Raw genomic sequence first — 57,671 nt, forward strand, 5'->3', positions numbered from 1 at the left:
GACCGGACCGCGTGCTCCCAGTCGGCCGGTGCAGGCGCCGAGGCGGCCACGACCGCCGCGGGACCCCTGTGCCCCAGCGCGACCGCCACCTCGTAGGCGAGCAGCGCGCCGAAGCTCTGCCCGTAGAACACCGTGCCGGGGCCGAGCCGGGGGCCGATGCCCGCGGCGACCGCGGACGTCAGCTCGGCGAACGTTCCCGGCAGCGCGTGGGTGTAGCGCCCGCCGCGGCCGGGGAGCCGGACGGCGAGCACCTCGACGTCCGGTCCGACCGCGGCGGCGAGCTCCGCGAAGGTGCCGACGTCGCCGCCCGCGTGCGGGAAGCACACCAGGCGCTGAGCCTCCGTCCCTTGTGGACGGGGCAGGTAGGACCAGTCGTCCAGCACGACCGGGCGGGCGACGGCGGTGGTCATCGCGTGCCGCGCCTGCCGGTCAGGCGCACCACCGGCCGGGCGGGCGCACCCGACTCGGCACGGGCCCGCACGGCGGCGGTGAAGTCGGCCAGCGTGCTCGCCGACATCAGGTCCCGCAGCGTGACGGCCACGCCGAGGCGGTCCCGCAGCAGGTGCACGGTGCGCACCGCCTGCTGCGAGTAGCCGCCCAGTGCGAAGAACCCGTCGGTCGGCGCGACCTGATCGACCCCGAGCACGTCGGCCCAGACAGCGGCGACCACGCCCTCGATGTCGGTGGTGGCGGTCATGTCAGACTCCCAGCGCGGTGCGCAGGCTCAGCGGGCGGATGTCGGTCCACACCTCGTCGATGTAGTCGAGGCATTCCTGCTGCGCGCCGCTCTTGCCGACCGTGTGCCAGCCCGCCGGCACGTCCAGCTCGGTCGGCCAGATCGAGTACTGCTCCTCGTGGTTCATCACCACGGCGAAGTCGGTGAACGCGTCCATCGGCTTTCCTTTCTCTGACGGGAAAATCTGGGGGCTACCGGGCGAGTGCCGGGACCGGCAGGTCCGCGGCGAGCACGTGCAGCGCCTCGACGTACGCGTCGGCGTAGGCGTCGGCGACGTCGTCGGGCACGACGGAGGGCAGGTGGTCGACGGCGAGGAGCACGCGTGCCGACGAGGGGTCCTGCACCAGGGCGGCGCCGAGGGCGAAGTTGGTCGGCTCGTAGCGCATGGTCGGCTCGCAGCCGATGCGGTCGTCGAGGAGCTTGGTGGGGGAGTCGGCCAGCCTGCCCAGCGAGTGGAAGCGCAGGAAGGCGAAGCAGGCCTCCAGCCGGGTGTCGGCGAGGTGGCGGGCGATGCGGGCGAACGGCATCCGGCGGTGCGGCAGCATCGCCGCCTCGGCCTCGTGCATCGCCGTGATCAGGCGGTCGCCGACCTCGGCGAAGTCGATCACCAGCGGGACGGTGTTGAGGAACAGCCCGTACGCCTCGGTGCCGCCGTCGGTCTCCAGCCGGCCGTTGACCGACAGGCCGGTGGTGAAGCGCGACAGGCCGGTGATCCGGTGCAGCGCGGCGACGTGCGCGGCGAGGCCGACGGTCTTCACCGTGACGCCGTGCCGGCGCGCGGTGTCGCGCAGCATCTCGTCGGCGCCGGGGACGACCCGCTCGATCGTGCGCGGGATCTCCGGCTCGTCCAGCTCCGGCGGTCCGCTGGACCAGATCGCGCCGCTCGCTCCGTCCAACGTGGACCGCCAGTGGCGCTCGCTCTCCTGCGAGGCCACCGCTTCCTGTTCGACGGCCACGAAGTCGCGGAAGGTCGACCTCGGGAGCGGCAGCGGCTTCCGGCCGGGTTCGGCGGACAGAGCGCTGTGGCGTTCCAGGATCTCGGCGAGCAGCGAGGTGAAGCTCCAGCCGTCGAGGATGGCGTGGTGCTCGGCGACGGTGAGCTGGAAGGCGTCGTCGGCCAGGTGCTGGGCCGTGACCCGGAACAGCGGGGCGGTGCGCAGGTCGAACCGGGCGGCGACGTTGTCGTCGAACACCGCGGTGACGGCCTCGTCCTGCACCTGCGGGCTCAGTCCGCGCAGGTCCGCCACGTGCACCGGGATCGGCGCTTCGGCGTGCACCAGCTGCAACGGCTCGCTGTAACGGGAAACGTCCAAAGTGGTCCGCAGCACCGGGTGGCGGGTCATGGCGTCGCCGACGGCCTGGCGCAGCGCGGTCTCGTCGAGCGTGCCGGCGACGCGGTAGCTGTTGACGTTGTGGTAGCCGCCCGCGTCGTCGGACAGCTCCATGTGGAAGATCATCGACATCTGCATGGCCACCATCGGGTAGGCGTCCACGACGTCGGCGGGCAGCGCCTCCCTGTCGGCGTCGGATACCAGGTCGAACGCGGCGGACCGCTTCTCCTCGGTGGTGCGGGCCTTCAGCAGCGGGCCCAGTTCGGCCGGTGTCGGTGCGCCGAACAGGTCCGGCAGCTCCAGCGTCCAGCCGCGTTCGCGCAGCTTGCCAGCGAGGTGGACGGCGCGGATGGAGTCGCCGCCCAGGTGGAAGAAGTTGTCCCGGGCACCCACGCCGTCGACCCCGAGCACCTCGGCGTAGACCTCGGCGAGCGCGTGCTCTTGCGGTGTTTCGGGGTCCACGTGCGCGTCGGTGTCTCGAACGGAGCCCAGATCGGGGGCCGGCAACGCGGCGTGGTCGACCTTGCCGTTGACGGTCAGCGGGATGACACCGAGCACGGTCGCCGTCGCGGGGATCATGTGTTCGGGCAGCGTGGTCGCGAGGAACGCGCGCAGCTCGGCGTACGACGGTGCGGTGCCGTCGACAGTCACATAGGCGGCGAGCCTGTCGTCGTGCACGGTCGCCACGCAGGAGGTGACCGCGGGGTGGGCGGTGACGGCGTTCTCGACCTCGCCGAGCTCGATGCGGAACCCGCGGACCTTGACCTGGTTGTCGCACCGGCCCACGTACTCAAGACCGCCGCCGGCCAGCCGCCGCGCCACGTCCCCGGTGCGGTAGAGCCGCCCGCCGGGCACGACGCCGTACGGGTCGGGCAGGAACCGCCGCGCGGTGAGCCCTGGACGCCCCCAATAGCCGTTGGCGAGCGACCCGCCACCGATGTACAGCTCGCCGGCGACACCGATCGGGCACGGCTGCAGGCGCTCGTCGAGCACGAGCGCCGACAGGTGCGGCATCGGCTCACCGATCAGGCTGCGTGCGAACCTGTCCGCGTCGGGCAGGTCGAGCGTGGTGACGTGCACCGTGGTCTCGGTGATGCCGTAGAGGTTGCACAGCACCGCGGGAGGGCAGTGCTCCAACGCGAACCAGCGGCGGACCACCGCCGGGTCGAGCGCCTCGCCGCCGAGCATGACCGAACGCAACGCGGGCAGCGGCCGAGGTGCGTTGCGCAGAACGCCTTCGAGCGTCCGCAGCGCCGACGGCGTCAGGCACAGCCGGGTGACGCGTTCGGCGGCCAGCAGATCCGCGAACGCCTCGGGCGAACGGCTGACCACGCGCGGCACCACGACGAGCCGGCCGCCGTGCAGCAGCGGACCCCACAGCTCCCAGACCGTCCAGTCGAACGCGTAGGAGTGGAACAGCGTCCACACGTCGGTCTCGGCGAAGGCGAAGTGGTCCAGGCCCGAGCGCATCAGCCTGCCGACGTGCTCGTGCGAGACCGCGACGCCCTTGGGCTTGCCGGTCGACCCAGACGTGAAGATGACGTAGGCCAGATCTGCCGGGCCGGCGTGGATGTCGGGCCGGTGCGACGGTGCCTGCGCGAGTCGAGGGTCGGCCAGGTAGTCGTCGGTGACGACCACGTCGACGCCGGTGTCGGAGAAGACGAACTCGGCCCGGTCCCGCGGGGTGGCGAGGTCGACGGGGACGTAGGCCGCGCCCGCCTTGAGCACGCCCAGGATCGTGGTGACGACCCGTTCGCCGCGCTCCAGCAGCACGCCGACCCGGTCGCCCCGCCGGACGCCGTCGGCGGCCAGGACGTGGGCGACGCGGTTGGCGGCGGCGTCGAGTTCCGCGTAGGTCCAGGAGCGGTCGCCGAAGGTGAGGGCGAGGCGGTCGGGGTGGGCGTCGGCGGCGGCCTCGAACGCGAGGTGCAGCGGCAGGGGAGAGGCTGGGGCGGCCGGGCCGATCGGCGACGGTGCGGATGCCAAGCCGGCGCGCGGCGGTGCCAGTGCGGCAGCGGTCTCGGCGGCGTCGAGCGGGCTCAACCGCCACAGCGGCTGCTCCGGTGCGTCCAGTGCGGCCGCGAGCAGGGTGCGCCAATGGCCCGCCATGCGCAGCACGGTGTCCCGGTCGAACAGGTCGGTGGCGTACTCCACCTCGCCGCGCAGCTCGCCGTCGTCGAACGTCGACCACGTCAGGTCGAACTTGCTGGTGCCGTTGTGGTGCATGCGCCGGGTCGCGGCCGCCGCACCGAAGCGCAGCGGCGTGGGGTCCTCGGCGTGCGCGCCGAAGACGACCTGCACCAGCGGCGAGTGGCGGGCCGAGCGCTCCAGTGCCAGCGCGTCGACGACCTCGTCGAACGGCACGTCGAGGTAGGCGTAGGCGTCGAAGGCGGCGTCGCGGACCTGCTCGACCAGGTCCGCGAAGGTGGCGGAGGGGTCGATGGTCACGCGCAGGGCGACGATGGTGACGAAGTAGCCGACGACGTCGGCCAGTTCGGGGCGGTCGCGGGTGGTGACCGGGGTGCCGACCACGAGGTCGCGGGCGCCGGTGTAGCGGTGCAGCAGCGCGGCGAACGCGGCCACCTGCACCACGAACGGCGTCGCGCCTAGGTCGGCGGCCAGGTCGCCGACGCGGGCGGCGGTGCCCGCCGGCAGGTCGAACTCCTCAGTGCCGCCCGCGAACGTCCTGCTGGGCGGGCGGGGCCGGTCGGTGGGCAGCGTCAGCTCGGCGGGGGCACCGGCGAGCCGTTCGGTCCAGTAGGCCAGCGAGTCCTCTGTGGACACCGAGCCGACAGCGCCGACAGGCATCGCGACGTCGCTTGCGGCCGCCAGGGGAGCGAGGTCGGGTTCCCTGCCCTCCGCGAGGGCGGTGTGGACCGCCGCCAGCTCGCGCTCGAACACCCCGGCCGACCAGCCGTCCCACACGATGTGGTGCACGACGAGCACGAGTGTGTCCGCCACCCCCGGTCCGGTGACCAGCGTGGCCCGCAGCAGCGGCCCCTCGGCCAGGTCGAACCCGATCCGGGCCTCGGCGTCCAGCAGCTCCCGCAGCGCGTCCGGCCCGGAGACGGAGACCTCGGTGAACGGCAGTCGAACTCCACTGTGGACCGTCCGAACTGGACCATCCTGACCGAGGTCGAACGTCGTGCGCAGGGCCTCGTGCCGCTCGACCAGCACCAGCAGCGCGCGGTGCAGGGTGCCGGCGTCGACCGGGCCGTCGAACTCGAAGACCCACGGCACGAGGTAGGCGGGCGAGCCGGGGTTCCAGCGGTCCATGAACCACAGGCCGCGCTGCAGGCCGGACACCGGCGTCGTGGTGCTCACTGTGCTGCTCCAGTCGTCTCGAGCGTGCGGGCGAGGGCGCTCACGGTCCGCGCGGCGAACACCTGCCGGGGCAGGACTCGGGACCCGGTGGCGCTGGACAGGTGCATCGCGACCCGCACGGCGGCCAGGGAGTTGCCGCCGACGCGGAAGAAGTTGTCCTGCGGGCCGACCTCGGCGAGCCCGAGCACCTCGGCCCACACCCGTGCCACCAGCCGTTCGGCGTCGGTCGTGGCCGGGCCGCCCGACGCGACGGCGATGGTCTCGGACGGGGCCGGCAGCGCGGCCCGGTCGAGCTTGCCGTTGGCGGTCAGGGGAAGCGCGTCGAGAACGGTCACGCTGGACGGCAGCATGTAGTCGGGCAGCAGGCCCGCCAGGAAGTCGTGCACCAGAGCCAGGTCCGGGACGACGTCGCCGCGGGCGGTGACGTAGGCGGCGAGACGCGGCTTGCCGGGCTCGGGCTCGTGGGCGACGACCGCGCAGTCGCCGATCTCCCGGCACCCCGCCAGCACGGTCGCCACCTCGCCGGGCTCCACCCGGAACCCGCGGATCTTGACCTGGTCGTCGGCGCGGCCGGTGATGGCCAGGGTGCCGTCCGGGTTCCAGCCGCCGATGTCGCCCGTGCGGTACATCCGCGATCCCGGAGGACCGGACGGGTCGGGCAGGAACCTCCCGGCGGTGATCCCGGGCTGGGCGACGTAGCCCAGGGCGAGGCCGGCGCCGGTCACCCAGATCTCGCCCTGCTCGGTGCCGCTGACCGGCTGGAGCTTCTCGTCGAGGACGTGGACGCCCTTGTGCGCCACGGCCCGGCCGATGGGCACGGCCGCGGTGGGGTCGATCGAACCCACGTCGTGAGTCGTGGTGAAGCCCATGCTTTCCACTGGCCCGTAGCCGTTCACGACCCGCACGTGCGGGTACCGCTCGGCGAGGCGGGCGATGTGGGCGGCAGAGGCGCGCTCACCGCCGGTGAACGCCACCCGCAGGCCGGCGAACACCTCCGGCAGTTCGTCGACCAGGAAGTTGAACAGGCTCGACGACAGCTGCAGCTGGGTGACGCCGTGCCGCGCGACGAGGTCGGCCATGGTCTGCGGGTCGGGCCGCTGGCCGGGGTGCAGCACGCACGTCCCGCCGAACATCAGCGCGCCGTAGAGCTCCAGCCCGAACGCGTCCCACGAGACGGGCGAGCACTGCAGCCACACCTCGTCCGGGCCGAAACCGGCGTAGTCCTGGCCGCTGTAGGTGGCCGCGAGCGCGCGGTGCGTGGCGGCGACGCCCTTCGGGCGACCGGTCGAGCCGGAGGTGTACATGACGCAGGCGACCGCGTCGGCGTCGACCGGCACCGCGAAGTCGCCCTCACCCGAGGCCTCGGCCACCGTGTCGGCGGTGACGACCAGGCGCACGCCGGCGTCGGTGATCACCTGCTCCTGACGGGCGGAGGGCAGGTCGGGGTCGAGCAACGTGTAGGCCGCGCCCGCCTTCAGCACGGCGAGCAGCGCCACGACCAGCGCGGTGTCACGCGGAATCCGGACGGCCACGACGTCGCCGGGGGAGACCCCGAGCGAGGCCAAGTGTCGGGCGACGCGGTTCGCGGCGACGTCGAGCTCCGCGTAGGTCAGCGACTCGTCGCCGGACACCAGCGCGGTCGTGTCGGGAGTGCGGCCGGCCTGTGAGGCGATGCGGACGTGCACGGGGGTGTCGATGTCGACGGGGCCGGCCGCGACGGGCAGCTCGGCGTCGACGTCGGCGACCAGTTCCTCGACGATCGCCCGCCACTGGGAGCCCAGCGCCGCGGCCGTGGCGCGGTCGAACAGGTCGGCGGCGTACTCGACGCGGCCGTGGAGGCCGACACCGTCGTCCTCGACCGACCAGGACAGGTCGAACCGGGAGAACTCGTTGGCGTGCAACCGCTTCTCGACGGCGACCGCTCCGTACGGGGCCGTTGCGGCGTCCGCGGTGTGCATCTCGAACACCAGCTGGAACAGCGGAGTGCCCGCGCCGCTGCGCTCGCCGGACGTGGCGGCGACGATCTCCTCGAACGGCACGCCCTGGTGGCGGAAGCCGTCCAGCGCCACCGAACGCACGTGGTCGAGCAGGTCGCGGCCGGTCAGCTCCTCGCCGTCGGGCTGGAACCGCAACGGGACCAGGTTGATGAAGTAGCCGACGAGCGCGTCGAGTTCGGCGCGGTCGCGGACGCTGACCGGTGTGCCGATCACCACGTCGTCGATCCCGCGCCGCCGGTGTGCCTCGACGAGAGCGGCCAGCAGGACGAGGTACGGGGTGGCGCCGGCCGCACGGGCGAGGGCGCGCACCCCCTCGGCCAGTTCCGGTTCGAAGGCGAAGGGCAGGATCTCGCCGCGTCCGGTGCCAGCGGAGCCATCGCGGTCAGGAGTGATGGCGGGGACTGAAGGCGCACCGCGCAGGTGCTCGACCCAGTAGTCCACATCGGACTCGATGGAGTTCTCAGTAGACCAATGGGCGTAGTCGCTGTACTGGACGGCCAATTCGGGCAGCCGGGCCGCGCGGCCCTCGACGGCGGCGAGGTAGAACTCGCGCAGTTCGCGGTCGAGCACCCGAAGCGAGCCCTCGTCCCAGACGATGTGGTGCACGACGAGCACGAGGGTCGCCTCGCCGTCGCCGGTGTGGACCAGGCGGGCGCGCAGCAGCGGCCCTTCTGCCAGGTCGAACGGGAGCTGCGCCACGGCGGCGACCTGCTCGTCGAGCTCCGCGTGGATCTCGGTGAACGGCACCTCGACGCGGTCGTGGACGACCAGCACGGGAGCCATGTCCGCGTCCGTGCCGACGGTCGAGCGCAACGCGTCGTGCCGGTCGGCGACCGACTGAAGGGCCCGGCGCAACGCGGCGGTGTCCAGCGGTCCGGTGAAGCGGAACAGCCACGGCACGTTGTAGACCGAGCCGCCGGGCTCCCAGCACTCGCGCAGCCACAGTCCCCGCTGGAACCGCGACACCGGCGCGGGGGAGCCGGGACGGGCGACCGGACCGGGCCGGGCAGGGGTGGATCCGGCACGCAACGCGGCGGCGAACTCGGCCAGCGTCGGCGCCTCGAAGACCAGGTACGGCGAGACCGGGCCGAACGCCTCGAACACGCGGCTCGCGACCCGGACGGCGGTCAGCGAGTCGCCGCCGAGGTGGAAGAAGTTGTCGTGCAGACCGACCTGGCGCACCCCCAGCACGTCGGCCCAGATCCCGGCGAGCAGCTGCTCGGTGTGGTCGCGGGGCGCGTCGTCGTCGGCCACCGGGGTGGAGTCGGCGGGTGCGGGAAGGGCGGCGCGGTCGACCTTGCCGCCGTCGGTGAGGGGCAACCTGTCCAGCAGGGTCACCGACGCGGGGACCATGTGCGCGGGCAGCCGCCGGGCGAGGAAGTCGCGCACCTCGGCGGTGTCCGCCGCGCCGGTGACGTAGGCGGCCAGGCCGGTGCCGTGCGGGACGACCGCGCAGGTCTCCACGGCCGGGTGCGCGGCGAGGGCGTGCTGCACCTCGCCCAGCTCCACCCGGTAGCCGCGGATCTTGACCTGGTCGTCACCGCGGCCGACGAAGTCGAGCACGCCGTCGGTGCCGCGGCGGACGGTGTCGCCCGTGCGGTACATGCGCGATCCCGGCGGGCCGGACGGGTCCGGCAGGAAGCGCGCGGCCGTCAGCGCCGCGCTGCCGAGATAACCCACGGCGAGCTCGGGGCCGCCGAGGAACAGCTCGCCCTCCTCGCTCGGGCGCAGGCCGTCGAGGACGTGCGCGCGCCGCCCGCCGACCGGCGTGCCGATCGGCACCGAGCCGGTCTCGCCGGCCGTCTCGTGCACGGTCGCGGTGATCACGGTCTCGGTGGGGCCGTACGCGTTGAGCAGCCGCACCCCGGTGCGCCGGGTCCACTCGGCCGCCGCGGCAGGGGACAGCCGGTCGCTGCCGGAGACCATGAGGCGCAGTGACGGCGGCACCCGGTCCAGGTCGGCGGTGAAGTCGTGGAAGTAGCCCGCGGGGAGGTTGGCGACGGTGACCCGCTCGTCCTCGACGAGGCTCAGCAGCTCGTCGACCGACAGCAGCCGCCGTTCGGGCAGCACCAGGCACGCGCCCGCGGTGAGCGCGGTCAGCACCTGCTCGACGGCGACGTCGACCGACGGGCCCGCCATCTGCAGCACCACGTCCTCGCCGGTGATCCCGAAGCGCTCGGTGATGGCAGGGACGTGCGCGGCCAGTGCCGCGTGGTCGACGGCGACGCCCTTGGGACGGCCGGTGGTGCCCGAGGTGTAGATCAGGTAGGCCAGGCCGGCGGTCGCGCCGCGGGCGGCGGCACCGGTCTCGCGGACCGCGCCGTCCTCGACGATCAGGGCCGCGCCGGCGTCCTCGATCATGTCCCGCGTGCGTCCGGCGGGGGCTTCCGGGTCCAGTGGCAGGTACACGCCGCCCGCCCGCCACACGCCGAGCATCGCGGTCACGTAGTCCGACCTGGTATCGCTGCGGACCGCGACGACGCCACCGGGCCGCAGCCCCGCGCCGGCGAGTGCGGCGGCGAGATCGCCGGCCAGCCGGTCGAGCTCGGCGTACCCGGTCGACCTCCTCCCGATCCGCACCGCGGTGCGATCCGGTGCGGCGGTCGCTATGCGGCCGACCTCCTCGTGCAGCGACATGTCACCCTCCGGATCGGTGTGCGCGGTGGACGTTCGAGACGAAAGCTAGGCGCGCCCCGACGGCTGGATCGGCAGGTCGAGCGGCACCTTGGCGGAAGCAGCCACCTGCCCCAGCAGCTGCCGCACCGCCTGCCGCACAAGGGTTCGCCGCCTCCCTAGCGTCGGCACCACGCCAGCAGAGAGGAAAGTGCGATGAGCCCCACCGCTTTGTCAGGTACGGCGCCGTTGGTGGTCACGATCGAGCCCGGCGCTCCTGCCACCGTCGACGCCGAGAACGTGCACACGATCGAGCAGGCCACGGAGTGGTTGCGGGCCAACGCCGACGCCCTGCGCGGCCTGCTGCACGAGCACAGCTCGGTGTACGTCCGCGGCCTGCCGGTGCACGACGTCGACGACTTCGGCCTCGTGCGCGACACGCTGATGCCCGAGCGCACGCCGTACCGGGAGAAGGCCACCCCGCGCAGCGACTTCGGCAACGGGGTGTTCTCCTCGACCGACCTGCCCGCCGCGCAGGCGATCCACATGCACAACGAGAACAGCTACACCCTGACGTTCCCCGGCCTGCTCATGTTCGCCTGCCTGATCGCCCCGCCCGAGGGCGGCGCGACCCCGGTGGCCGACTGCCGCAAGGTGCTCGCGTCGCTGCCGGCGGAGCTGGTGGCCAAGATGCGCAACGTCGGCTGGCTGCTCAACCGCAGCTACTCCGAGCACATCTCCACCTCGTGGCAGACCGCGTTCGCCGCGACCACCAAGGAGGAGGTCGAGGCGTACGGCGCGGAGAACCTGGTGTCCTGCGACTGGCAGTCCGACGGCCACCTGCGCACCACCCAGCTGCGCCCCGGCATCATCTCGCACCCGGTCACCGGCGCCGAGGTGTGGTTCAACCACATGGCGTTCTGGAACGAGTGGGCGCTCGACGAGGAGCTGCGCGACGCGCTGGTCGACGAGTTCGGCGTCGAGGACCTGCCGTTCAACACCGCCTTCGGCGACGGCACCGCGCTCAGCCAGGAGGACCTCGCCACCATCCAGGCCGCCTACGACGCCGCCACCACCCGCCGCCGCTGGGAACGCGGTGGCCTGCTCCTGGTCGACAACATCCTGTCCACGCACGGCCGCGACCCGTTCCGCGGCGACCGCAAGATCGTCGTCGCCATGGGCGAGCCGGTCTCCGTGCTGGACTGCGCGCCCACCGTCGCCCCGTCGGCGACCCCGGTGAGCGGAGAGTCCCGATGACGGGCCGGGACCTGCTGTCCCGCTTCCACGAGGTCGTGCGGTCCGCGCCCGAACGGGTCGCCGTGCGCGACACCGCCGGCGCGCTGACGTTCGCCGAACTGGAGACCCGCACGGCCGCGCTGGCCGCCGTGCTCGTCGCGCGCGGAGTGCGTCGTGGCGATCGAGTGGGCGTGAGCGTGCCGCGCGGCAGCGGACTGCTCGTCTCGCTGCTCGCGGTGTGGCGTGCCGGGGCGGCGTACGTGCCGCTCGACCCGGCCTACCCCGCCGACCGCCTGGAGCACATGGCCACCGACGCCGCCGTGCGCACGACCGTGACGCCGGAGGACCTGGCCGGCACCCGCGACGTCGCCGCGCACACGACCGTCGCCGTCGTCGGCGCGCACACCGACGTCCCCGTGTCGGCCGACGACGCCGCCTACGTGATCTACACGTCCGGTTCCACCGGTCTGCCCAAGGGCGTGCAGGCGACCCGCGGCGGCGTCGCGTCCCTTGTGGACGGACTGGAGCAGATGGCCGTGTACGCGGCCGAGCCCCGTGTCGTGGCGTGGAACGCGAGCGCGTCGTTCGACGCGTCCGTGCAGCAGTGGGCGCGGGTCTGCCGTGGCGACACGATCGTCGTCCTGGAGGACGCGCACCGCACCGAGCCGGCCGAGCTGGCCGCGTGGCTCGACGAGTGCGGTGTGTCCGATGTGGACATGACGCCGACGCACTGGGAGATGCTGCGCGAGCACCTGCTGCCGGGACGTCCCGACGGCAGGCGGCTGCGCCTGTTCATCGGCGGCGAGCCGATCAGCGTGCCGGTGTGGCGGGAACTCGCCGCAGCCTCGACCGTCGAGGCGTTCAACCTCTACGGCCCGACCGAGTGCACCGTCGACGCGACGGTCGCCGTGGTCGAGGGCGACCACCCTGGCATCGGAGACCCGTTGCCCGGCAACAGGCTCCTGGTGCTCGACGGTGCGCTGCGCGAGGCGCCCGACGGTGAGATCGGCGAGCTGTACATCGCCGGACCCCAGGTCTCACACGGGTACTGGGGCCGATCCGGCCTGACCGGTGCCCGCTTCCTGCCGGACCCCTCCGGCGAACCGGGTGCCCGCATGTACCGCACCGGCGACCTGGTGCGCCGCACCGAGGACGGCCTGCTGGAGTTCCACGGCCGTGCCGACCGCCAGGTGAAGATCCGCGGCCACCGGGTGGAGCTGGGCGAGATCGAGACCGTTGTGCGGTCTTCCCCCGCCGTCTCCGCGGCCGCCGTCGTCGTCCGCGACGACCTGGCCGGACAGCCCGTCGCCTACTACGTGCCCTCGGGTGCGGCGGGTGCGGACCGTCTGCGCGAGCACGCTGCGGCCTCGCTGCCGGAGGTCATGGTTCCGGCCGCGTTCGTCGAGGTCGCCGCCCTGCCGCTGACCCCGGGCGGCAAGCTCGACACGGCCGCCCTGCCCGCCCCGCCCGCCGCGGCCGGCACCACGCCAGAGGGCGAGTTCGAGCAGTTCATCGCCCAGGTGTGGGCAGAGGTCCTCGGCCGCGACTCGGTGAACGCCGACGACGACTTCTTCGCCCTCGGCGGCCACTCCCTGGTCGCGCTGCGGGTGGTGTCGAAGGTGAAGAAGACCTTCGGCCTCAAGATGTCCACCCGCGACGTCTACCGCCACCCCCGCCTGACCGACCTCGCCCGGCACGTCGAGTCCCTGCGCGTCTAGGAGGAAAACCGTGGACAACATCGACAACGTGGTGGTCCGCCCCCGTCGCAGGCCGGAGGCCACGCGGTCGCTGGTGTGCCTCGGGTTCTGCGGCGGCGGCGCCGGCCCGTACCTGCCCTGGGCCGACGTCCTGCCCGCCGACGTGGAACTCGCCGCGATCTGCTACCCGGGCCGCGACGGACGTTTCCTGGAGGACCACGCCGAGGACTGGCAGGCCCTCGCCGCCGACGCCACCGAGGCCGTCCTCGCGGCGGCGACCAAGCCGTACGTCCTCTTCGGACACAGCATGGGCGGCTGGATGGCGTTCGACGTGGCCGCCCGCATCGAACAGGCGGGCGGCCGCCGCCCCGACGCCCTGGTGGTGTCGTCGGCCAACGCGCCGAGCAGGGGACTGACGCCCCGCGACATGTTCCCCGCGCAGAGCGACACCGACGAGGGCCTGCTGTCGTGGATGACGGTCAACGGACTCCTCGCCGACTACGTCCTCGGCAACGAGGAGCTGCGGGAGATGGCGCTGGAGCTGATGCGGGCCGACATCCGCGTCCGGGACACGTTCGCCTACGCGGACGGGACCACGGTCGGCGTGCCGCTGCAGGTGCTGACGGGAGCCGCCGACGACGTGATCGTCGCGGACACGGCGGCGCAGTGGCGGGCGCTGGCGGGCGGGGAGTACCGGCACGTGGAGCTGCCGGGTGGGCACTTCTACACCGAGGAGGTGTGGCGGTCGCTGCCCCGGTACATCCCGGCGCTGGAGTCCGTGCCCGCCGGGGTGTGAGACCTGGGGTGTGAGGTGGGTGCGGGCCCGGGGTGTGAGGCCCGGGGTGTGAGGCCTGGGTGTGAGGCGCGGTGTGGGCGGGCGTGGAGGCTGGAGGGCTTCCGCGCTCACCACGCGCCAGGCCGCCAGGCCGCTGGGGCGAGTAGGGGTTGCAGGCGCTGAGCGGCAGAGGGAGCGACGACCCGTCCAGCTGGTGGTGACAACGTTGTCTTCCGTCCATGTGGACTTGATTCGTCAACGTTGAGTGATGTCGTCAATGTTGATTCAATGTTGACGCGGCTCGTCAACATTGAACCGAAGTTGATCGTCAACACGAGGGAGGGCACGGCCGCTTCGCCACTGATCCGTCGGCCGCGTTCTGCTATCTCGCCGTCCGCGTTCGCCGTCCTACGGCTCACGTCTCGCGCTGACCCCCCCGTCGTTGGCCCACCCCCCGCCGCTGGCCCTCGTACCCCGCGTTCCACCGCCTCACAGCCGAGTCCCTCTGGGCTCCCAGCGTGTCCGCCACCCCACCACGCAGCGGCCCCGCGACCGCCGCTCACCCCGCAGGCACCAGCGAGGGCGTCTCCCGCTCGGGCAGCACCGCCAACTCGGCCCGGATCGTGGCCGCGGCTCTGTGGTCCAGGATTCGTTCGCGGACCGCGAGCGCCTCCTCTAGGTATGCGCGGGCCTCGACGTACCGGCCGGCGGCCGCGCTCACCTGGCCCAGGTTCCGCAGCAACTGGCCCTCGCCGATGACGTCGCGGTCCTCGCGGACCATGTCGAGGACGCGGCGCATGGTCGTGGTGGCCGCTGCGTGTTCGCCGGCCATGGCCTGGACCTGGCCTATGCGGTTGAGGGTGCGGGCGGCGCCTCCCGTGTAGCCGACGGACTCGTGGACCGCCATCGCCTCGGCGAGGTCGGTGCGGGCGCGGTCCAGCGAGCCGTTGCCGGCGAGGATGAAGGCTCGCTGGGTCAGGACGATCGCGCGGCCCACCACGTCGCCCACCTCGGTGTAGCCGGCTAGGGACTTGTCGTAGAGGGTCAGGGCGGTGGTGTCGTCGCCGGTGTTGCGGGCGATCAGGGCCAGGTCGCGGTGGCACAGGGCCAGGCCGTGGGTGTCGCCGAGGCTCTCGAACAGTTCTGTGGCGGGGAGCAGGGCGGCGCGGGAGTCGTCCAGGCGGCCGCGGTTGATGTGGAGGGTGCCCAGTGAGCTGAGGATCGCGGCGGTGCCTCGGGTGTTGCCCGCCGCGCGGACTGCGGCCAGTGCGTCTGCGTGGGTTCGCTCCCAGTCGTCGAGGTAGCCGCGTGACTCGAACAGGGTCACGGAGGTGACGGCGAGATCCCAGCAGAGTTCGTCCAGACCGGCGGCGGCCGCCTGGCGGATGGCGGCGCAGAGGTTCTCCAGTTCGCCGTCCATCCACTCCAAGGGGTTCGTGAGGCTGCACGACGGGCGCCAGCGCGGCGCGGTGCCGTGCAGGACGGTGTAGTCGCCGCCGTAGACGCCGCGGTGTGCCTCCTCGGCCAGTGCGAGCCATCCGCCGAGCAGGCGGGAGACGGCGGCGGTGCGGTCGTCGGCGGGGATCTCCTGCGTGGCCTTCTCCCTGGCGAACAGGCGCAGGACGTCCTGGTAGCGGTAGCGGAACTCGCCGGTCGGCTCTACCGAGACCACGTCGAGCACCTGCACGTCCACCAGCGGTTCGAGCAGGTCCGACGGGAACGGCCGGTCGTCGTCGAGGACCGCGCCCGCGACCCAGCCTGGGACCGAGGGGCCCTCCGCCAGGCTCAGCAGCCCGAACAGGAGTCGGGAACGGCGGTCGAGGCCGTCGTGGGTGAGAGCGAGGCTGGCTCTGATGGTCAGCTCGCCGTGGGCGAGCTCGTCGAGCCGGTGCCGTTCGCTGGCGAGCCGGAGCACCATCGACGCGAGCGTCCAATGTGGACGTGCGGCCAGGCGGGCGGCGATGATCCGCAGCGCCAGCGGGAGACCGCCGACGGTGCGCGCCAGTGCCTCGGCGGCCTCTGGCTCTCGGGTCACGCGGTGTTCGCCGACTACGAGGCCGAGCAGTCGCAACGACTGGGCGGTGTCGAGGACGTCCAGCTCGACCTGGCGGGCGCCGGGGAGGCCGGTCAGTCGCGATCGGCTGGTCACCACCACCGCGCACGTGCTGCTGCCCGGCAGCAGGGGCAGGACCTGGCCCTCGGTGGCCGCGTCGTCCAGCACGACCAGCACCCGCCGGTCGGCCAGCAGCGTCCGGTACATCTCCAGCCTGGCGTCGACGCCCTCGGGGATCACGGGCCCGGGGATCCCCAGTGCCAGCAGGAAACGGCCGAGCACGTCGTCCACTGTGGACGGCTGGCCGGTACCGTGCAGGTCGCAGTAGAGCTGTCCGTCGGGGAAGTGCTCCTGCGCCACGCGGTGCGCGAGGTGGGCGGCCACGGTGCTCTTGCCGACACCGGGGCGGCCGGTGATCACCACGACCCCCACGGCCGAGCGCGCGGCGTCCCCGACGAGCACGGACTCCGCGCCCCGCAACATCTCCTCGTCACCGACGAAGTCGGCGGTGTCGGCGGGCAGCTGACGAGGCCGCACCGCCCGCACGGGCTCGGCGGGGCGCGGCGCGGGTTCGGCCTGGCGCTGGACCGGGGTCTCGCCGGCCAGGATCGCCGCTTCCAGCGCGCGTAATCGTTCCCCCGGCTCCAGCCCCAGTTCGTCGATCAGCAGGGTGCGGCCGGCGCGGTAGACCTCCAGGGCGTCAGCCTGCCTGCCCGAACGGTGCAGCGCCAGCATCAGCAGGGCGCGCGGCCGTTCCCGCAGCGGGTGCTCGTGGACCAGGCGGGTGACCTCACCGACGAGCTGGTGGTGCTGGCCCAGTTCCAGCTCCAGTTCCAGGTGGTCCTCGACGCACGTGAGCCGGTCCTCGTCCAGCCGCAGCGCGCGGGTGCGCAGCGACCGGTTGGGCGCACCACCGAGGCACGGTCCGCGCCACAAAGCCGCGGCCTCCCGCAGCAGCACGGCCGCCTCGGCGGTGCGGCCCTCCTTGACGAGCACGCGGGCCTCGGTGGTGCGGGCGACGAAGTCGGCGAGGTCCAGCGCGTCGTCGTTGAGCCGCAGCTGGTAGCCGGGCGGACGGGTGTCGATGACCGCCGTCATGCCCGCGCCGTCGAGGGTGCGGCGCAGCCGGGAGACGCAGATCTGCACCTGCGTGCGAGCGGTGTCCGGCGGGTTCTCGTCCCACAGGGCGTCGACGAGCGACGCCGTGCTCACCACGCGGTTGGCCTCGACGAGCAACAGGCCGAGGATCACCTGCTGCCTGCCGGGCGGGATCCGCGCCGCGCCACCGGGACCGTCGACCTCCACCGGGCCGAGAACCCGGAATCCTCCTGGAGACATAAAGCGCGGCCACCCTTCCCGGTCTGCGACACCTCGACAGTAAGCACACGGTCACGGGGATGTACAACCCCCGCGATAGCGTGGAGATATCGGCAGGTTGCCCGGTGGCGAGACGGTGGTCGCGCATCGCGTGAGGAGAACCGCCATGAGCACCGCCGCAGGTGTCGACCACGTCCGCCTCTCCTACTACTACCTCGACACGGGGGACCTGGACGGATACGCCTCCCTGCTGCATCCGGACATGCAGCTCAAACGCCGTGACGCGCCGCCGGGACACGGCCGCGAGCACACCGTCCGGCTGCTGACCGCCCTTCCCGCCCTGCGCGGCCGGCACCACATCCACAAAGTGGTGGCGGACAAGGACACCGTGGTCGTCGTCGGCCGCTACACCCCGCCGCCGGACGCGGAGAGCCGCACGCCGTCCGAGTTCGCCGACGTGGTGACCCTGTCGGACGAGGGACTGCTGCTCTGCAGCCGGCGGTTCTACTACCTCGATCCGCCTTTCTGATAGCGCCAACTGCCGGAAGGCTGCCGTCGCCGCTGCCTGGTGGCACGGGGTGCGGCTCCTAGTTTCGGGGCAGGGAAACACCCGCGACACAGGGAGCTCGCCCCATGGAGTTGGACGCCGCCCGTCCGGACGCAGCCCGCCTCGACATCGTGGTCTCCGGGCTCGCCTCCGACGCGCACACCTGGAACCTCGTGTACCTGCAGCTGGTGCTGGAGGAGATGGGACACCGGGTGACCAACCTGGGGGCGTGCGTCCCCGACGGACTGCTGACGTCCCGGTGCGGACAGGTGGCGCCGGACCTCGTCGTGCTCGGCAGTGTGAACGGGCACGGGTTCCAGGACGCCAGGCGCGTCATCGGACCGCTGCGCGCACGGCTCGCGAGCACCCCGGTCGTGATCGGCGGCAAGCTCGGCGTCGACGGCGCGGGAGGCCGCGCGGAGGCGCTGCTGGCCGCCGGGTTCGACGCGGTGTTCGAGGACGCCGACGCGATCGCCGCGTTCCGCCGCTACGTCGACCGGCTCGCGGCGGGGGTGAGGTCGTGACCGGTGGCTCGTTCGGCGACTTCGTGGCCCGTGCCGCCGCCGCGGGCGAACTGGTCGTGCAGCCCAGGATGGGCATGGCGGGCCCCGCGGAGATGCGGAGCGGTCTCGCCGCGGTGCGCGGGGCCGGGGTGCGGGCGGCGGGCACGATCACCGTCGACAGCTTCACCCGCGTGGGAGACCACCGCGCGGTGCGCAGGGCACTGGACGCCGGCGCCGACCTCAACGGCTACCCGATCGCCGCGCACTCGCCCGAGACGACCCGGTCCGTGCTCGACGGTCTGCGCGGACCGGACTTCCCGGTGCAGGTGCGCCACGGCTCGGCGTGCCCGCAGAAGATCGTCGCGGCACTGCTCGCCGCCGGCCTGGACGCCACGGAGGGCGGGCCGCTGTCGTACTGCCTGCCCTACAGCCGGGTCCCGGTCGCCGAGTCGGTGCGCGCGTGGGCCGAGTCCTGCCTGCTGCTGTCCGACGCCCGCGAGCGCGGCGCCCGGCCGCACCTGGAGTCGTTCGGCGGCTGCATGATGGGCCAGCTGTGCCCGCCGAGCCTGCTGGTGGCGATCAGCGTGCTGGAGGGCCTGTTCTTCCGCCAGCACGGGGTGGACAGCATGTCGTTGAGCTATGCCCAGCAGACCGACCCCGAGCAGGACGCCGAGGCCGTGGCCGCGCTGCGCACCCTCGCCGCCGAACATCTGTCCGATGTGGACTGGCACGTCGTGCTCTACACGTACATGGGCGTGTTCCCCCGCACCCCGCACGGCGCGACAGCCCTGCTGGAACGGTCGGCGGAACTCGCCGTGCGCACCGGAACGGAGCGGCTGATCGTCAAGACGACGGCGGAGGCGCACCGCATCCCCACCGTCGCCGAGAACGTCGCCGCCCTGAAGGCCGCCGCGGCCGCCGCGGCGCACGCCGAACCGGGTGGTGCCGTCGAGGACACCGGACTGCTCGCCGAGGCCCGCGCACTCGTGGACGCCGTGCTCGACCTCGCACCCGACGTCGGAAAAGCCCTGGTCCGCGCGGTGGAGCGCGGATACCTCGACGTGCCCTACTGCCTGCACCAGGACAACGCGGGCCGCACACGGGCGTTCGTGGACGGCGACGGACGGCTGCAGTGGTCGCGCATCGGCGCCCTGCCGCTGCCCGCGGACCGCGCCGTCCCCGCCGCCCGCACCACCGCCGACGAACTCCTGCGCTCGCTCACCCACGTCGAGCGCACCTTCGACCGCACCCGACCCTGCTCCTAGGAGTGACCACCATGGACACCACCACCCCGGCGCCGGCGGACCCGCGCGCCCACCTGACCTCACCGGCCACCCGCGCGGTGCTGCGCGTGCAGCACCGCGTGCTCGACGCCGTGCGCGAGCACCTGGGCGGGCAGGGCTTCACCGAGATGCTCCCGCCGGTCATCGGCCCGGTCACCGACCCGGGAGCGCGCGGGGCCAAGCAGGTCGACGTCGACTACTACGGCCACCGCTACAAGCTGATGACCAGCGCGATCCTCTACAAGCAGGCGTCGCTGACCGCGTTCGACCGGATCTTCTGCATCGCCCCCAACGTGCGCCTGGAGCCGTTGGAGACCAGCTCGACCAGCAGGCACCTCGCCGAGTTCCACCAGATCGACGTCGAGGTCGCCGGCGCCTCCCGCGACGACGCGACGAAGGTCGCCGAGAACCTCGTCGTGCACGTCGTGCGCCGGGTCGTCGAGCGTTGCGCCCCCGAACTGGAGGTCCTGGGCCGCGACCCCGGCGCGTTCGCCGATCTGTTGTCGGGCAACGCCTTCGATCGGCGCACGCACGCCGCCGCGGTCGCCGACCTGCACGACGCCGGCCACGCCCAGAACCCCGACGCCGAGATCGACTGGACGGGGGAGGCGCTGCTGTCGGCCAAGGCCAGCAGGCCGTTCTTCCTCACCGACTACCCCAAGGGCTCGCGCGGCTTCTACGACCGCGAGAACCCGGCGACGCCCGGCCACCTGCTCAACTTCGACCTGCTGGCGCCCGAGGGCTTCGGCGAGCTGTGCAGCGGCAGCGAGCGCGAGCACGAGTACGCCGCCATCATCGCCAGGATGCGCGAGACCGGGGAGAACCCGGCGAAGTACGCCTGGTACCTGAAGATGGTGCGCGAGGGCGTCCCGTCCAGCGCGGGCTTCGGCATCGGCCTGGAGCGGCTGGTCCGGTACCTGTGCGGGCTGGACGCGGTCTGGCAGGCCAGCGCGTTCCCGAAGATCCCCGGCGTGGTGTCGCCGTGACCGCGCTGCGGGCGGACACCTTCCCGGAGGACGCCGTCCGGGAACGGGCTCGCACCGGTGCGGCGGCGGCGTTCCCGGCGCTGTCCGACTACGGCAGCACCCTGCTGGGCGAACCGCAGGGCGTGTCACCCGCCGACGCGCTCGACGCGGCGCGCCTGGTGCCCCCGGTGTTCATGCCGCTGCGCCTGGAGAAGCTCATCGACCTGGCCCGCGAACCCCTGCACGGCGACGTCGACCTGGAGACCACCGTCGGCGGGTTCCGCTCGCGCCTGCCGCTGTACCTGTCGGCCTTCGGCTCGACCCGTGCCGTGGGCACCGACCTGGGTCTGGCCGCCGCCGCGCAGGCGGGCGCACTGGGCATCCCGATGGTCGTCGGCGAGAACGTCGTCCCCGTCGACGGCTACACCGGCGAACGGTCGCTGCTGGCCAGGATCTCCGCCTACGCCGACCACGCCCCGGAGGGTGCGGGCGGGGTCGTCGTGCAGCAGAGCACGGAGGACGCGGACGCCGAGGTCTGGAACCGCGTCTACAGCGACCCGGCGACGCGGTTCCTGCTGGAGTCGGGACGGCTGGGCTTCGAGCTGAAGGTCGGTCAGGGCGCCAAACCCGGCATCGGCGGCCTCACCGTCGTCGACCGTGCCGCGGCGGACCGCCTGGCCGACCAGTTCGCCCTGGAACCGTTGGGGGACAGGGTGCTGCGCTGCGCGAGCCCGGGGACGTTCACCGAGGAGATCCTCCGCCAGCAGGTCCGCCTGATGCGCAACAACTACCCGCGGGCACGGGTCTGGGTGAAGCTCCCGCCGGGACGTGACGTCGCCGCTGCGGCGGACGTGGCGTGGCAGGCCGGCGCGGACGCGGTCACCGTGGACGGGGCCGAGGGTGGCAGCGGATGGGCGCCCACGGCATCGTTGGCGGGCGTCGGCCTTCCACTGGCGGAATGCCTGCGCCGCATGGGTTCCCCGCGTGGCTGCCTCCTCGTGTCGGGCCGGGTCTGGGAGGGGCTGCGCGCCGTGAAGTGCCTGGCCGCCGGGGCGACCGCCACGGGGCTCGGCCGGGCCGCGCTGCTCGCGGTCGACGAGAACCCCCGCGCGGGCCTGACCCGACTGGTGGAGGCGATGACCCTGGAACTGCGGCTGCTCATCAGCGCGCTGGGCAAGTACCACCCGTCCGTACTGTCCTCAGAGGACCTGTGGTCGCCGGACGGATGGTCGGTGCCCGCCGGCGAGAGGGTGGCGGCACAGGTGTAGTGCTGGGGAACAGGTAGGGCCCGCTCCGGTGTCAGGAGCGGGCCGGTTCTGTTGCTGCCCTGGCAACAGGAGTGGGTCCTTTCCTGTGTGGGAAAGCCCGATGCCCGCACCGACATCCGGTGCGGGCATCTCGCGGTTCAGGCGAGTCCTGCTGCGGCACGAAGTCCGCACAGGTCGACGGGGTCGGCCCGCAGCCGGACGGCCAGATCGGGGAGCGGCCCCGGTGGCCGGTGGCCGCCCGCCACGGCGTCGGCGACCGCCAGGGCGATGGCCAGGCACTCCGCGTGAGCGTCGGAAGTGGGGGCTATCAGGGACACCAGACCGCCCACGTGGGCGTATCCGAGCGTCCGCAGGGCCCACGCGGCGGCCCGGCGAGCGTGTGGAGTGGGCGGCCACACGCTCAGGACCTCCGGGCCGGCGGGGACGAAGAAGGCGTGCACGGGGGGTTCCGTCGCGGCTCCTATCGGACCGGTGTTGCTCATGTCGGCCATCGGTCACGCTCCCCAGGATCGGCGTCGGACCCAGTCCACCACGAGGACGGCGGCGTCCTCGGCAGTCCGGGAGGCAGGCCGGGGGCGTGTCTGGACACGCCCCACCGGAGCATCGTCGACCCCGTCAGGGCGTCGGCGGCGTGGCCGCCAGCACCGAGCGGATGAGCGGGGAGACGGTGAAGCTGCGGCCGGTCTCGGTCTCGACGGGCCGCACCAGGCCGCGTTGGAGGAGGTCGCGCAGCAGGCGGCCGGTGTCGGCCGACGGGCCGAAGCGCGGCGGGAGGTCCTCCAGGAACCGGCGGTAGGGCTCGGCGGCGCCTGCCAGTGCGCGCACGAGGGTGTCGTCGAGCAGACAGGCAGGGTCGGTGGCCGCCAGTTCCGGCAGCGGGTAGACCGACAGCCACGAACCCACAGCGGCCAGCGCCGCGGGCAGGCCGTCGAGGGCACGGCACAGGCGTTCGACCTCGACCGGGTCGGCCGCACCGGGGTGGTCCGTGAGCAGCAGGCGGGCCGCGTCGGCGGGTTCGAGGCCGGAGAGCAGGAACACCCGTTCCCCGGCGAGCCCGCACGGCGCCGGTGCGGTGATCAGCACCCGCACGCGGGGGCAGTCTGCGAGCAGGCGCAGCACGCCGTCCCCGCAGACCGGCCCGTCGACACCGTCGAGGACCACCAGCGCGGAACGGGTCCCGATCACCTCGGCGAGGTCGTCGTCGGTCCGTCCGCCCGTGCGCACGGCCGCCGACCACGCCGTCACCAGCCCGGCCAGGCGGGGGTCCCGCAGCGGCGTGCCGTCCAGGCCTGCCCACAACACCGGCATCTTCGCGTGCACCACCCCGGCCACCGCGGCCGCGAACCGCGTCTTGCCCACGCCGGGCAGGCCGACGACGGTCGTGAGCCTGCACCCGTCGGCCAGTTCGGCTGCCAGCGCGCCGGTCTGGAGGTCACGCCCCACCTGCGCGGTCAACGAGGTGGGCGGCACGGCGGCGGCCGGGTCGACCTCGGCGCGCCGGTCCGGGTCCGCGGCCACCTCCAGGTCGTGCCGCGCCCGGCTGCCCAGCCGCAGCCCCTCGGCGATCAACCGCACCGTGTCCGGCCGCGGCCGCAACGCCCGCCCCTGCTCCAGGTCCCGGATGGCCCGCACGCTCACCGTCGACAGGTCGGCCAGCTCGCGCTGCGTCAACCCGACCCGGCTGCGGTGCCTGCGCAGGAGCAGTGCGAAGGGCGGAAGTCCGGGGTCCAAGGCGGGCGGTGTGGCCATCTCGGCATCCTCTTTTCACGGCGGGTGATTTTGTCGAGCCAATGCTCGGCATCCCCGCTATCACGCTGCCATCTCGGCGCATATCTCGTCCGCAAACGCCGTGAAATAGCCCGTTTTCGCAGTTCAAGGCCTGTTTATCTCGTGATATCGGCCGTGATAGCGCCGGGATAAACGGCGAGATAGTGCCGGGATTAGCGACCCCCATAACGTTTGTGATGTCGCCGGAGAAAAACATTCCCGAGGAGCTTGAAATGGCCCGCACCGTCATCGCCAAGATCGCCGCTGTCGCCCTCGCCGTCGCGGCGATGACCACCGTCGCCGCCACCACCGCCCACGCCGTCACCGACACGACGACCGTCACCGTGGCGGACAGCAACCCCTGGGAGTGAGCTGAACGAACCGAGAGCCGGACGGGATCGCGCATCCCGTCCGGCTCTCGTGTGTTCGTGGTCAGTCGCCGGCGCGCTGGACCGCCGGCGGGTGCCAGTTCCCGTCCAGCACCTCCTGCCCCGGCCAGTACAGCCGCAGCATGAGGCTGAACTCGCCGCTCGCGGGAGTCGGCAGCCAGTTCGACTCCGTCTGCGGCGGGGTCGGCCGGAGGTGGATGTCCACGGAGCCGTCGGCGTTGCGGGCGAGCTGTTCGCCGCGCACGGCGTAGCGGTCCACCGGGTTGTCGATCAGGTAGCCCTGGGCGTTGTAGGCGGTCAAGGACCAGAAGGCGTTGGCCGGTGGGAGTTGGCCGGCGGGGAAGTGCAGGACGTAGGTGTTCTCGCCGACGAGTTGCCGGCCCTCCGCGTCTACCTCCGTGCTGGGGTAGACCGCGTCCTCAGGCAGGTTCGCGGCCAGCAGGTGACGGGCGAAGATCGCCCGGTTCCGGTAGTCGGTGCCGTACTCGCCGATGCCGTCGAGGATGACGCTCCACCCGTTGACGGGCGTGACGCCGAGGTCGGTGTCCAACGCCGCCAACGCCCTGGGCCACGCGGACTCCCACGCGTCAGGCATCTTCGCCAGGTCGACCGGACGGTCAGGGCTCCAGCCGTGGCGCTTCATCTCGCGCAGGAACTTCCGGTCCTGCGGCCGAGGCTGGTCATGGGATGCGCTGGCGTAGTAGAGGTCCCAGTACTGCTGCGCGGTCAGGCCGCTGATGACCTCGGGCACCGTCTCGCGGGGCTGCGCGACAGCGGGTGACTCCACGGAGATCTGTTGCTGCAACGCCCGCACGGCGGGGAGGTCGTCGGTGCCGTTGAGCTGGATCCGGCCGAGCATCCACCCCGCGTCCGTCGGCATGCGGTAGAGGTGCGTGCCGTCCGGGAGGCTGCCGTGCCAGTCCGGGCCGGCGATCGCGAACCGGTATCCGGACGAGTCGATCGTGCGCGTGCCAGGCGAGCCCTCGACGTTCGTCCACGCGTCCATGAGCTGGAAGAGGTGGTAGCGCTCGCCCATGTCCGGCACGGTGACGACGACCGGGCCGGCGGAGGCGTCGAAGAACATCGAGGTGTACAGCGTGTCGACGTTCGGCCGGACCACTCCGGTGAACGACGCGTCGGGCACCACCGGCATGTGCGAGAGCTGGTTGGCGGGCACGCCGGAGCTCCGCTTGGTGACCTCCACGGACACCAGGGGATAGGTGTAGAGGTAGGCGTTGAGCGCGGCCTGGTCGGCGGAGACCGCGGTGGACGGGCTGACGAGGCTCGCGGCGGTCGCCACGGCGAGCGCGATGATCATTCGGTTCCCTCCGGGTAGGGCAGCAGGCCCGCGTCGACGGCTTCCCAGGCGGCGCGGAGCTCGGCCACGAGGGCCGGCTCGTGCAGCGCGCGGTTGGCCTGCTCGCGGGGATCGGCGTCGAGGTCGAACAGGAGGTCCTTCCCCCGGTAGAACGGGAGGTCCGCGTCCTCGGCGCGGTGGTACTTCCACTTGCCCCTGCGCAGCGCGCGCTGGGTTTCCGTGCGCCAGAACAGGTCTCGGGCCGGTGCGGCCTCGCCGTGCAGGAGATGGCGGACCAGGCTCACGCCGTCCAGCGGCAGAACCGGTTGCGCGCCGGCGAGTTCCAGCACGGTGGCGGTCCAGTCCGGCGTGAACACCGGGGTGGAGCTGACCTGGCCGCCGCGGATGCGCGCGGGCCAGCGGACGAGGGTCGGGACGCGGATGCCGCCCTCCTGCAGCACTCCCTTGATGCCGGCGAACGGCCAGGTGTAGGAGAAGCGCTCACCCCCGTTGTCGCTGGAGAAGATCACCAGGGTGTCGGGGCCCACCGAGGCGAGGACCTCGCCGACCGACCGGTCCAGGTCCTCGACCATCTGCGCGTACTTCGCGACGGACCCGCCGTCGAGGTGGGCCATGGCCAGGGTCTTCTGCTCCGGCGGAAGCGTGCGGACCAGGTGTTCGAGCCGCTTCGCCTCCCGCACGTCGCCCTCGGCGATCCACGGCCAGTGCGGGGTGGTGAAGTTGAGGTTGAGCAGCCACGGCTTCTCGTGGTGGCGCGTGACGAACTCCGCCGCCCGCTCGGTGAGGATCCGCGTGTAGTAGCGCAGGTCCTGGAACGGAGTCTCGCCCTCGTAGAGGTCGTAGCGGCCCTCGGTGTCGAGCTTCGAGTAGTACTCCATCGAACCGCCGAAGTTGCCGAAGAACTCCTCCCAGCCGGACTTCGTCGGGCTGTGCGACGGCAGCGAGCCGCAGTGCCACTTGCCGATCATCGCGGTCGTGTAGCCGGCCGAACGCAGCATGGACGCGAGCGTCGGGTGGCTCGGGTCGAGTCCGGCGCCGGGTGCCTCGATCGGTTCTTCGAGCCCGGCGGGGATCCGTCCCGGATAGCGTCCTGTGTAGAGGCTCAGCCGGGTGGGGGAGCACGTCGACGAGCCCGAGTACCCGTCGGTGAACCGGATTCCCTGTGCTGCCAGGCGATCCAGGTTCGGGGTCTTGATGTGCGGTGAGCCGTAGCAGGACAGGTCGGCCCAGCCGAGGTCGTCGGCGAGGACGATCAGCACGTTCGGGCGGCGGGCCGGTTCGGCCTGCGCGGGTGGGACGGACAGGCCCGCGGCGACGGTGCCGAGGAGGCCTCCGAAGGCGCGACGAGTCAGTGACATGGTGTCCTCTCAGGCGAAGCGCGGGAACAGGGCCGCTGCTCGGTCGAGCGGGATGCCGGTCTCGGCGAGCGCGGCGGCGAGACCGCGCACCGCGAACTCCGGTGTGAACGGGTGGTCGCTGCCGTAGAGCAGCTGGTCGGGCTCGGTGAGCGCGAGCAGCGCGGGCAGCAGGCGTGGCAACGCGAACCCCGCGAGGTCGTAGTGCAGGGAGCGCAGGGCCCGCAGCACGTCCGGGCCGCCGAAGGCCGCGACGCGGTCGGCCAGTGCGGGCAGCGCGGCGCCGGCGTGGGGCACGACGAACCGGATCGCCGGGTAGCGGTCCAGGACGCCGTTGAGGATCAGCGACGTCACCGCGCGGGTCGTCTCGAACGGGAACTCCAGCATCGGCCGCGGGAACCCGGTGCCGGTGTCGCAGTGCGGTGACGTGGGGTGCAGCAGCACGACCGCGCCCCGCCGGTCGAGCTCGGCCATCAGCGGTTCGTAGCACTCGTGCCCGAGGTGACGGCCTTCGTAGTGGGTCAGCAGCGTGATCCCGTCGGCACCCAGCACGTCGAACGCGTGCCGGACCTCGACCAGCGCCGCGTCCAGGTCGGGCAGCGGCACCGAGGCCAGCAGCCCGAACCGGTCCGGGTGCGCGGCCACGACCTCCGCGCCCTCCTCGTTGACCTCGCGGGCCAGCGAGGTGTCACCGAAGTTCACTCCCGGCGACGACACCGACAGCAGTTGTGCCTTGATGCCAAGGGAATCCATCAGCCGCAGGGTGGACGCGGCGCTCCACTCCGGGATCGACGGCATCCCGTCCGGCTGACCGTGACCGGCCGCCTCCATGGCCGCGCGCAGCCGTGGCGTGACGTAGTGGGCGTGGACGTCGATGGCCCCGTTCACGCGCTCACCAGCCTTGCCCAGCCGGCCACTCCGGTGAACTCGCCCGCACCGGCCGGAACCACGTCCAGCACCGTCCTGTCAGGACGGATCAGCGCCGCGTCGAGCCGTCCTGCGGCGAGCCACTCGTCGAGTTCGCGCGCCTGCACGACCGGTGCGCCCATCGCCGTCGCGATCGCCTGGACGCCCGGTGTCAGTTCCCTTGCCACCACGGCGAAGGAGCTGCCGAGCAGGTCGTCCAGCGGTCTGCCGCCGACCCGGGGTTGCGGACAGGTCGTCCCGCGGCTCAACGGACCCCGCGGCACCGCTCGGTCGCGGGTGACCAGGCCGGGCACGCCGGGCAGACGGCACAGCGCGGCGGTGGCCATGTGCCGCACCGCGGCCGCGCGGTCCTGGCCACCGGTCATCGCCCAGCCCGCCGCGACGGCCGTCCGGATCACGCGCCGCACGTGCGGGGAGCGTTCCGCCTCGTAGGTGTCGAGCAGGCGTTCGTCCGCGCCGCGCAACACGAGCGCGAGCTTCCAGGTGAGGTTGGCCGCGTCCCGCAGGCCCGCGCACAGACCCTGTCCGACGAACGGCGGCGTCTGGTGGGCCGCGTCGCCGAGGAGGAAGACCCGCCCGTGCCGCCACCGGTCCGCGACCCGCGCCCGGAACGTGTAGCGGGCCTTCCTGACCACCTCGAACTTCTCGTCCGGCGCGGGACGCGTCCACGGCGCCACGAGCCGGCGGATCCGGGCGTCGTCGGCCTCGCCGGTGAGCCGGAACTCCCAGCGGTAGCGGTCCTCGCCGATCCGCATGAACGTCGCGGGCCGGCGTGGATCGCAGACCTGGTCGACCCCTTCCCAGCAGCGCACGGCCGCGTCGGTGCGCACGTCGACGACCGTCCACTCCTCGGCGAACCCGAAGTCGTGCCAGGAGGCGCCGATCGCGTGGCGCGTCAGGCTGTTCGCGCCGTCGCAGCCGAGCACCGCGTCCGCCTCGACGGTCGTGGCGACGCCGTCACGCAGGTACGTGACCGAACCCTCCCGCACGGCGACCACTTCCACGCCGGACCGCAGTTCGCACAACGGCTGACGGGCGAGCTCGTCGCGCAGCACGCGTTCGAGCGCGGGCTGGTCGAACATGCTGGTCTGCGGGAACCCGTGCGCGCCCAACGGAGAACGCGCGAACTCGGCGATCACGCGGTGGCGTGCGTCGACGAGCCGCAACCCGCGCGACGGCCGGGAGATCGCCGCGAACGCCTCGGCTACCCCGGCGGCCTGCAGCACGCGCTGCACCTCGTCGTCCACGGCGACCGCGCGCGGCAACGGGAAGACGTCCTCGTGCCGCTCCAGCAGGATCGTCGGCACTCCCTGACGGGCCAGCAGCAACGCGGCGGTGACCCCGACCGGGCCCGCGCCGACGACCACGACGGTCACGACCCCACCACGGGCGTGTGCTGGCGGCCGAGGTCGATCCTGCCGTCCGGGGTGGCGATGGTGGCTGTCACGACGTCGCCGTCGGCGAGGTAGCGCGGGTTGCGGGACTGGCTGCGGAAGAACATCTTCCACTTCACGTCGGCGGGCAGCAGCGCGCCGATCTTCTCCGCGATCTTCGGCGGGGCCTTGAGCGCCGTGCCGCCGGGCGTGCCGGTGAGCAGCAGGTCACCGGGGTCGAGCGTCTGGAAACGGGCGAGCAGCGTCAGCGCCTGCGCCGGCCGGACGATCATGTCGGTGACGGTGCGGTCCTGACGGAGTTCTCCGTTGACCGACAACGACAACCGCAGGCTCGTGAGGTGCGGGAAGTCGTCGGGTTCGAGCAGCGCGAGGAACGGGCCGGTTGGCGTGAACGTCGGGTAGGACTTGCTCTCGTAGAACTGCGTCTTCGTCAGCTGGACGTCACGGGCGCTCACGTCGTTGGTGATCACCAGCCCCGCCACGTACTTCGGCAGGTCGGACTCGGTGACCACGGCGCCGATCGGCAGCTCCGCCCCGAGCACGAGACCCAGCTCGACCTCGTAGTCGAGGAACCGCACGTGCGACGGCCGCCTGATCGCCGCGCCGGGTCCGCTGACGGAGCCGGAGGCCTTGCGGAAGAACGCGGGCGGGATGTCGCCCGTGAAGCCGGAGTCGTTGGCGTGGCTGCGGTAGTTCACCATCTGCGCGACGACCCGGCACGGCGCCGTGACCGGGGAGAGCGGCTCCAGCGAGGCGATCGGCACACCGTCCTCTGTGGACTCGACGGCGGCGCGCACGGACTCGGTCGCGGCGATCACCTCAGCGGTCGTCGTCGCGGTCGTGTCGATCGGCACGGCGTGGTCACCGCGGGCGACCCACCAGCCGTCGTGGGTGCGCAGGACGTTGGTGCTCATGAGGACATCGCTTTCTTCAGGGCCACCAGGCGGGCGAGGTCGATCTCGTTGTCGTCGTCGCGCATCGCGGCCACCAGCCGGCGCACGAGCGCGGGGGAGGGGTTCGTGCCGAGGAAGTCGCGGGTGACCGGCGGCCCCCACTGGGCGAGGCCGCTCGCGGACATCGGCGCCCAGCCGGGTTCGACGTCGCACGAGAACAGGTCGCCGTCGGCGAAGTGCTCCAGCATGAACCGGTCGGGGTCGCGCCAGTAGTCGAAGAGCTGGCTGCCCTGGACGTGCCTGCCGATGCCCCAGCTGCGCTGGTAGCCGCGCTCGGCCAGGTACTCGCCGCCCGCCGCGATCGAGTCGAGGTCGGTGACCTGGTAGGCGGAGTGCACGTACCCGGTGCCGGGGCTCAGGTGCATCGCGAGGGTGTGGTGGTCGGCGGCCTCGGTGCCCCGGTCGCAGCGCAGGAACGCCATCGTCGGCCCCCGGTCGCGCTGCCCGTCGAGGAACAGGAAGTCGCTGACGATCAGGCCGAGCGTCTCCAGGTACCAGTCGAGCGCGCGAACGAACACCGGCGTCTCCAGCACGACGTGCCCGAGGCGCTGGATCCGCGACGGTTCGCGCGGTGGCCGCTGGGTCGCGTTCGTGCGTGCGGGGGCGGTGCCGAAGTTCAACGTCAGCGGCACCTGTTCGGGCAACGCCGGCAACGCGAGCGCGCAGTGCACGACCCGCACCGGGAACCCCGACGGGTCGAGCAGGTCCACGACCTCGCCACCGCCCGGAACGTCGGCCGCGCGCACGTCACGTCCGGTGGAGCGGGCCAGTCGCTGCAGGTCGGCGCGCTCGGCGGCGCGGAACGCGGGCCCGATGAACCGCGACGAGCGCCCCCGGCGGATCACCATGCAGGGCGGGCCACCGAACGTGCCGCGCAGCCACAGCGCGTCCGGCTCCCGTGCGGCGATCTCGAAGCCGAAGTCGCGGGCGAACACCGCCGCGCGGTCCAGGTCGGGCTTCTCGAACTCGAGCCACGCGAGGTCGGCGGCCTTGATCACGGGGTTGCGCGCCCTGCCCCTGTGTTCGTTCCTGTGCCCGCCGAACTCGCTGTGCAGGTCCTGATGTGCGGTCCGCATCCACCCTCCCGGCCAGTAACTGATGACTTCATCAGTTATGACCATGCCATCACGGATAGTGGCCGCGCAACATAACTGATGAAACCCTCAGTTTTGTGACGACCGTCAGTTGTGCTGTTAGGCTCGCGCGCATGGCGACCACGGCCCAGTCCGGCACCCGCAACGAACGTCGCCGGGCCGCGACCAGGCAGGCACTGGTCGGCGCGGCCCGGCGGATCCTGGCCGAGGGGGAGGAGAGCGCGGCGAGCATCCAGCAGATCGCGGAACGCGCCGACGTCGGCTTCGGCTCCTTCTACAACCACTTCGCGTCGAAGGCCGACCTGTTCGACGCGGCCGTCACGGAGGCGCTGGAGGAGTTCGGCGCCGCGTTCGACCAGGGCCTCGACGGCGTGGACGACCCGGCGGAACTGCTCGCGGGAGGCTTCCGGCTCGCCGCGCGCATGGCCGACACGCACCCGGAGCTCATGCAGGTGCTGCGCCGCCGTTCCATCAGCCTGCTGCACACCGACACCGGCCTGGCACCGCGCGCCCGCCGCGACCTGGAGCACGGCATCGCGACCGGACGCTTCCTGCCGGTCGACGTGATGCTGGCCCTGACGGCCATGGGCGGCTCGCTGCTCGCGATGATCGAACTGCGGTTCACCCGCCCGGACGTCGACTGTGACGGGGCCGCCGCAGGAATGGCCGAGATGGTCCTGCGGATGCTCGGACTGTCCCCTGAGGACTCGGCCGAGGTCGTCCGGCGCCCGCTGCCCGTGATCTCGTGACCGATAATGGCCACGTGGACACGACGTGGTCGCTGGTGCATGCCGAACGAGCCGCCTTGGCCGAGGACCTCGCCGGCCTGACGGACGAGCAGTGGGCGACGACGTCGCTGTGCAGCGAACTGTCAGTCCGCGAGGTGCTGGCGCATCTCACCGCGGGCGCGGTGCTGTCGTTCCCGCGCTGGTTCCTGGGAGTCGTGCGGGTGCGGTTCGACTTCGACCGGCAGCTGGTCGACCGGCTCCGCGAGCAACTAGGTGACTCGCCCGCCGAGACCCTCGCCCGGTTCCGTGCCGCGGTGAACCGGTCCACCACGCCCCTCGGCTTCCGCGGGTCGAGCGTGGGAGCGCTGGCCGAGCAGGTCGTGCACGCCGAGGACATCCGCAGGCCGCTGGGCATCCGGCGGGACGTGCCGCAGGAGGTGCTCATGCTGGTCGCCGAGCACTACGCCTCGACCGATCTCGTCGTGCTCGCGAAGGGCCGCATCGGCGGACTTCGTCTGGTCGCAACGGATTCCGGCTTCACGACCGGTGCGGGCGAGGAGGTCCGCGGTCCGACGCTGGCCCTGGTCATGGCGATGACCGGGCGCGGCGCGTTCTGCGACGAGCTCACCGGTGACGGCGTGGAGGACCTGCGCGGCCGTTGCTGAGGTCCGGTCAGGCCATCAAGCGGGCCGCGTCGCGGTGCCGCAGGAACCTGAGGTACCCGTCCTCGTAGCGCCGCACGAGTGCGGGCACGGGCTCCACGACGGACTCGGGCCTGGTCCAGGCGGCCGTGTCGGGGTCGGCGCCGGTCGCCCGCAGTGCGGCCAGCACCGCTCCGCGCGCCCCCACCTCGGGGCTGCGCGCGACGTGCAACGGGCGGCCGAGCACCGAGGCGAAGATCTCCAGCCACGCCCGTGAGCGCGCTCCGCCGCCGCACACCACGACCCGTCCGGTCAGGCCCGCCGCCTCGAAGCACTCTCGCGCGGTGTAGGCGAGGCCCTCGCACGTGGCGCGCACCAGGTCGGCCGGGGTGGTGGTGAGCCTGACCCCGGTGAACTGACCGCTGGCCTTCTGGTCCAGCACGGGCGCCCGTTCGCCCGACGGCGCCAGGTGGGGCAGCACCTCGACGCCCGACGCGCCCGGCGAGGACGTGCCGAGGATCGCGTCAAGGCTCTCGTGCCGCATGCCCGTGAGGTCCAGAACCCAGTCCAGCGCGGAACATCCGGACATCGCCGCCATGACCCGCATCCACCTGCCGGGGCCGGAGGTGACGTGCATGCCGGACGGGGCGCCCGAGGTGTCGAGCCGTTCGGTGAGGACCTGGCATCCCAGCGTGGTGCCGATGATCAGCAGGCCGTCGCCAGGCCGGTCGACGCCGCCGCCCACCGCGCAGGCGGGCAGGTCGAACGGGCCGGAGGTGACGACCGCGGACGCGGGCAGCAGGTCCGTCCTGTTAGGAGCGATCGGCAGCGGTGCCACCACGGGCGCCAGGAGGTCCGCCCGGTGCGCGAGGCCGGTCAGCCGCAGGACGTCGGCCGAGTAGGTCCCGCCCTCCGGCACGCCGAACGGCAGGGAGGCGTCCGAGTCGTCCGTCGCGCGCAGGCCGGTGAACTGCTGGAAGACGACGTCCTTGCAGTGGGCGGCGGTGGCGGCGAGGTCGAGCGACCGGGGTTCGTGCCGGTCCAGCCAGGCGAGGACGGGTGCCATCGAGCCGGAGAAGACGGCGTTGCCGTTGACCGAGTAGATCTTGGCCGCTGTGCCGTCCTGCGACCAGTCGTCGACGATGCCCGCGCTCCTGGCGTCCATCCAGCTGATCGCGGTGCGTACAGGCTGGCCGCGGTCGTCGACGAGCCAGCAGCCGTCGCCCTGCCCGGTGATCGCGACCAGCGAGGGTCTGGCGCCTCCGGCGGTCACCTCCGAGACCGCGGAACGGACCTCGCGCATCAGCTCGTCCACGTCCTGCTCGACGTGTCCGTGCTCGGGGTGGAGCAGGGTGATCGGCCTGCTCGCGCTGCGGACCACCTGCCCGGAGTCGTCGAACAGCACGGCTTTGGCGATCGATGTCCCGACGTCGATGCCGAGAAGATCCACCACTCACCTCGCCCGTCTCGACCGCCTCGTCTCAACGCTCATGCGCAGCGTAGGCGTCGAGGCCCCGAATCCGGCCGTGAACATTTGTCGTGGACATATGTTCAGTGCTCGGCTACCGTCCTCTGGACACGTGATCTGCACCACTCGGACCATCGTCTGGAGGACATCGCCTTGTCCGCTCTGACAGTTCCCGGCAGTGCCAGCGGCTGGTCGCGGCGCAGAGTCCGGCAGGTCGCCGGCCCGGTCGCCGTGCTGCTGCTGGTCGTGGTGATGGCGCTCGACACCCGTTTCCTGACCCGCGACGAGGTGGCGGCGCTCGCCCCCAAGCCCTTCGACCCGGCCGCGAGCTCCGCCGAGCTCTGGAACCGAGCGCGCGGTGAGCTGCCGGGAACCGCGGTGCCGCTGGCGCAGGTCGTGCAGGCGCTGCAGACCGACGTCAAGGCGGCGGCCGCGTCGTTCAAGGCGGCCACGCCGAACCAGAACGCCTACGCCTTCCCGGTCACCGTCGAGGGCGTGATCACCGAGGCGGGGGACTCGGGCGCACGCGTCCAGGTCGACGGCGTGCCGGCGCAGACGGCGGTGACCGTGGCCGCGGGTCCCGCCCTCAACGGCTCGGTCGTCCGCGACGCCATGGGGTTCACGTTCGCCCAGGCCCCAGACCAGACGCGCTTCCAGCAGGTCGGCGACGAGCTGCGCAAGCTCATGACCGCCGAGCTGCAGAAGGCGGGCACTCTCGCGGGCAAGAAGGTGAAGGTCGTCGGGGTGATGAACGTCGTCGCGCCCACGAACACCGTGCCGCCCGCCAAGCCGGTCGTCGTGCAGCCGATCACGGTCGAGGTGGTCTCGTGAGCGAGGTCGTCCTGCGGGCTGTCGGCGTCACCAAGGTCTACGGGGTCACGCGAGCCTTGCGCGGCGTCGACTTCGAGGTGCGGCGCGGCAAGGTCACCGTGCTGTTCGGCGAGAACGGCGCGGGCAAGTCCACCCTCATGAAGATCCTCTCCGGGGTGGAGCAGCCGACCTCGGGAGAGCTGGTCCTCGACGGCGAGCCGGTCGTGCTGGCGTCCACCGACGACGCGGTGCGGCGCGGGATCGCGATCATCCACCAGGAGCTCAACCTCTGCCCGAACCTGTCCGTGCGCGACAACGTCTTCATCGGCCGCGAGCTGCGCACGCGCTTCGGTTCGATCGACTACTCCGCGGAACGGAGGATCACCCAGGCCCTCATGGACCGCCTGGAGGAACCGATCACGCCCGGCACCCTCGTGCAGGACCTCCGGGTGGGCCAGCAGCAGATCGTCGAGATCGCCCGCGCACTCGCCGCCGATGCCCGCGTCCTGATCATGGACGAACCGACGTCGGCGCTGTCCGCCGGTGAGATCGAGGTCCTGTTCAAGGTCATCCGCGAGCTCTGCGCGCAGGGCGTGGCGATCGTCTACATCTCCCACCACCTGGAGGAGGCGATCGAGATCGCCGACCACGCCGTGGTGTTCCGCGACGGCGCACTCGTGGCGACGAAGGACGCGCAGGACCTCGACCTGGCCTGGGTGGTGCGCACGATGGTGGGCCGCGACGCCGACTACGACTTCAGCGACGAGCCCCGCGAGCACGGCGACGTCGCCCTGTCGATCGAGAACCTGACGGTCGCGGAACCGGAGACCGGCCGCGTCGTGGTCGACGACCTGTCGCTCGACGTGCGGGCCGGCGAGATCGTCTGCCTCTACGGGCTGATGGGCGCCGGCCGGACCGAGCTGCTCGAAGCGATCGCCGGCCGGACCTCCGTCGCGAGTGGACGGACGCTGCTGGGTCGCGCCGACCTCGCCGGGAGGTCGATCGCCGAACGGATCGGCCTCGGCCTGGGGCTCGTCCCCGAGGACCGGCAGCGCGACGGTCTCGTCCCGATGCTCGGCGTCGGCGCGAACCTGTCGCTGGCGAGCCTGCTGACGACCGTGCGGCGCGGCTTCATCAAGCGAGGCCAGGAACGGACCGGCATCGAACGCCAGATCGTGGACGTGCGGGTGAAAACAGCGCACCCGCAGGCGCCGATCAGCTCGCTCTCCGGCGGCAACCAGCAGAAGGTCGTGATCGGCAAGATGCTCATGACCAGCCCGTCCGTGCTGCTGCTCGACGAACCCACCCGCGGCATCGACGTCGGGGCGAAGGGCGAGATCTTCGCGCTGCTGTACCGGAAGGCGCGCGAGGGCATGGCCGTCCTCTACGCGACGTCCGAGGTCGGCGAGGCGCTCACCGCCTCCCACCGCGTGGTCGTCATGAACAGGGGCCGCGTCGTCCGCGAGTTCGATCCCCGCACCTGCACCCGCGACGAGGTCATGGCCGCCTCCGGCGAGCAGACCCCCGCCCACCAGAACGGAGGCGAACTGTGAACACCACGACCGAGGCCCCGGCGGCCAGGCAGGCGGCGCCCGCCGCGCGGAACCGGTCCCCGATCACCCTGAACGCGGTGCTCGTCGAGGGCAGGGCCCTCATCGCGCTGATCGTGATCATCGTGGCCTTCGCGCTGCTGTCGGACAACTACCTCTCCGCCGGCAACATCGTCACGATCATCAAACAGGTGGCGTTCAACGCGATCGTCGCGCTCGGCATGCTGCTCGTCATCCTCAACGGCGGCATCGACCTGTCGGTCGGCTCCACGGTCGGTCTCACCGGTGCCGTGGCGGGAACCCTGTTCCGCGGCCTCGACATCCCGCTGACCGACGCCATCGCGTACCCGGCGGTGTGGGTCGTCGTCCTGGTCTGCGCCGGAGTCGGCGCGCTCGCCGGACTCGTGAACGGCTTGCTGATCGCACGACTAGGGCTCGCACCGTTCATCGTCACGCTCGGAATGCTCTACGTGGCAAGGGGTCTGACCCAGGTACTGCTCAACGGCCAGAACATCACCAACGAGCTGAGCGGACAGCCGTACCTGGGCAACACGGGCTTCTTCGAGGTGTTCGCGAGCAGGCCCCTCGGACTTCCGCTCGCCGCCTGGGTCATGGTCGCGCTCGCCATCGCGTTCTCCCTGCTGCTCACCAAGACCCCGTTCGGCCGGTGGCTCTACGCGACCGGCAGCAACGAACGCGCCGCCCAGCTCTCGGGCGTGCCCGTGAAGCGCGTGCAGACCCGGATCTACGTCCTTTCCGGACTGTGCGCGTCGGTCGTGGGGGTCCTCCAGGTCGCGAACATCAGCTCCGCGACCGCGGACCTTGGCCAGTTCTACGAACTCAACGCGATCGCCGCCGTCGTCATCGGCGGTGCGGCGCTCTCGGGCGGCCGCGGCACCGTGCGCGGCACGATCATCGGCGCGTTCGTGATCGGGTTCCTGGCCAACGGACTGGTCATCATCGGCGTCTCGCCGTTCTGGCAGCAGGTGATCACCGGTGCCGTGATCATCCTCGCGGTCGCGGTCGACCAGATCCAGCAACTCCTCCAGCGGCGCCGCAACGCACGCCGTGCCGCAGCGGCCGTGCGATCGGCAGAGCAGCCGCAAACCTCGTGAGTGAAAGGCAGGACCCCATGACCGACCGCTTGCACCGACGCCGGTTCGCCGCCGCGTTCCTCGCCGCCGGCCTGGCGCTGACCGTCACCGCGTGCGGTGGCGACGGCCAGGGCGCGGCGACGCAGTCGAGCACGATCGCGATCATCACGGTCGACCCGTCGAACCCCTACTGGAAGGCCGAGGTCGACACCGCCCAGAGCGAGGTCACCAAGGCCGGGTACAAGTACACGCTCTCCGCGCACAAGAACGACCCCGCGCAGCAGAACACGATGATCGAGACGGCGATCAACGACAAGGTCGCCGGCGTCATCCTCGACCCGGCGGGCGCCGAGGAGAGCATCGCCGCCGTGCAGAAGCTGGTGGACGCGAAGATCCCGGTGGTGCTGGTCAACGCCGAGATCAACAAGACCGGCCTCGCGACCTCGCAGATCGTGTCCAACAACGCCCAGGGCGCCACGCTCGGCGCGGAGGCGTGGGCGAGCGCGATGGGGTACAAGGGCACGTACGTCGAACTGCTCGGCAAGCCCAGCGACAACAACGCCCAGGTCCGTTCGGACGGCTACAAGGGCGTGCTCTCCCAGTACCCGGACCTGAAGAAGATCGGCGAGGAGATCGGCAACTGGGACCGCACGGAGGGCCAGCAGAAGATGGAGGCGTTGCTGTCCAAGAACCCCGACCTGAACGGGGTGATCGCGGGCAACGACGAGATGGCTCTGGGCGCGATCAACGCGTTGAAGCAGGCCGGAAAGCTCGCCCAGGTCAAGGTTCTGGGCTTCGACGGCAACCAGGACGCGGTGGAGGCCGTGAAGCGCGGGGAGATGGTCGCCTCGGTGCTGCAACCGATCGTCGAGGGCACCACCAAGGCGGTGGCGCAGCTCGCCAGTAAGATCAAGACCGGCCAGAGCGGCGCCTCCGAGGAGAAGCAGGCGCTCGACTGTACGCTCGTCTCGAAGGACGTCGCTCCCAAGGTCAACAACTTCGTCCTCGCCGCGGGATAGGAGCCGGCCTGCCGTCGGCGGACACCGAGAGCGGGGAGACCGCGGGATCATGACTGGCAGCGGGAACGCCTCAGGGCGGGAGCAGCCGCGCATCACGCCCCAGCTGCTCTACGCCGTGGGAGCCCTCTACTACCTCGAGGAGCAGACCCAGGCGCAGATCGCCACGCGCCTCGGGACCAGCAGGCCGACGGTCAGCAGGCTGCTCGCGGAGGCGCGGCGCCAGGGCGTCGTCCGCATCGAGCTCGTGGCTCCCGGCAGTGAGGACGACGCGTCGCTGGCCGAACAGGTCAGGGTCGCGCTCGGGTTGCGGAAGGTGCACCTCGCGCCGTTCGCCCCGCGCGCGGTCGTCGGCGCGTCGCTCGCCTCGGCGCTCACCCGCGCGTTGCGGTCGATGGACCTGCAGTCCGACGACGTGCTGCTCGTCGGGTCGGGGCGCGCGGTGTACGAGGTCGCGCAGTCCGACCTGCCGGAACTGCCGGGCGTGACCATCGTGCCCACGGTCGGCGGCCAGGACGATCCCGAGCCCTGGTACCAGACCAACGAGGTCACCCGGCAGATCGCGGCCAAGGTCGGCGGCAGGCCGGTGTTCCTCTACGCACCGGCGCTGCCGGGCCCCGACCTGCACGAGAAGCTGATGGACGACCCGTCGTTCACGAGGGTCCAGGAGCTGTGGGGCAGGGCTCGGTGCGCCGTCGTGGGTGTCGGCGCACCGCCTGCCGCGCGTCGCTCGCTGCCGAGCTTCGTGCCCAAGGACGCGCCGTGGATCAAGGAGGCGGCGGGCGACGTGTGCACGCGGTTCTTCGGTGCCGACGGTCTGCCGCTGGTGTTCGAGGGCTCCGACCGCGTGGTGTCGACGAGTCTCGAAGTGCTGCGCGAGGTGCCGACCGTGATCGCGGTGGCCTCCGGGCACGAGAAGGTCAGGAGCATCCTCGCCGCGGCCGGCGCGGGCTGGTTCACCGAGCTCGTGACGGACTCGCTGACCGCGAGCGAACTGCTCGACGCGGCCAACGAGCGCGTCGCCTCCTGACCTGACGGTTCCGTCGTGCCGGTCAGTCGACCGGCCCTTCGGCATGCCTGGAAAACGGCCCCTGAACTGCGTGAACAAATGGTCTGAACATGTGTTGACAGCGGCCGGTCGGCGAACCACTCTGAAGCGGTAGCAACCGTTGAGGAGGTCGCCGGTGTTCTCCGAGATCCCGAGCCGCATGCAGGCCGTCGTCGTGCACGGACCCCAGGACTACCGACTGGAGGAGGTCGACGTCCCCTCGCTGGGGGAGGGCGACCTGCTGATGCGGGTCGAGGCCGTGGGCATCTGCGCGAGCGACCTGAAGTGCTTCCACGGCGCCCCGAAGTTCTGGGGCGACGACAACCGCCCCGCCTGGGCGCAGACCGGCATCACGCCGGGCCACGAGTTCGTCGGCACGGTGGTGGCGGGCGACGAGGCAGGACTGGCCTCGCACCGCGTCGCGCTCGGCGACCGGGTGGTGTGCGAGCAGATCGTGCCGTGCGAGGAGTGTCGCTACTGCCGCCGCGGCCAGTACTGGATGTGCGGGCCGCACGACATGTTCGGCTTCCGCAACTACAACGGTGCGATGGCCGAGTACATGCTGATCCCCACCAAGGCCAGGGTGCACCCGATCTCCAAGGACCTGCCCGCCCACCACGCGGCGTTCGCCGAACCGCTGTCGTGCGCGCTGCACGCCGTCGAACGGGCCTCGATCTCCTTCGACGACGTGGTGGTCGTCGCCGGCTGCGGCCCGATCGGGCTCGGCCTCGTGGCGGGCGCGAAGGCGAAGAACCCGAAGCTCCTGATCGCGCTGGACCTCGACGACGCCAAGCTGGAGCTCGGCCGCCGGTGCGGCGCCGACGTCGTCATCAACATCGGCAGGCAGGACGCCGTCGCCGCCGTCAAGGACATGACCGACGGGTACGGCGCGGACGTCTACCTGGAGGGCACGGGCCACCCGTCGGCGGTCGGCCAGGGCCTGAACCTGCTGCGCAAGCTCGGGACGTACGTCGAGTACTCGGTGTTCGGCTCGGACGTCTCGGTCGACTGGTCGATCATCTCCGACGACAAGGAACTGGACGTGCTGGGCGCGCACCTCGGCCCGCACTGCTGGCCCGCCGCGATCAAGATGCTGGAGGAGGGCAGGCTGCCCGTCGCCGACATCTGCACGCACCAGCTGCCGATGGCGGAGTTCCAGAAGGGCCTCGACCTCGTCGCCGACACGGGCGGGTCCTCGATCAAGGTCTCGATCCTGCCGCACGGAGCGGGGGCGAGCGCGTGACCAGGATCTTCGACGACCCCGCCCGCTTCGCCGAGGACCAGCTCGAAGGGTTCCTCGACCTCTACGCCGACCGGCTGCGCGGAGTCCCCGGCGGCGTGGTGGCGCACCGGACGGCACAGCCGCAGGTCGCCGTCGTCATCGGCGGCGGTTCGGGGCACTACCCGGCGTTCTGCGGCACCGTCGGACCCGGCTTCGCCACCGGAGCCGTGGTGGGCAACATCTTCACCTCGCCGTCCGCGTCGCAGGCCGCCTCCGTCGGCCGGGCGGCGGACCAGGGCAGGGGCGTGATCTTCAGCTTCGGCAACTACGCCGGCGACGTGATCAACTTCGGGCTCGCCGCCGACCGGATGCGCGACGAGGGCGTCGACACGCGCATCGTGCTGGTCACCGACGACATCGCGTCCTCGTCGGACATCCCGCGGCGGCGCGGCATCGCTGGCGACTTCACCGTCTTCAAGGTGCTGGGCGCCGCGGCCGCCGAGGGGCACGACATCGACGTCGTCGAGACCTTCGGCCGCGCGGCCAACGACCACACCCGCACGCTCGGCGTGGCGTTCTCCGGCTGCACGATGCCGGGCGCCGACGAGCCGTTGTTCACCGTGCCGCCCGGACAGCTGGGCCTGGGCCTGGGCATCCACGGCGAGCCGGGCATCCGCGACCTGCCCACGTTACCCGCGACCGAACTGGGCAGGATGCTCGTCGACGACCTGCTCGCCGACGCGCCGGACACGAGCTCACGCCGGGTCGCGGTGATCCTCAACGGCCTGGGCACCACCAAGTACGAGGAGCTGTTCCTGCTCTGGCGGATCGTGTCCGCACGGCTGCGCGAGGCAGGTCTCACGATCGTGGCGCCCGAGGTCGGTGAACTGGTCACGAGCCTCGACATGGGCGGGTGCTCCCTGACGCTGATGTGGCTCAACGACGACCTCGAACGCCTGTGGTGCGCCGACGCCTACACCCCCGGCTACCGCAAGACGGCCGCCCCGCTGCAGCCACTCGTCCCGCCCGCCGCCGCCGAACGCCAGCTGGTGCCGCCGGTGCTCGCCGTGCCGGGCGCGAGCGCCGAGTCCGTGCGGCTCGCGGGCACGATCCGCGCCGTGCTGAAGGTCGCCCGCGACACCATCGCCGAGCACGAGCACGAACTGGGGCGCATCGACGCGGTGGCCGGCGATGGCGACCACGGCCGCGGCATGCGCAAGGGCGTGGAGGCCGCGCTCGCACGGGCCGAGGGCGCCGGCGCGGACGCGGGTGCCGGGTGGGTGCTGCGGCAGGCCGGCCAGGCGTGGGCCGACGAGGCGGGCGGCACGTCCGGCGTGCTCTGGGGCGCGGCGATCGAGGCGGTGGGCCGCGGCCTGGACGACTACGGCGCGGCGTTCGGCCCCGACGACCTGGCGCGCGCCGTGCGGGAGTTCACCGCCACCATCCACAAGCTGGGCAAGGCGCAGCTCGGCGACAAGACCATGGTCGACGCGCTGGTGCCGTTCAGCGTCGAGCTGGAGACGACGCTGAACACCGGCGTCGCGGTGCCGAAGGCGTGGTCGGTCGCCGCCGCGGTCGCCACCATGGCCGCCGAGGAGACCGCCGACCTGACACCGCGGACAGGCCGCGCGCGTCCCCTCGCCGAGCGGAGCGTCGGCACCCCGGACGCGGGCGCCACCTCGTTCGCACTGCTGTGCACCGCGATCGGTGCCCATCTCACTTCGGAGCGTTCCGCATGACCATGCGCATCGTCGTCGGGTCCGACGACGCCGGGTTCGAGTACAAGGAGTCCATCAAGGCCGACCTGGCCGCGGACGACAGGGTCGGCGAGGTCGTCGACGTCGGTGTCGCCTCGGACGGTCACACCGCGTACCCGCACATCGCGATCGACGCCGCCCAGCTCGTCGCCGACGGGCGTGCCGACCGCGCGATCCTCATCTGCGGCACGGGGCTGGGTGTCGCCATCTCGGCCAACAAGGTCGAGGGCGTGCGCGCGGTGACGGCGCACGACTCGTACTCCGTCGAACGTTCGGTGCTCAGCAACAACGCGCAGGTCCTGTGCATGGGACAGCGGGTCGTGGGCCTCGAACTGGCGCGGCGGCTGGTGTCCGAGTGGCTCGGCTACACCTTCGACCCGAGCACCGGATCAGCGGGGAAGGTGCGGGCGATCGACGAGTTCGAGCGCCTGAAGCGAGTCTGAAGGATCTCCCTGGGCGCTGGTCACCCCGCGGCACACGACGAACACTGTCCGCCATGGTGCAACTGGACGATCGCGCCGCGGTACGCAGGCTGCACGACCGGCTGGGTGCGGGACCGCGGCCAGGAGATCTGGACAGGCCGTTCGACGCCACGCTCGACGCGCTGCTCACCGGTGATGCCGCCGGTGACGTGCCCGCACCGACGCCCGCCAGCCCGCCCCGCCCGGTGAAGGGCGACCGCGCGGCCAAGCAGGACGCGGCACAGCAGCGTTCCGAGGACGACCACGCGCTGACGACGTGGTGGCTCGACCGCATGGTCACGACGGGCAGACCGGCCGTGGAGCGCGTGACGTGGTTCTGGCACGGGCACTTCGCGACGAGTGAGCAGAAGGTGCGGTCGCCCGGGGCGATGCTGGCGCAGAACGAGACGTTCCGCAGGCTCGGCCTGGGCCCGTTCGCGGACCTCGCACAGGCCCTCGTGGTCGACCCGGCGATGCTGGTGTGGCTCGACGGCAACGACAACAGGTCCGGGTCGCCGAACGAGAACCTCGCGCGGGAGTTCATGGAGCTCTTCGCGCTGGGCATCGGCCACTACGAGGAACAGGACGTGCGGGAGGCCGCGCGGGCGCTGACCGGCTGGACCGTGCGCGCCGACACCGGCAAGGCCGAGCTGGTCGCCAAGCGCCACGACGACAGCAGCAAGACCGTCTTCGGGCGCCGCGACCGGTTCACGGCGGAGTCGCTGGTGGCGCTCGTGCTGGAGCGCAAGGAGAGTCCCGAGTTCGTGGTGGGCAGAGCGTGGTTCCGCATGGTGTCCGCGCAGCCGCCCGCCGCCGACGTGACGGCCAGGCTCGTCACCGCCTTCCGGCGCGACACGCGATCGTTGTTGCGCGCCATGGCCTCCGAGCCCGCCTTCCGCGATTCGGCCAACGTGCTGGTGAAGCAGCCCGTCGAGTGGGCCGTGGGGCTGATGCGGGCGCTCGGCGTCCGGCCGCGCGACCTGAACCGCAAGCAGGCGGACTCCCTGCTGCGGGCCCTGCGCGGGCTCGGGCAGACGCCCTTCCGCCCGCCGAGCGTCGGAGGCTGGCCCGCCGGTGGCGCGTGGCTGACGACGGCCGCGTGGCCGTCGCGGCTCGACCTCGCGAAGCTCGTGGCGGAACGAGCCGACCTGAAGACGGCCCTGGGCACGGCCGACCGGATCGAGGGGGTGCGGCGTCTGCTCGGCGTGGACTCCTGGTCGGACCGGACGAAGACCGCGCTCGGCAAGGTCGCCGACAACCCGGTGCAGCTCGTCGTCGTGGCGGCGAGCGCCCCCGAATACGTGGTGAGCAGGTGAACTCGTGGACAAGCTGACCCGACGCCGTTTCCTGACGTTGTCCGGTGTCACCGCGGCCGGCGCCCTCGCGATCGGCGCCACGCAGGTGAACTGGGACGACCTGATGAAGGCCGCGTCCGACGACCCGCTCGACGCGAGCCAGGGCGTGCTGGTCGTCGTGACGCTCTACGGAGGCAACGACGGCCTCAACACCGTTGTGCCGGCAGAGGATCGCGCCTATCAGGACGCACGGCCGGACCTCGCCTACGAACCGGGCGAGGTGCTCGGCCTGGGCGAGGGACTGGGGCTGAACCCCGGTCTCAAGGGCCTCAAGCAGATCTGGGACGAACGCGGACTCGCCATCGTGCGCGGCGTCGGCTACGCCCAGCCCGACCACAGCCACTTCCGCTCGATGGCCATCTGGCAGACGGCCTCGCCCCGCACCTCCGTGCCGTCCGGCTGGCTGGGGCGCTGGCTCGACGAGACCGCGGGCGACGACCCGTTGCGGGCGCTCTCCCTGGAACCCCTGCTGCCGCCGATGCTCGCCGGGGAACGCACTGCCGCGGCGTCGTTCCCGTTGAGCGGCCTGAAACTGCCATCCGGTCCGCTCGGTGACGCGTTCACCGCGCTCGGGCAGGTGTCCGATGGCGAGGAGCAATGGCAGGCACGGGTCGCGCGGTCCATCGCGGACCTGCGCCACACCGCCACCACCCTCACCGGATCGCCGAACGGCGGCAAGCTGCCGGACGACGACCCGGACGACCAGCGGGACAAGGGTTCCTCGGCCGGCGGCGGTGGCGCGCTGGGAGCACAGCTGGACGTGGTCGCCCGGCTGATCGAGGCCGGCGTGCCGTGCCGCGTCTACTCGGCGTCGCTGGGCGGGTTCGACACGCACTCCGACGAACGCGCGACCCAGCAACGCCTGCTGTCCGAACTGGACGCCGCCCTCACCCCGTTCGTCCGCAGGGTGGGGAAGCGGGCGGTCGTGCTGGTCTACTCCGAGTTCGGCAGGCGCGTGCGCGCCAACGCGAGCGACGGAACGGACCACGGCACGGCGGGCCCGGTCTTCCTGCTGGGCAACGGGGTCCGGGGCGGCTTCCACGGCGCCCAGCCGAGCCTGACCGACCTCGACGACGGAGACCTCAGGCAGACCACGGACTTCCGGGACGTCTACGCGGCCCTGCTCGACAACGTGCTGGGCACGGAACCGGGCAGGGTGCTGAAGGACCACACAGGACAGCTCGAAGGGGTGTTCACCTGAGATCGGATTCCTGGTGCCGCAACCACTTCAGGATCACCTGGTTGAGCTCCTCCGGCCTCTCCTGCTGGATCCAGTGGCCGCAGTCCAGGCTGGTCACCTCCACGCCGGGCACGAAGTCCGCGAGGTTCGCGGACTTCGCGATCGTGTCCCGGTCGCCGTAGACCATGAGCGCCGGCCGGCGGATGATCGGGTCCACGTCCGCCAGCAGGTGCCAGTTGCGGTCGAGGTTGCGGTACCAGTTCAGGCCGCCCGTGAACCCCGACACCTCGAAAGCCGAGACGAACACCGCCAGGTCGTCGTCGCTCATCAGCGGCTCGCCGAGCGGCGTCTCGGCTCGGGCGAGGTTGATGAACGGCATGCCCGGCTGCGGTTGCGCGGGCGGTTCGTTCTTGCGGAACAGGTTGCGGAGGAACCGGGCGGGGTTCTCGTCGAACACCGCGTCCGCGACGCCGGGCTGCCGGTTGAAGTGGACGAGGTGGGAGTCGCCGCCGACGACCTCCTCCAGGAACTCGACCCAGGGCTTCGCCCCGCGTTCGAGGTACGGCAGGCTCAGGTTGATCACCTTGTTCACGCGCTCCGGGTGCAGCATCGCCAGTCCCCAGACGACGTGCGCTCCCCAGTCGTGGCCGATGAAGGTGGCGTCCTCGTAGCCGTGGTGGTCGAGCAGTGCGACGAGATCGCCCGTCAGGTGTTCGAGGTCGTAGTCCGTCACGTCGGCCGGTCTCGTCGAGTTGCCGTATCCCCGCTGGTTCGGGACGAGGACGTGGTAGCCCGCCGCGGCGAGCGCGGTCATCTGGTGGCGCCAGGAGAAGGCGTGCTCGGGCCAGCCGTGGCAGAGCACGACGGGGTTGCCCGCGTTCTCCCTGCCTGCTTCGAACACTTCGAGCACCACGCCGTTGACCGGGACGAGGGTGGGCTCGGGGAAGTCGGTTGAGATGGACATGACCTCATCCTGCGGACGAAACCGGCCATCCCATGACCGGTTTTCGTGACAACCTTGGCGGCGTGGGAACCGACCGGCTGGTGGCCGTCCTCCTCCTGCTGCAACGGCGCGAGCACGTGACCGCCGCGGAGGTCGCCAGGGAACTGGAGGTCTCCGAGCGCACCGCGCGCCGGGACCTCGACGCCCTGGCGATGGCCGGCGTGCCCGTGTACTCCGTGCAGGGCCGCGGCGGCGGCTGGCGCCTGGTGGGCGGCGCCCGCACCGACCTGTCCGGGCTGACCGCGAGCGAGGCCCGCGCCCTGTTCCTGGTAGCGGGCCAGGCCTCCGCCGCGACGCCCGCCGTGAAAGCCGCACTGCGCAAGCTCGTCCAGGCCCTGCCGGAGCCGTTTCGGGTGCAGGCGGAGGCAGCGGCGTCGTCGCTGGTCGTGGATCCGCAACGGTGGGGGAACGGCCGCGTCGAACCCCGGCGGCCACCCCTGCTCGACGCACTCCAGGACGCGGTCATCCGCGGCCTCCAGGTGCGGCTGGGCTACGTCGACGGCAAGGGCGCCGAGACCGTGCGCACCGTGCACGCGCTGGGCCTCGTGGCCAAGGGACCGTGGTGGTACCTCGTCACGAACACCGAGGCCGGACTGCGGACCTTCCGCGTCGACCGCGTGTCGTCCGCTGATGTGACCGGTGATCCCGTCGACCGGCCGGCGGACTTCGACCTCGCCGAGAGCTGGCGCGAGATCGCCGACGAGGTCGACCGCAGGCGCACACCCCTCGAAGTCCGGGCGGTGTGCGTTCCCCACGAGATGAGCCGCCTCCGCATGTCGCTCGGCGACCGGCTGGAGGTCGGAGGGTCCACACCGGACGATCGCGTCGAGGTCGTGATCCGCGGCTACAACGAGTTCGCGCTCGCCGGCGAGCTGGCAGGGATGGTCGACTGGCTGGAGATCACCGGCCCGCGGAGCGTGCTGGACCAGCTGGCGTCGATCGGCAGAACGCTCGTCGCGCGCTACGGGTGAGCCCGGTCTCCCGGCCAGGCCGAGCGCGTCACACGAGGCTGTCGATCACGGCGTCGACGACCTGCTGGGTGCTCGCCGTGCCGCCGACGTCCGGCGTGAGGACGCCGCCGGCCGTCGCGGCCTCGATGGCCTTGCGCACCCGGTCGGCTTCTGCGGTGAGTCCGAAGTGGTCGAGCATCAGCGCGGCGCTGCCGATGGCGCCGATCGGGTTGGCCTTGCCCTGGCCCGCGATGTCCGGGGCGGAGCCGTGCACGGGTTCGAACATCGACGGGAAGCGCCGTTCCGGGTTGAGGTTCGCCGACGCGGCGAGGCCGAGGCTGCCCGCCAGCGCGGAGCCGAGGTCGGAGAGGATGTCGGCGTTGAGGTTGGACGCCACCACGACCGAGAGGTCTTCGGGCTTGAGCACGAACTTGGCCGCCATCGCGTCCACCAGAACGCTTTCGGTCTCGACGTCGGGGTAGTCCTTCGCGACGCGGGTGAAGGTCTCGTCCCAGAGCACCATGCCGTACTGCTGGGCGTTGCTCTTGGTGACCGAGGAGACCTTCTGGCGGGGACGGGTGCGGGCGAGGTCGAACGCGAAGCGCATGATGCGCTCGCAGCCCTGTTCGGTGAACAGCGCGGTCTGCACGGCGACCTCGTTGCCGGGGCCGCGGCCGGAGAGGTTGCGGCCGCCGAGGCCCGCGTACTCGCCCTCGCTGTTCTCGCGGACGACGACCCAGTCGAGCGGGGTGTCGTCGGCCTTGCGCAACGGTGAGGTGATGCCGGGGTGGAAGTGGACGGGCCGGACGTTGGCCCACTGGTCGAAGGTCTGGCAGATCTTCAGCCGCAGTCCCCAGAGGCTGATGTGGTCGGGGACGGAGGGCCAGCCGACGGCGCCGAAGTAGATCGCGTCGAAGTTCTGCAAGACGTCGAGACCGTCCTCGTCCATCATGCGGCCGGTCTTTAGGTAGTAGTCGCAGCCCCACGGGAACTCGGTCCAGTCGAAGGCGAACGCGTCGGCGGAGGCCTTGGCGAGTGCGTCCAGCACGGCCTGTCCGGCGGCGACGACCTCGCGGCCCACGCCGTCGGCGGGGACTGCGGCGATCTTGAACGTGCGGGGCGTGGCGGGTGCTGACATCGGTGAGGCTCCCTGGTCTCGGTCCTTCGGCGTCGGACCGAGTGAAGCCCCGGAGACGGCCGCAGGTCCAAGACGCGCTGCCGATGCGATCGATAGGTGCGGCCTATCTCTCCTGTTCTCAGGCGTAGTCGCCGGGAGTGTGCGAGCGGGCTGTGGCCAGGAAGGCCTGCGCTGCCGGGGTGAGCCGGCCGGGGCGGACGACGAGTGCGACGTGCAGCCGTGCCGGGTGGTCGACTCCCGCGACGCGTGCGCCTGCCGCGCGGGCCAGCGGTGCCCAGGCCGCGGGCAGCACGGCGAGACCGGCGCCCTGCAGGACCAGCGGCAGGATCGACGTCCGGTGCGCGACCTCCGCGACGATGCGGACGGACGTCGCGGTGGCGAGCACGTCGTCGACGATCTGCCGCATGAGGCTGCCCGGCGGTGAGGCGATCAGGCCGGTGCCGGAGATCGCCGAGGGCGGGACGGGGTCGCCGTCGGGAAAGGGCGCCCCGGCCGCGCCGACGAGGACGAAGTGCTGGGCCTCCAACGGGAACACCTCGACACCCGGCGGTCGCAGCGGCCCCGCCGTGCCGATCACGCCGATCTCGCACACGCCCTGCTTGATCTGGTGCACGACCTCGTCGGGGGTGAAGGCCGCCTCGGCGCCGACGGTGATCCCGGGGAACCGCTCGGTGAAGGCGCGGGTCAGCGTGCTCAGCGGTTCGATGCCGGGCGAGGGCATGGTCACCAGCTCGACCCGGCCCCGCTGGACGCCCTTGGTCGACTCCATCGCCGCCCGCGCGGCGCGCAGGTCGCGCAGAACCTGCCGCGCGGGTTCGATCAGTTCGGTACCGGCGGCGCTGAGCACGACGCCGCGCCCGATGCGGTGGAAGAGCTGCACGCCGAGCTCCCGTTCCAGCCCGGCGATGGCCTGCGACAGCGACGGTTGCGCGAGGTGCAGGGCCTGCGCCGCCCGGCCGAACCCGTCGTGGTCGACGATCGCGAGGAAGTACTCGAGCTGACGTGCGTCCATCGCTCCACTCCGATCGATCGCGCAGGTCAAGACCTATCGATTGACGGAACCTATCAGTCCGGTAGCAAGGTTCTCTTGGACGCGCGCCTCCCTCCGGGCCCAGTGTTGGCCCACATTTCCGGCCGAGGAGGGTGAGATGAGCGAGGTCGTCGTGGCCCTGGACTCGTTCAAGGGATCGATCGACGCCCGGAGCGCCACCGCGGCCCTCGCCCGCGGTCTGCGCCGGCACCCGAGTGGTCCCGTGGTGCACGAACACCCCGTCGGCGACGGAGGCGAGGGGACCCTCGCGGCGTTGACCTCGGTGGGCTTCGTCGCCGAACGGGTCGTGGCGTGCGATCCCCTGGGGCGACCGGTCGACGCGCACTACGCCCATCGGGACGGCGTCGCTTTCGTGGAGCTCGCCGAGGCGTCCGGCCTGGGCAGGCTCACCGGCGAGGTGCTGGGCCCCGCGACCGCCGAAACGGCGTCGACCTGCGGCACCGGCCGGCTCATCGCCGCGGCACTGGAGGCTGGGCACCACACGGTGGTCGTCGGGCTCGGAGGCAGCGCGACCACGGACGGAGGGTCCGGTCTCCTCGCCGCACTCGGCGCCCGCCTGCTGGACGAGTCCGGACGTCCGCTGTGCTGCCACCCGGCACCGCTGGCCTCCGTCGTCGAGGTGGACCTCAGCCGGCTGCACCCCGGCCTGCGCACGGCGCGGCTGGTCCTCGCCTGCGACGTCGACAACCCGCTGCTCGGACCTCACGGCGCGGCATCGGTCTACGGACCGCAGAAAGGCGCGGACGAGGAGACGGTCGCCCGACTTGAGCGGTCACTGACCCGCTGGGCCGGGCTGCTGGAGGACGCCACCGGAGTGCGGGCGGCCGGGACTGCGGGCGCCGGCGCGGCGGGCGGCGCCGGGTTCGCCCTGCTGGCGCTCGGTGCCGAGAAGCGCCGCGGCATCGACCTCGTCCTGGAGCTGACCGGGCTCGCCGGCCTGTTGCCCGGCGCGGGTCTGGTGATCACCGGTGAGGGAACGCTGGACCACCAGACGTTGCGCGGCAAGGCCCCGGCCGGAATCGCGGCGGCCGCACGCGCCGCAGGCACACCCGTCGTGGCGGTGGCAGGACGAAACCTGTTGGCACCACAGGAACTCACCGACGCCGGCTTCGCGGCCGCGTTCGCCCTCACCGATCTGGAACCCGACGTCGGCCGCTGCCTCACCGACGCCGCCTCCCTGCTCGAACAGGTCGGCGAACGCATCGCCGACGAGCACTTCCGCGCCCGGCCGTGACCGCCGATCCCCTTTGACCGCAGGAGGAATGCAATGTCGCAGACCGTCCCGACCCCGGCCCGCGCGCGCAAGCCGTGGTACCGGCAGCTCTACGTGCAGGTGCTGGTGGCCATCGTCGTGGGCGTCGTCGTCGGCTGGCGGTGGCCGGACCTCGGCGAGGCCCTGCAACCGGTGGGAACGACCTTCATCGCCGCGATGAAGCTGCTGATCGGACCCATCGTCTTCCTCACCATCATCGGCGGGATCATCAGCGTCGCCGACATCAGGAGGGTCGGCCTCACCGGCCTCAAGGCCCTGACCTACTTCCAGGTCGGCGCGATCGTGGCTCTCGCCACCGGTCTCGTCGCTATCAACGTCTTCCGCCTGGGCGACGGGGTCGACGCGGACCCCGCGAAGATCCACCCCACCGGCAACGCCGAGCAGTACATCAAGACGGGGGAGACGCAGCACTGGTGGGAGTTCTTCACCCACCTGATCCCGAAGAGCTTCTTCAGCGCGTTCGTCGAGGGCGACATCCTGCAGATCATCTTCCTGGCCGTGATCTTCGGCATCGCGATCAAGGCCGTCGGTCCGATCGGCGACCCCATCGCCACCAGCGTCAAGCGCCTGACCGACGTCGTGTTCAAGGTGCTGAGCTTCGTGATGAAAGCCGCCCCGCTCGGCGCGTTCGGGGCGATGGCCTACGCCGTCGGCGCCTTCGGACTGTCCACTTTGACCAGTCTCGGCTCGCTCATCGCGTTGTTCTACGCGACCTCGATCCTGTTCGTGGTCGTGGCACTCGGCGGACTGCTCGCCCTGTACGTCCGCCTCAACATCTTCCAGCTCTTCCGCTACCTCAAGGAGGAGTTCTTCCTCGTCCTCGGCACCTCCACCGCGGAACCGGCGCTGCCGGGCCTCATGCGCAAGATGACGTACATGGGCGCCGACCGCACCACCGTCGGCCTGGTCGTGCCCACCGGGTACAGCTTCAACCTCGACGGCGCGGCGATCTACCTCTCGCTGGCCGCGCTCTACATCGCCCAGGCCACCAACACCGAGCTGACCATTCCGCAGCAGCTGGGCCTGCTCGCCGTCATGCTGCTGACCTCCAAGGGCGCGGCGGGAGTGGCGGGCGGTGGCTTCATCGCCCTCACCGCCACCCTGTCCACGATCGGGACCGTGCCCGCCGCCGGCATCATGCTGATCTTCGGCATCGACAAGTTCATGTCGGAATGCCGAGCCCTGGTGAACTTCTACGGAAACGCGGTCGCGACCCTGGTGATCGCCAAGTGGGACCACAACCTCGATCTCGACCGTGCCAGGGCGGTCCTCGCCGATCCGGCGTCCGCGGAGAACTCCTTGCTCCCCGGTCGCGCCGAGGAACCGGTCGAGGAGCCCAAGGTCGTCGTCGCCGTGAAGTAACAGCGCCGCGCCTTTTGGTGCGCCCAGACGACCGGTCGTCGAATTCAAAGGCAGCTGGTGAATTCGTGGAGAACCGGGCTGATCGCGGTTTTCGGAGATAGCTGGAACATCGATCGAGCGAGTGGCGGCCGGGCCTTCGCCCGGAGTGTCGACGGACCGTCGACGAACTGTCGACGGGGCTTGCCATCGTGAGCGACGACCCAGGGGAGGTACCCATGAGAAATCGGATCGTCACCACGGCGCTCGCCTCGACCGCCGCCATCGCGGGACTGCTCGGCACCGCCGCGCCCGCTTCCGCCGCCAACCACTTCGACGTGACGGTGCGCAGCGCGGTCAGCGGCAAGTGCCTGGCACCGCAGGGGGAGTCGTTCGAGGACGGCGTGCCCATCGTCCAGACCTCGTGCACCGGTAGCGCCTTCCAGCGCTGGGACTTCCTCGACCGGGGCGACCACGTGTTCCAGATCCGCAACGCCGTCACGCTGAAGTGCATGGACGCCTTCGGTTCCAACGCCGACGGGGTGCCGATCGTCCAGTGGCCCTGCGCCGGCACGAGCAACCAGCGGTTCCAGGCGAGTCGCAACCTGCCTGACTTCGTGACGCTCAGGTCGCGCGTCGCCGGTACGAGGACGCACTGCATCGACGTGCCGGGCGGGCGGTCCGACGAGGGGCTCGCCGTGCAGCTCTGGACCTGCAACGGGACAGCCGCGCAGTCCTTCGGCGTGTTCCCGGTCTGACGGACCGCGGCCGCGGCGGCCTTCCAGGTCGTCGCGGCCGTCCGGACGCTCGACGTATCCCCGCGCCGGGAAGGTGCTCTCACTTCTCGGTGGAACTCGGGGGCGAAGATCGGACGGGGCAGCAGCGGAGGCCGGGTGCCGGCATCCGCGTGCTGGGGACGCTGGAGGTCGAGGGGGACGGCGGTCCGTTCGATCCCGGCGGGCCGCGGCTGCGCGTGATGCTGGCATTGCTCGCGGCGCACGCGGGCCGGCCGGTGAGCGTGGCGGCGTTCGTGTCGGAGCTGTGGGGGCCGGTGGCGCCGGCGGACGCGGAACGGACCGTCCGGACCTACGTCTCCCGTCTGCGCAGGGGAGTGGGGCCGCTGGCCGAGCTGATCCGCACCCGTCCGCCGGGGTACGTGCTGCTGGAACCCGCGGTCGTGGACGCTGTCCGGTTCCAGCGACTGGCGCGCGCGGGCCGCTCGGCACTGGCGGAGCGCGATGCCGGGACCGCGCACGAGTTGCTGACGAGCGCGCTCGGACTGTGGCGTGGACGGCCCTACGACGAGTTCGACGACGTCGTCGCGTTGGCCGCGGAACGGGCTCGGCTGGACGGGGTGCGCCTCGACGTCGTGCAGGACCGCGTGGACACCGATCTGGCTCTGGGGTCCGGTGGTGAGCTGGTCGCGGAGCTGACCGATCTCACGGCCGCCCATCCCGGCCACGAGCGGTTGTGGGGTCAGCTGATGACGGCCCTGTACCGCGCCGGGAGGCAGGTCGACGCCCTGGAGGTGTTCCGGCGGGCGCGGTGGCAGCTGGTCGAGCACGCCGGTGTGGAACCGTCACCCGCGCTGACCGGCATCCAGGAGGGAATCCTGGCGCAGGACCCCCGGCTGCTCCCGGCCCCGCCCGCGCTGGTGCTGAGTCCGCGCCCGATCCAGTTGCCCCCGGTGGTGCCGGGATTCGTGGGCCGTGACGACGAGGTGGCCGCGCTCGACGCCGCCGTGGCCGCGAGAGGGGACACCATCGCCGTCGTCGCGGTGTGCGGGACCGCAGGGGTGGGCAAGACCGCTCTGGCGCTGCGCTGGGCACATCGTGTCGCCGCCCGGTTCCCCGACGGGCAGCTGTACGTGAACCTGCGGGGATTCGATCCCGGCGGGGTGCTGCCGCCGGGGGAGGCGTTGCACGACTTCCTCACCGCGCTCGGTGTCGCCGCCGACCGCGTGCCCAGGGCCGTGGAGGCGCAGGTCGCGCTCTACCGCAGCCTCACGGCGGGAAAGCGGTTTCTGATCGTGCTGGACAACGCGCGTGATGCCGCACAGGTCCGGCCGTTGCTGCCGCCGGAGCCGGGGAGCGCTGTCGTCGTCACCAGTCGCGACGACCTGGCCGGGCTGGTGGCACGGGACGGCGCCGGCAGGATCGAGCTCGACGTCCTCGAACCCGTGGCCGCGGCCGGGCTGTTGCGGCTGCTCATCGGAGACGAGACGGCCACGCCCGCGGAGCTCGACGAGCTCGCCGCTCGGTGCGCCCGCCTGCCCCTGGCGCTGCGGGTCGCCGCCGAACTGGTCACCCGGCGCGGACGTGTCGGCCTGGAGGAGCTCTCCGACGAGCGCCGCAGGCTCGACCTGCTGACGGCGGGGACCGACGCCGACACCGCCGTGCGCGCCGTGTTCTCCTGGTCGGAACGGCACCTGCCGCAGGCCGCGAACCGGCTGTTCTGGTTGCTGGGACTGCATCCTGCCCGCGACACCGGCCTCCCCGCCGTCGCCGCACTGTCCGGTGTGGACGCCCGCACCGGCAGGGACCTGCTCGGCGTCCTCCACTCCGCACACCTCGTGGAGAGTTCGGGGTCCGACCGCTGGACGATGCACGACCTCCTGCGCGCCTTCGCACGGGAACGGGCCGAGCAGCACCTCACCGGGGTGGAGCGCCGGCAGGCGTTGAAGAACCTCTACGAGCACCACCTGACTCACGCGTTGTATGCGACGGACGCCTTGTACCCCAACACGAAACGACTGCGCGGCGAGCCGGAACGAGACCGGTCGCCCATGACGGCCGCCACCGCGAAGGCGTGGCTGGACACCGAACGGCTCACCCTCGTCGCGATCATCGGCACTGCCTCCGGCGAGTTCGCGGGCTACGCCGTCAGGATCGCCCGCGCGATCGGCCAGCACCTGAACGTCGGCTACCACAACGCCGAGGCGTTCGCGGTGCACCAGCACGCCCTCTCCGCCGCCGACGAGATCGGCGACGCGGGCGGCCGGGCGCGCTCGCTGCTGGAACTCGGACGTTCGCACGCCCGCGTCGGCGCCTACCGCGAGGCCGACGAGCACTACCGGGAAGCGCTGGGGCTGTTCCGCGGCCTGGGAGACCTAGTGGGCGAGGCCCGCACCCTGCACGCCCTGGGCAACAACGAAGGCCGGGCGCGCCGCTACCAGGACGCGCTCGCCACCTACGGCCTGGCGCTGACCCTGAGCCGGCGGACGGGCGATCGCGGTCAGGAGGCCGTCGAACTGGCCAGCATCGGGCAGGTGCAGCACAGTCTCGGCAGGCACGAGGAAGCGGTGGAGTGCTACCGGAAGGCCGCCTCGATCTACGAGCAGATCGGCCAGCGGGTCGGCCAGGGCAGGATCCTCAACGACCTGGGCTGCGCCCTGCAAAGCCGTGGGCGCCTGGAAGAAGCGCACGACCACCACCAGCGCGCACTGGTCGTCCTCCACGACGTGGGCGACCGCGCGGCGGAGTCGGTCGCGCGCACCGAACTCGGCCGGATCTGTTCGCGGCGGGGACGACATGCCGAGGCCCTGGAGCACCACGGACGTGCGATCACCGTGTTCCGCGAGATCGGAGACCCGGTGGGCGAGGCGGAGGTCCTCGTCAACCTGGGCGCCACCCACGAGAGCATGGGCCGCCACCAGGAGGCCGCCGAGCTGTGCCGGGAAGCCGAGACGCTCGCCGTGAAGCTGGGCGATCGCCTGCTGCAGTGCGCCGCGCTCAACGGACGCGGCCGCGCCGCCTGTGCCTCCGGCAACTTCGCGGAGGCGTCCGCGTGCCACGAACAGGCACTGGCGCACGCGCGGGAGATGCAGGACCCGGAGCAGGAGGCGCGATCACTGGACGAGCTGGCCGTCGTCCGCGAACGCACCGGTGAAACCGCCGAGGCACGCCGACTGCTGAACGCCGCCCTGGTGATCTACGAAGCGCTCCGCATGCCCGAGGCAACCGTTGTGCGCCAACGACTCGACAGCCTCCGATGATCGGCACGGACCCGCTCGGCTACCGCAGGTGCCTGCCGATCCGGTCGAACTCGGCCGCCATCTCAGGTGACGCGAGGAAGTCGTCGAGGGCAGCGGAGACCTCGAAGTCCACCGCCTCCAACGACCGGATCGCCAGCTGCACGACGAACTCGGGCTCGCGGCCGGCGAGGAATCCCGCCCAGTGCTCCAAGGCCTCCAGCGCCCACAGCACCTCCGGCTCCATGTCGCCGTCGGACAGCGTGCCCTCGTCGATCGTGTCCAGCCACTTGCGGAGCTGCTCGGGCGTGCTGCCCGCCGGGTCTGTGCGCGCCTGTTCGAACGCCTGCCGCGCGTCGTCGTCGAACTCGGTCTCCGCGGCGTCCGTGAGGTCGTCGCCCTTGGTCAGCAGGACCACGGTCTCCGCGCCGAACCGGTGTCGTCGTTCGTCGTCGGCGGCCTCGACCAGTTCGCGGACGGCCTGTTCCACCTCGCTGTAGTGCACGGCGCCATTCAAGCAGTCGGCAAGACCACCCGAATCGGGGATCATGCGGTCCGCACGGGCGCGTCGGCTCGTTCGGGCCGGGGTTCGTCGGCAGGCTGCGACCGCACGTCAACGAGGAACGCGGAAGGACTGACGACCCCATGATTCGGATCGTGCCTGCCAAGGACCAGCAAGTGCGTGTCACCTGGGCGCTGCCCCGGCACCTGCCGCCGGGACCCGTCAGCGTGGTCGGCGACTTCAACGACTGGACGCCGGGCACGACCGAGCTGCGCGCCCGCTCGAACGGCAAGCGCACCGCGGCGGTGGTCGTGCCGCGAGGCACCACGCTGCGGTTCCGCTACCTCGGTTCGGACGGCCACTGGTTCGACGACGAGGACGCCACCGCGCACGACGGGCAGGGCGGTCTGATCAGCGTCTGACGGGAACTGCGCGGCTCGGAGAACCGCCGCGTCGCCGACGGCCGTCCTCCCCGCGCCGTGAACTGCGCGGCGCCGGCTGCTGACACGCGACTATGGTCTCTGCCATACTCCCGAATCAGGGAGGCGGTGGGCGATGAGCGGCCAGGACAGGCGCGGCACCAAGCAGCGGATGCTGGACAGCGCCGTGCTGTTGCTGCGGGAACGGGGCGCGGCCGGTGTCACTGTCGACGCCGTGCTGGCGCACAGCGGTGCCCCGCGCGGGTCCGTCTACCACCACTTTCCCGGCGGCCGGAACGAGATGGTCCTCGGCGCGGTCCGCCAGGCCGGGGACTACATCGCCACCATGGTCCGCGAGTCGGCGGCCGAGGGTGACGTCGGGCAGATGGTGGACCGCCTGGTCGCCTTCTGGCGGCGGGCGCTGACCAAGACCGACTTCCGGGCCGGCTGTCCTGTTGCCGCTATGGCCATGGACAGCCGTGACGTCGTGCCTGAGGCGGGGGACGTGGTGCGCGAGATCTTCGCCCGGTGGCAGGACGGTCTCGTGGAAGCGTTTCGCGCCAGCGGTGTCGCACCGGAACGGGCTCGGCGGCTGGCGACGTTGGTCGTGTCCGCGATCGAGGGCGCGATCATCCTGTGCCGTGCGCGGCGTGACCTGGTGCCGCTCGACGACGTGCTCGTCGAGCTGACGCCCCTCCTCCAGCGACGAGACTAGGAGCCCGGCCCATGTGGAAGCCCAGCGCCTGCATCCTCTGCGAGTGCAACTGCGGGATCGAGATCCTCGTCGGTGAGGACGGCCGGTCGTTCGACAAGATCCGCGGCGACAAGCTCCACCCCGCTTCTGCCGGGTACACG

General features: G+C 71.9%; 48 protein-coding genes (2 of these 48 running past the window's edge). 29 read left to right on the top strand and 19 right to left on the bottom strand.

The window, feature by feature from the left end; all coding sequences use genetic code 11:
- The 5 genes in view from ACFWN2_RS02925 to ACFWN2_RS02945 are tightly spaced (at most 34 nt apart) and all read right to left on the bottom strand, a layout consistent with a single transcriptional unit that may run on beyond the window.
- A protein-coding gene (locus ACFWN2_RS02925) for a thioesterase II family protein (RefSeq protein ID WP_382424548.1) crosses the window boundary here: on the bottom strand, positions 1 to 410 show its 5' portion. It extends 358 nt beyond the left edge of the window; only the first 410 of its 768 coding nucleotides appear in the window; its start codon is at positions 408 to 410; the stop codon falls past the left edge of the window.
- Positions 407 to 697 carry a phosphopantetheine-binding protein gene (locus tag ACFWN2_RS02930; RefSeq protein WP_382424550.1) on the bottom strand — a complete coding sequence of 97 codons (291 nt, stop codon included), beginning with the start codon at positions 695 to 697 and terminating at the stop codon, positions 407 to 409. Before ACFWN2_RS02930 ends, ACFWN2_RS02925 begins: the two co-directional genes overlap by 4 nt.
- Position 698: 1 nt before the next feature.
- The gene (locus ACFWN2_RS02935; protein ID WP_236221424.1) at positions 699 to 893 is read right to left on the bottom strand and encodes an MbtH family NRPS accessory protein; all 195 of its coding nucleotides are present in this window, start codon (positions 891 to 893) and stop codon (positions 699 to 701) included.
- Positions 894 to 927: 34 nt separating this feature from the next.
- Entirely contained in the window at positions 928 to 5,391 is a 4,464-nt protein-coding gene (locus ACFWN2_RS02940) for an amino acid adenylation domain-containing protein (protein WP_382424552.1), read from the bottom strand.
- Positions 5,388 to 10,025 carry an amino acid adenylation domain-containing protein gene (locus ACFWN2_RS02945; RefSeq protein ID WP_382424554.1) on the bottom strand — a complete coding sequence of 1,546 codons (4,638 nt, stop codon included), beginning with the start codon at positions 10,023 to 10,025 and terminating at the stop codon, positions 5,388 to 5,390. Before ACFWN2_RS02945 ends, ACFWN2_RS02940 begins: the two co-directional genes overlap by 4 nt.
- Before the next feature lie 192 nt (positions 10,026 to 10,217).
- Between ACFWN2_RS02945 and ACFWN2_RS02950 the strand changes: the two genes are divergently transcribed.
- From ACFWN2_RS02950 to ACFWN2_RS02960, 3 genes are read left to right on the top strand one after another with little or no spacing between them, the layout of a single operon-like run.
- Positions 10,218 to 11,258 carry a TauD/TfdA family dioxygenase gene (locus tag ACFWN2_RS02950; RefSeq protein WP_382424556.1) on the top strand — a complete coding sequence of 347 codons (1,041 nt, stop codon included), beginning with the start codon at positions 10,218 to 10,220 and terminating at the stop codon, positions 11,256 to 11,258.
- Positions 11,255 to 12,955 (top strand): amino acid adenylation domain-containing protein, encoded by a 1,701-nt coding sequence (locus tag ACFWN2_RS02955; protein WP_382424558.1) that lies wholly within the window; start codon positions 11,255 to 11,257, stop codon positions 12,953 to 12,955. Before ACFWN2_RS02950 ends, ACFWN2_RS02955 begins: the two co-directional genes overlap by 4 nt.
- Positions 12,956 to 12,965: 10 nt before the next feature.
- The gene (locus ACFWN2_RS02960; RefSeq protein ID WP_382424560.1) at positions 12,966 to 13,730 is read left to right on the top strand and encodes a thioesterase II family protein; all 765 of its coding nucleotides are present in this window, start codon (positions 12,966 to 12,968) and stop codon (positions 13,728 to 13,730) included.
- Between the two features lie 538 nt (positions 13,731 to 14,268).
- On the opposite strand, the gene ACFWN2_RS02965 is transcribed toward ACFWN2_RS02960, so the two are convergent.
- A complete protein-coding gene (locus ACFWN2_RS02965) occupies positions 14,269 to 17,100 on the bottom strand; it encodes a BTAD domain-containing putative transcriptional regulator (protein WP_382424562.1) in 2,832 nt (943 codons plus the stop codon).
- A gap of 145 nt (positions 17,101 to 17,245) precedes the next feature.
- Here ACFWN2_RS02965 and ACFWN2_RS02970 point away from each other — a divergent pair, with 145 nt between their 5' ends.
- From ACFWN2_RS02970 to ACFWN2_RS02990, 5 genes are all read left to right on the top strand, one after another.
- The gene (locus ACFWN2_RS02970) at positions 17,246 to 17,608 is read left to right on the top strand and encodes a nuclear transport factor 2 family protein (RefSeq protein WP_382424564.1); all 363 of its coding nucleotides are present in this window, start codon (positions 17,246 to 17,248) and stop codon (positions 17,606 to 17,608) included.
- A 104-nt stretch (positions 17,609 to 17,712) separates the two neighbouring features.
- A complete protein-coding gene (locus tag ACFWN2_RS02975) occupies positions 17,713 to 18,150 on the top strand; it encodes a cobalamin B12-binding domain-containing protein (RefSeq protein WP_382424566.1) in 438 nt (145 codons plus the stop codon).
- Positions 18,147 to 19,394, top strand: coding sequence for a methylaspartate mutase (locus tag ACFWN2_RS02980; RefSeq protein ID WP_382424568.1), 1,248 nt, complete (start codon positions 18,147 to 18,149; stop codon positions 19,392 to 19,394). Before ACFWN2_RS02975 ends, ACFWN2_RS02980 begins: the two co-directional genes overlap by 4 nt.
- An 11-nt stretch (positions 19,395 to 19,405) precedes the next feature.
- On the top strand, positions 19,406 to 20,398 hold the full coding sequence (locus ACFWN2_RS02985; RefSeq protein WP_382424570.1) for an asparagine synthetase A: 993 nt from the start codon (positions 19,406 to 19,408) through the stop codon (positions 20,396 to 20,398).
- Entirely contained in the window at positions 20,395 to 21,645 is a 1,251-nt protein-coding gene (locus tag ACFWN2_RS02990) for a glutamate synthase-related protein (protein WP_382424572.1), read from the top strand. The genes ACFWN2_RS02985 and ACFWN2_RS02990 overlap by 4 nt, the downstream gene beginning before the upstream one ends.
- A gap of 137 nt (positions 21,646 to 21,782) precedes the next feature.
- Here ACFWN2_RS02990 and ACFWN2_RS02995 read toward each other — a convergent pair whose 3' ends face one another.
- Positions 21,783 to 22,136, bottom strand: a complete 354-nt coding sequence (locus ACFWN2_RS02995; protein ID WP_382424574.1) for a hypothetical protein — start codon at positions 22,134 to 22,136, stop codon at positions 21,783 to 21,785.
- 124 nt (positions 22,137 to 22,260) lie between these two features.
- Positions 22,261 to 23,394, bottom strand: a complete 1,134-nt coding sequence (locus ACFWN2_RS03000) for a helix-turn-helix domain-containing protein (RefSeq protein ID WP_382424576.1) — start codon at positions 23,392 to 23,394, stop codon at positions 22,261 to 22,263.
- A gap of 251 nt (positions 23,395 to 23,645) precedes the next feature.
- Between ACFWN2_RS03000 and ACFWN2_RS03005 the strand changes: the two genes are divergently transcribed.
- Positions 23,646 to 23,783, top strand: coding sequence for a hypothetical protein (locus tag ACFWN2_RS03005; RefSeq protein ID WP_382424578.1), 138 nt, complete (start codon positions 23,646 to 23,648; stop codon positions 23,781 to 23,783).
- A 61-nt stretch (positions 23,784 to 23,844) separates the two neighbouring features.
- On the opposite strand, the gene ACFWN2_RS03010 is transcribed toward ACFWN2_RS03005, so the two are convergent.
- Genes ACFWN2_RS03010 through ACFWN2_RS03035 form a run of 6 tightly spaced genes read right to left on the bottom strand, consistent with a single transcriptional unit; the run spans position 23,845 to position 30,824 of the window.
- Positions 23,845 to 25,119 carry a DUF1254 domain-containing protein gene (locus ACFWN2_RS03010; protein ID WP_382424579.1) on the bottom strand — a complete coding sequence of 425 codons (1,275 nt, stop codon included), beginning with the start codon at positions 25,117 to 25,119 and terminating at the stop codon, positions 23,845 to 23,847.
- Positions 25,116 to 26,477 (bottom strand): sulfatase, encoded by a 1,362-nt coding sequence (locus ACFWN2_RS03015; RefSeq protein WP_382424580.1) that lies wholly within the window; start codon positions 26,475 to 26,477, stop codon positions 25,116 to 25,118. Before ACFWN2_RS03015 ends, ACFWN2_RS03010 begins: the two co-directional genes overlap by 4 nt.
- Before the next feature lie 9 nt (positions 26,478 to 26,486).
- Complete coding sequence (locus ACFWN2_RS03020; protein ID WP_382424581.1) at positions 26,487 to 27,362, bottom strand: amidohydrolase family protein; 876 nt, start codon at positions 27,360 to 27,362, stop codon at positions 26,487 to 26,489.
- Complete coding sequence (locus ACFWN2_RS03025; RefSeq protein ID WP_382424582.1) at positions 27,359 to 28,777, bottom strand: bifunctional 3-(3-hydroxy-phenyl)propionate/3-hydroxycinnamic acid hydroxylase; 1,419 nt, start codon at positions 28,775 to 28,777, stop codon at positions 27,359 to 27,361. Before ACFWN2_RS03025 ends, ACFWN2_RS03020 begins: the two co-directional genes overlap by 4 nt.
- On the bottom strand, positions 28,774 to 29,709 hold the full coding sequence (locus ACFWN2_RS03030; protein ID WP_382424583.1) for a fumarylacetoacetate hydrolase family protein: 936 nt from the start codon (positions 29,707 to 29,709) through the stop codon (positions 28,774 to 28,776). The genes ACFWN2_RS03025 and ACFWN2_RS03030 overlap by 4 nt, the downstream gene beginning before the upstream one ends.
- Complete coding sequence (locus tag ACFWN2_RS03035; protein ID WP_382424584.1) at positions 29,706 to 30,824, bottom strand: VOC family protein; 1,119 nt, start codon at positions 30,822 to 30,824, stop codon at positions 29,706 to 29,708. Before ACFWN2_RS03035 ends, ACFWN2_RS03030 begins: the two co-directional genes overlap by 4 nt.
- A 131-nt stretch (positions 30,825 to 30,955) precedes the next feature.
- On the opposite strand from ACFWN2_RS03035, the gene ACFWN2_RS03040 reads away from it, so the two are divergent.
- Both ACFWN2_RS03040 and ACFWN2_RS03045 read left to right on the top strand, forming a co-directional pair.
- Positions 30,956 to 31,591 (top strand): TetR/AcrR family transcriptional regulator, encoded by a 636-nt coding sequence (locus tag ACFWN2_RS03040; protein WP_382424585.1) that lies wholly within the window; start codon positions 30,956 to 30,958, stop codon positions 31,589 to 31,591.
- Positions 31,592 to 31,605: 14 nt separating this feature from the next.
- Complete coding sequence (locus ACFWN2_RS03045) at positions 31,606 to 32,235, top strand: maleylpyruvate isomerase family mycothiol-dependent enzyme (protein ID WP_382424586.1); 630 nt, start codon at positions 31,606 to 31,608, stop codon at positions 32,233 to 32,235.
- A gap of 7 nt (positions 32,236 to 32,242) precedes the next feature.
- Here ACFWN2_RS03045 and ACFWN2_RS03050 read toward each other — a convergent pair whose 3' ends face one another.
- Entirely contained in the window at positions 32,243 to 33,661 is a 1,419-nt protein-coding gene (locus tag ACFWN2_RS03050) for an FGGY family carbohydrate kinase (RefSeq protein WP_382424587.1), read from the bottom strand.
- Between the two features lie 171 nt (positions 33,662 to 33,832).
- Between ACFWN2_RS03050 and ACFWN2_RS03055 the strand changes: the two genes are divergently transcribed.
- From ACFWN2_RS03055 to ACFWN2_RS03100, 10 genes are all read left to right on the top strand, one after another.
- Positions 33,833 to 34,510, top strand: coding sequence for a DUF2291 family protein (locus tag ACFWN2_RS03055; RefSeq protein WP_382424588.1), 678 nt, complete (start codon positions 33,833 to 33,835; stop codon positions 34,508 to 34,510).
- Positions 34,507 to 36,042 carry a sugar ABC transporter ATP-binding protein gene (locus ACFWN2_RS03060; protein WP_382424589.1) on the top strand — a complete coding sequence of 512 codons (1,536 nt, stop codon included), beginning with the start codon at positions 34,507 to 34,509 and terminating at the stop codon, positions 36,040 to 36,042. The genes ACFWN2_RS03055 and ACFWN2_RS03060 overlap by 4 nt, the downstream gene beginning before the upstream one ends.
- Complete coding sequence (locus ACFWN2_RS03065; RefSeq protein ID WP_382424590.1) at positions 36,039 to 37,154, top strand: ABC transporter permease; 1,116 nt, start codon at positions 36,039 to 36,041, stop codon at positions 37,152 to 37,154. The genes ACFWN2_RS03060 and ACFWN2_RS03065 overlap by 4 nt, the downstream gene beginning before the upstream one ends.
- Positions 37,155 to 37,171: 17 nt before the next feature.
- Positions 37,172 to 38,152: a D-ribose ABC transporter substrate-binding protein gene (locus tag ACFWN2_RS03070; RefSeq protein ID WP_382424591.1), complete on the top strand. Its 981-nt coding sequence runs from the start codon at positions 37,172 to 37,174 to the stop codon at positions 38,150 to 38,152.
- Positions 38,153 to 38,201: 49 nt separating this feature from the next.
- Positions 38,202 to 39,179: a sugar-binding transcriptional regulator gene (locus tag ACFWN2_RS03075; RefSeq protein ID WP_382424592.1), complete on the top strand. Its 978-nt coding sequence runs from the start codon at positions 38,202 to 38,204 to the stop codon at positions 39,177 to 39,179.
- 154 nt (positions 39,180 to 39,333) lie between these two features.
- Complete coding sequence (locus tag ACFWN2_RS03080) at positions 39,334 to 40,440, top strand: alcohol dehydrogenase catalytic domain-containing protein (RefSeq protein ID WP_382424593.1); 1,107 nt, start codon at positions 39,334 to 39,336, stop codon at positions 40,438 to 40,440.
- Positions 40,437 to 42,158: a dihydroxyacetone kinase family protein gene (locus ACFWN2_RS03085; RefSeq protein ID WP_382424594.1), complete on the top strand. Its 1,722-nt coding sequence runs from the start codon at positions 40,437 to 40,439 to the stop codon at positions 42,156 to 42,158. Before ACFWN2_RS03080 ends, ACFWN2_RS03085 begins: the two co-directional genes overlap by 4 nt.
- A gap of 2 nt (positions 42,159 to 42,160) precedes the next feature.
- On the top strand, positions 42,161 to 42,619 hold the full coding sequence (locus ACFWN2_RS03090) for a ribose-5-phosphate isomerase (RefSeq protein ID WP_382425578.1): 459 nt from the start codon (positions 42,161 to 42,163) through the stop codon (positions 42,617 to 42,619).
- Positions 42,620 to 42,672: 53 nt separating this feature from the next.
- Entirely contained in the window at positions 42,673 to 43,953 is a 1,281-nt protein-coding gene (locus ACFWN2_RS03095) for a DUF1800 family protein (protein WP_382424595.1), read from the top strand.
- Positions 43,954 to 43,957: 4 nt separating this feature from the next.
- Positions 43,958 to 45,193 (top strand): DUF1501 domain-containing protein, encoded by a 1,236-nt coding sequence (locus ACFWN2_RS03100; protein ID WP_382424596.1) that lies wholly within the window; start codon positions 43,958 to 43,960, stop codon positions 45,191 to 45,193.
- Here the strand turns inward: ACFWN2_RS03100 and ACFWN2_RS03105 are convergent.
- On the bottom strand, positions 45,186 to 46,136 hold the full coding sequence (locus ACFWN2_RS03105; protein WP_382424597.1) for an alpha/beta fold hydrolase: 951 nt from the start codon (positions 46,134 to 46,136) through the stop codon (positions 45,186 to 45,188). The genes ACFWN2_RS03100 and ACFWN2_RS03105 overlap by 8 nt on opposite strands.
- A gap of 62 nt (positions 46,137 to 46,198) precedes the next feature.
- Between ACFWN2_RS03105 and ACFWN2_RS03110 the strand changes: the two genes are divergently transcribed.
- Positions 46,199 to 47,146: a helix-turn-helix transcriptional regulator gene (locus ACFWN2_RS03110; protein ID WP_382424598.1), complete on the top strand. Its 948-nt coding sequence runs from the start codon at positions 46,199 to 46,201 to the stop codon at positions 47,144 to 47,146.
- A 28-nt stretch (positions 47,147 to 47,174) separates the two neighbouring features.
- On the opposite strand, the gene ACFWN2_RS03115 is transcribed toward ACFWN2_RS03110, so the two are convergent.
- The gene (locus tag ACFWN2_RS03115) at positions 47,175 to 48,263 is read right to left on the bottom strand and encodes a tartrate dehydrogenase (protein ID WP_382424599.1); all 1,089 of its coding nucleotides are present in this window, start codon (positions 48,261 to 48,263) and stop codon (positions 47,175 to 47,177) included.
- A gap of 118 nt (positions 48,264 to 48,381) precedes the next feature.
- Positions 48,382 to 49,275: a LysR family transcriptional regulator gene (locus ACFWN2_RS03120; protein ID WP_382424600.1), complete on the bottom strand. Its 894-nt coding sequence runs from the start codon at positions 49,273 to 49,275 to the stop codon at positions 48,382 to 48,384.
- Positions 49,276 to 49,411: 136 nt separating this feature from the next.
- Here ACFWN2_RS03120 and ACFWN2_RS03125 point away from each other — a divergent pair, with 136 nt between their 5' ends.
- From ACFWN2_RS03125 to ACFWN2_RS03140, 4 genes are all read left to right on the top strand, one after another.
- Entirely contained in the window at positions 49,412 to 50,548 is a 1,137-nt protein-coding gene (locus ACFWN2_RS03125; RefSeq protein WP_382424601.1) for a glycerate kinase, read from the top strand.
- A gap of 33 nt (positions 50,549 to 50,581) precedes the next feature.
- Complete coding sequence (gene dctA, locus ACFWN2_RS03130) at positions 50,582 to 51,949, top strand: C4-dicarboxylate transporter DctA (RefSeq protein WP_382424602.1); 1,368 nt, start codon at positions 50,582 to 50,584, stop codon at positions 51,947 to 51,949.
- A 215-nt stretch (positions 51,950 to 52,164) separates the two neighbouring features.
- Complete coding sequence (locus ACFWN2_RS03135; RefSeq protein ID WP_382424603.1) at positions 52,165 to 52,683, top strand: RICIN domain-containing protein; 519 nt, start codon at positions 52,165 to 52,167, stop codon at positions 52,681 to 52,683.
- Positions 52,684 to 52,772: 89 nt separating this feature from the next.
- The gene (locus ACFWN2_RS03140; RefSeq protein WP_382424604.1) at positions 52,773 to 55,919 is read left to right on the top strand and encodes a tetratricopeptide repeat protein; all 3,147 of its coding nucleotides are present in this window, start codon (positions 52,773 to 52,775) and stop codon (positions 55,917 to 55,919) included.
- 19 nt (positions 55,920 to 55,938) lie between these two features.
- On the opposite strand, the gene ACFWN2_RS03145 is transcribed toward ACFWN2_RS03140, so the two are convergent.
- Positions 55,939 to 56,400 carry a hypothetical protein gene (locus tag ACFWN2_RS03145; protein WP_382424605.1) on the bottom strand — a complete coding sequence of 154 codons (462 nt, stop codon included), beginning with the start codon at positions 56,398 to 56,400 and terminating at the stop codon, positions 55,939 to 55,941.
- 173 nt (positions 56,401 to 56,573) lie between these two features.
- Here ACFWN2_RS03145 and ACFWN2_RS03150 point away from each other — a divergent pair, with 173 nt between their 5' ends.
- The 3 genes from ACFWN2_RS03150 to ACFWN2_RS03160 form a co-directional block, all read left to right on the top strand.
- Entirely contained in the window at positions 56,574 to 56,819 is a 246-nt protein-coding gene (locus ACFWN2_RS03150) for an isoamylase (protein ID WP_382424606.1), read from the top strand.
- Positions 56,820 to 56,952: 133 nt separating this feature from the next.
- Positions 56,953 to 57,531, top strand: a complete 579-nt coding sequence (locus tag ACFWN2_RS03155; RefSeq protein ID WP_382424607.1) for a TetR/AcrR family transcriptional regulator — start codon at positions 56,953 to 56,955, stop codon at positions 57,529 to 57,531.
- Positions 57,532 to 57,542: 11 nt separating this feature from the next.
- On the top strand, positions 57,543 to 57,671 hold the 5' end (the start) of the coding sequence (locus ACFWN2_RS03160; protein ID WP_382424608.1) for a molybdopterin-dependent oxidoreductase. The gene runs 2,103 nt beyond the window's last position; the window shows 129 of its 2,232 coding nt (coding positions 1-129); the start codon lies at positions 57,543 to 57,545; its stop codon lies beyond the right edge, outside the window.

This window comes from Lentzea sp. NPDC058436 (assembly GCF_042721515.1).
GTDB lineage: Bacteria > Actinomycetota > Actinomycetes > Mycobacteriales > Pseudonocardiaceae > Lentzea.

Bases quoted from the DNA above. Each gene is read 5' to 3' on its own strand.
- ACFWN2_RS02930 (WP_382424550.1), bottom strand. From the start codon at position 697: ATGACCGCCACCACCGACATCGAGGGCGTGGTCGCCGCTGTCTGGGCC.
- ACFWN2_RS02935 (WP_236221424.1), bottom strand. From the start codon at position 893: ATGGACGCGTTCACCGACTTCGCCGTGGTGATGAACCACGAGGAGCAG.
- ACFWN2_RS02945 (WP_382424554.1), bottom strand. From the start codon at position 10,025: ATGTCGCTGCACGAGGAGGTCGGCCGCATAGCGACCGCCGCACCGGAT.
- ACFWN2_RS02950 (WP_382424556.1), top strand. From the start codon at position 10,218: ATGAGCCCCACCGCTTTGTCAGGTACGGCGCCGTTGGTGGTCACGATC.
- ACFWN2_RS02955 (WP_382424558.1), top strand. From the start codon at position 11,255: ATGACGGGCCGGGACCTGCTGTCCCGCTTCCACGAGGTCGTGCGGTCC.
- ACFWN2_RS02965 (WP_382424562.1), bottom strand. From the start codon at position 17,100: ATGTCTCCAGGAGGATTCCGGGTTCTCGGCCCGGTGGAGGTCGACGGT.
- ACFWN2_RS02970 (WP_382424564.1), top strand. From the start codon at position 17,246: ATGAGCACCGCCGCAGGTGTCGACCACGTCCGCCTCTCCTACTACTAC.
- ACFWN2_RS02975 (WP_382424566.1), top strand. From the start codon at position 17,713: ATGGAGTTGGACGCCGCCCGTCCGGACGCAGCCCGCCTCGACATCGTG.
- ACFWN2_RS02985 (WP_382424570.1), top strand. From the start codon at position 19,406: ATGGACACCACCACCCCGGCGCCGGCGGACCCGCGCGCCCACCTGACC.
- ACFWN2_RS02995 (WP_382424574.1), bottom strand. From the start codon at position 22,136: ATGGCCGACATGAGCAACACCGGTCCGATAGGAGCCGCGACGGAACCC.
- ACFWN2_RS03000 (WP_382424576.1), bottom strand. From the start codon at position 23,394: ATGGCCACACCGCCCGCCTTGGACCCCGGACTTCCGCCCTTCGCACTG.
- ACFWN2_RS03005 (WP_382424578.1), top strand. From the start codon at position 23,646: ATGGCCCGCACCGTCATCGCCAAGATCGCCGCTGTCGCCCTCGCCGTC.
- ACFWN2_RS03010 (WP_382424579.1), bottom strand. From the start codon at position 25,119: ATGATCATCGCGCTCGCCGTGGCGACCGCCGCGAGCCTCGTCAGCCCG.
- ACFWN2_RS03015 (WP_382424580.1), bottom strand. From the start codon at position 26,477: ATGTCACTGACTCGTCGCGCCTTCGGAGGCCTCCTCGGCACCGTCGCC.
- ACFWN2_RS03030 (WP_382424583.1), bottom strand. From the start codon at position 29,709: ATGAGCACCAACGTCCTGCGCACCCACGACGGCTGGTGGGTCGCCCGC.
- ACFWN2_RS03035 (WP_382424584.1), bottom strand. From the start codon at position 30,824: ATGCGGACCGCACATCAGGACCTGCACAGCGAGTTCGGCGGGCACAGG.
- ACFWN2_RS03040 (WP_382424585.1), top strand. From the start codon at position 30,956: ATGGCGACCACGGCCCAGTCCGGCACCCGCAACGAACGTCGCCGGGCC.
- ACFWN2_RS03070 (WP_382424591.1), top strand. From the start codon at position 37,172: ATGACCGACCGCTTGCACCGACGCCGGTTCGCCGCCGCGTTCCTCGCC.
- ACFWN2_RS03075 (WP_382424592.1), top strand. From the start codon at position 38,202: ATGACTGGCAGCGGGAACGCCTCAGGGCGGGAGCAGCCGCGCATCACG.
- ACFWN2_RS03090 (WP_382425578.1), top strand. From the start codon at position 42,161: ATGCGCATCGTCGTCGGGTCCGACGACGCCGGGTTCGAGTACAAGGAG.
- ACFWN2_RS03095 (WP_382424595.1), top strand. From the start codon at position 42,673: ATGGTGCAACTGGACGATCGCGCCGCGGTACGCAGGCTGCACGACCGG.
- ACFWN2_RS03105 (WP_382424597.1), bottom strand. From the start codon at position 46,136: ATGTCCATCTCAACCGACTTCCCCGAGCCCACCCTCGTCCCGGTCAAC.
- ACFWN2_RS03115 (WP_382424599.1), bottom strand. From the start codon at position 48,263: ATGTCAGCACCCGCCACGCCCCGCACGTTCAAGATCGCCGCAGTCCCC.
- ACFWN2_RS03120 (WP_382424600.1), bottom strand. From the start codon at position 49,275: ATGGACGCACGTCAGCTCGAGTACTTCCTCGCGATCGTCGACCACGAC.
- ACFWN2_RS03125 (WP_382424601.1), top strand. From the start codon at position 49,412: ATGAGCGAGGTCGTCGTGGCCCTGGACTCGTTCAAGGGATCGATCGAC.
- dctA (WP_382424602.1), top strand. From the start codon at position 50,582: ATGTCGCAGACCGTCCCGACCCCGGCCCGCGCGCGCAAGCCGTGGTAC.
- ACFWN2_RS03135 (WP_382424603.1), top strand. From the start codon at position 52,165: ATGAGAAATCGGATCGTCACCACGGCGCTCGCCTCGACCGCCGCCATC.
- ACFWN2_RS03155 (WP_382424607.1), top strand. From the start codon at position 56,953: ATGAGCGGCCAGGACAGGCGCGGCACCAAGCAGCGGATGCTGGACAGC.